Source organism: Roseovarius sp. MMSF_3359, assembly GCF_030733385.1.
Taxonomy (GTDB): Bacteria; Pseudomonadota; Alphaproteobacteria; order Rhodobacterales; family Rhodobacteraceae; genus Roseovarius.
On sequence record NZ_JASHJC010000024.1, the window covers coordinates 1 to 40699 of the forward strand.

The window sequence follows — 40699 nt, forward strand, 5'->3', positions numbered from 1 at the left end:
ATCTCGACTTCATTTGTCCGTCCTTTTGTTGGGCGGACTCTACACAAAAATGGAGGAGATTCAGGGGCTCAGGTCACAATCGAACACCCGATCCGCAAGGCGTATGACTATGCTTTCACGCATGATCGGCCACCTGGTTTTGTAATTCTAACCTTTCAGGATGGTGTTGAAATCTACGGGTATTTCGGCCCTGAATCACTCGCAGCAAATGACCCCGCACGTAGCGATATCTATTTAGAACGCCTATATGATATAGATGAAGATGGCCAATGGAGCGAAAAGAACATCGGTCGATCCGCCGTCATTTCGCTAGAGGGGATTCGGTCCATCGAATTCCTTGACCCGGAAGGAGAACAAGATGCCTAAATCTACACGCGTATTCCTATCTGATGGCTACAAGCCTCAACCAAGGACAAGTGTTTCAAACGGATACAAACCGGCTAAATCATCGGCAACTACCTCCAAACCTCCGTCGCCACCCAAGACAACGTCTTCGGTGTCAAAGTCCAAATAAAAATAGGTAGCTGTAATGGGTATTTTCGATTTTCTGACCGGTGAGTTCATCGACGTCATCCATTGGGTGGACGACACCCGCGACACCATGGTCTGGCGGTTCGAACGCGAGGGGCATGAGATCAAATACGGTGCCAAGCTGACCGTGCGTGAGGGTCAGTCGGCAGTTTTCGTGCACGAGGGGCAGTTGGCCGATGTCTTCACCCCCGGTCTTTACATGCTTGAGACCAACAACATGCCGGTGCTGACGACGCTGAACCATTGGGATCACGGTTTCAAAAGTCCGTTCAAATCCGAGATCTACTTCGTCAACACCACGAGGTTCAATGACCTGAAATGGGGTACCAAGAACCCGATCATGCTGCGCGATCCCGAATTCGGGCCAACCCGCCTGCGCGCCTATGGCACCTATTCGGTGCGTGTGAGCGACCCCGCCAAGTTCCTGGTGGAGATCGTCGGCACCGATGGCGAGTTCACGATGAACGAGATCAGCTACCAGATCCGCAACATCATCGTGCAGGAGTTCAGCCGCGTCATCGCGTCGTCGGGTATTCCCGTCCTCGACATGGCCGCCAATACCGCTGATCTGGGCAAGCTCGTGGCCTCCGCGATCAGCGGGACCGTGGCCGAATACGGCCTGTCGATCCCCGAGCTTTACATCGAGAACATCTCCTTGCCCCCTGCGGTCGAAGCCGCGCTTGATAAACGCACATCGAGCGGGATCGCGGGCGATCTGGGCCGGTTCACCGAATATTCCGCCGCCGAGGCCATGACCGAGGCCGCGCGCAACCCCAATGGCGGTGGCATGGGCGCCGGTCTTGGCATGGGGATGGGCATGGCGATGGCGCAGGCCGGGATGCAGCAGGGTCCGTGGGGCAATCGCAGTGCGGCGCCGCCCCCGCCGCCGGTCGAACATGTCTGGCACATCGCCGAGGGCGGCAAATCCCATGGCCCCTATTCCAAGGCGAAGCTCGGGCAGATGGCGGGCGATGGCAGCCTGACCCGCGACACGCTCATTTGGACCGCCGGGCAGGATGGCTGGCAACGCGCCGAGGATGTGCAAGAACTGGCACAGCTTTTCACCGTCATGCCGCCCCCGCCGCCGCCTGCCGCCTGAGGACGACCGCCCGCCGGGAGATAGGCCATGCCCCTGAGACGCCAGATCACCATCACCGCCCATTGGACGCTGGTTGTGCTGCTGATGGTGCTGATCTCGGACGCAAAAGCCGCAGCCTGGCACTGGGCTTTCGGGCTATCAGGCCTCGTGATGGTGGCAATGGCACTGACCGACGGTCTGATGTCGGGTCCCGGCCCCCGGTTGCGGGGAGCCTTTCGGGCCTTGCATCCCTGGTCGCACCGACTGATGTACCTGTTACTCGGTATCGTGGCCGGCGCCGCCCTATTCGCGCAGATCACAGGCACGCCGCTTTGGTTGCCGACCAAGACATGGTACCTGCTTCTGACCGCGGCCATGGCCTTCCACGCAATCTTCCACCTCTGGCGCCACACGACACTTTATGACGGTGCACTTCGGCGAATGGCCCCCCGCGCCCTGCACAAGATCCTTTGATGAACGACACCCTCGATACCCAGGAACACCGCTTCCCTTGCGACAATTGCGGCGCCGATTTCCGGTTTGATCCCGGTGCGGGCCAATTGACCTGCGATCATTGCGGCAACACCGCGCAGATCGAGCACGCAACACCTTGGGCCGCCCCGATCAAGGAACTCGATCTGCGGCGGGCGCTGGAACATCAACTGCCCGAACAGGAGATCGAAGAGACCCGCGTGCTGCAATGCCCCAATTGCGCGGCACAGGTCGAATTCGATGCCGACACCCACGCGACCGAATGCCCGTTTTGCGCGACGCCCGTGGTCACCGACACGGGCACCCACCGGCATATCAAACCGCGCGGTGTGCTGCCCTTTGCGCTTGAGGAGCGCGCCGCGCGGCAGGCCATGACAGACTGGCTGGGCAACCTGTGGTTTGCCCCCTCCGGCCTGCAGGAATTTGCCCGCAAGGGGCGGAAAATGCAGGGGATTTACGTCCCCTACTGGACCTTCGATGCGGACACGAAATCGAGCTATCAGGGCGAGCGTGGCACGGTATATTATGAGACCCGCACTGTCATGCGCGGCGGCGAAAAGGAGAAGGTGCGTGTGGCCAAGGTGCGCTGGCGCGCGGTCCGGGGCCGGGTCGCGCGGTTCTTCGATGATGTGCTTGTCCTGGCGTCGCGGTCGCTGCCGAAACGCTTCACCGATGCGCTGGAGCCTTGGGACCTGGCCGCGCTGGAACCCTATCGCCCAGAATACCTCGCCGGGTTCCGCGCCGAAGGCTATACCGTTGAGCTGGAAGATGGGTTTGCCGAGGCGCGCCGCCACATGGACCGCGTCATTGCCCGGGATGTGAAATTCGATATCGGGGGGGACCGGCAACGCATCCATGACATCAAGACGCAGATGAGCGATGTGACCTTCAAACATATCCTGCTGCCGGTCTGGCTTGCCGCCTACAAGTACCGCGGCGAGACCTATCGGTTTGTCGTCAATGGCCGTACCGGCCGGGTGCAGGGTGAGCGCCCCTATTCGGCGATCAAGATTGCCATCGCCGTCATCCTGGCGATGATCGTCGCGGGGGTCGTGGGCTATCTCTACGCGAAAAACGAAGGAGCGATCTGACGTGACCGATGATTTCGCCGCTCTTGGCCGCATCCTTGACGCCCGGTTCAGTTGCCGCGGCTTTCGCCCCGATGCCGTCCCCGAAGAGACCGTTGCAAAGATCGTCTCGGCAGCAGGAAGCGCGCCGTCGTGGTGCAATGCGCAACCCTGGCAGGTCACGATCACCCGGGGCGCCGAAACCGACCGCTTCCGCGCGGCCCTGCTTGAGACCGTCGCAAATGAAAAACCCGCGCCGGATCTGCCCTGGCCCACCGGCTATCCGGGTGTCACCGGTGACCGGCGGCGAACCTGTGGCTATCAACTCTATGATGCGGTCGGGATCACGCGCGATGACCATGCCGCACGGGCGGAGCAAAGCCTTGAAAATTTTCGGCTTTTCGGCGCACCCCATGTGGCGATCATCAGTTCCGAGGCGGCTTTGGGCTCTTACGGCGCGCTCGATTGCGGCGGGTTTGTCACGGCCTTTACCCTCGCGGCGGCGGCCCTTGGCGTTGGCACCATCGCGCAGGCTTCTGTCGCAGCCTACCCCGCGGTGATCCGCCGCCATTTCGACCTGCCGGAAGACCGCCTGATCCTCTGCGCGATCTCCTTTGGCTATGCCGATCCGGATCACCCGGCAAACGGGTTCCGGACCGAACGGGCCGAGCTTGGTGAAATCTACGACCCGCGCGGCTGAGCCGGATTAACCTCTGGTGATCTGCACCTTTCTGGCCTCGGGTTTCTCCGGCACGCTTTTCGGCACCGAGATCGACAAGACACCATCTTTCAGGCTGGCTTCGATCTTGTCGCCTTCCGCATCCGCCGGCAGGCGGAAACTCCGGCTGAACGCCCCGAATTGCCGCTCTGAAAAGAACCATGTATCGCCCTTTTCCTCGCGCTCGGATTGCTTCCGGCCCTTGATCGACACCAACCCGTCATGCACCGACAGTTCGATATCCTCTTCCTTCACGCCGGGCAGTTCCACGGAAATCCGGTACGCCTTGTCATCTGACGAGGCATCGGAGGCAGGCGCCAGCCAATCCGCCACGCGCGCCCCGAAATTCCGGAACGGCTCGTAGACGGTCGGCCAAAGACCGGCGGTATGAGACTTCTCAACCATTGTCAGAACTCCTTTCCTTGGTGACGGGAACAGTCTAGCAACGGGTCATGGCAGCGGCTTTGATGCGGGTCAAAATCGACGCCGGTCAACGATCCCCAGGCGCGATGGCAAGCCGCGCGCCGTGGCCAGAAATGAGGTTTCCATGCGCGCTCTTCTACAACGTGTTTCCCATGCCAGCGTCACCGTCGATGGCAGCATCATCGGGCAGACGGGACCGGGGCTTCTGATCCTGATCTGTGCCATGCAGGGCGATACCGAAGCGCAGGCCGATCATCTGGCCGCCAAGATCGCCAAGCTGCGGATTTTCAAGGATGAGGCGGGCAAGATGAACCTCTCCGTGCGCGACATTGGCGGCAGCGCATTGGTCGTCAGTCAATTCACCCTTGCCGCCGACACCTCACGCGGGAACCGGCCGGGGTTTTCCACCGCGGCCAGCCCTGACGAGGGCAACCGGCTTTACGAGTATTTCGCCGCACAACTCGCCGCGCAAGGCGTCGCCGTCGAAAAAGGTGAATTTGGCGCCGATATGAAGGTCGAGCTACTGAATGACGGGCCAGTGACGATCTGGATGGAGGCCTGAGCCACTCAGGTCTTGCGGAATGTCAGGTAATGTGGCGTGCGATCCTCGCGCAGGGCCTTTTGTTCATAACGCGTGGAAATCCAGTCATCCCAGGGGTTTCGCCAATCCTCGGGGCGCTCTGCCAGCCATTCAAACCCGTGCTTCGGTACCTGCTCCAGCGTCTGGCGGACATAGTCCGGAATATCCGTTGCCACCCGGAAAATACTGCCTGGCTTCATGACCCGCGCGAGCGGTGCAAGATGTTCGGTCGTGACAAACCGGCGGCGGTGATGACGCTTTTTCGGCCAGGGATCGGGATAGAGCAGGAAGGCCTTCGAGATCGAGCGGTCGGGCAGCACGTCGAACATGTTGCGCACATCGCCGGGATAGACGGCAAGGTTGCTCACACCCGCCTCGCGGATCTTGCCCAGAAGCATCGCGACACCGTTGATGTAAGGCTCGCAACCGATGATGCCGATACCGGGGTTCTGGGCGGCTTGGTGCACCATATGCTCGCCACCGCCAAAGCCGATCTCCAACCAGATCTCGCGGTCGCCGAAATACCCGCTCAGATTCACCGGCTTCCGATCCGGATTTTCCTCCCACCCGATGGCGCCGGGCGAAAGCGCCGCCAGGTCCTCATCCAGATACGCCTCCTGCGATTTGCGCAGGCCCTTGCCCTTGAAGCGGCCATAGAAGTTGCGCCACGGGGCGCCGGAGGGGTGGGTCTTGGAACTCATGGCGCGTCACATGCCCCAGATCATCCCCTAACCGCAATCCCCAAAGAGCACAGACCGGGATCGTTACACGCATTCGAAGAAGCAAAGGCGCCATCGGTTGCAGGCCAAAATTTTGACCAACTCTTTTGCTAGCAAAGTCGGGCAAGGAGCGGAAAGTTAGTGTCAGGCACGCATTCAAATTCAATCGATGAAAGGGCGATCGCAAAAGAGCGGCACGCCTTTTACGCCAGCCTTGGCCGGCTGGTCATTGGTGGCGGCCTGACGGGTTACAGTTTTGCCGGCATGTATCTTGCGAAAAACGGCGCCGACTATGCCCTACCTGTCCTGGCGTTGCTTCTTGCAATCTACATCCTGATCGGTGGTTCGTTCATTCGGCATCGCCCGTTGAGGGCATACGACTATCTGATGCCCCGTCTCGACCCATCGGCACCGCGGGGTGCCGCCTCCGGCAGTGACGCTATTCAGAAGATGGCGCAGGCGTCGGGCAACGGTCAAAGATACGCAGCACTGGAACGCCGTTCGAAAGTCGTGTTCCTGCTGCGAATGTTGATACTGGTCGGAATCGCCGCGTTTGTTGTTGTTCAATACTGGCTCGAAAAACGCGCTCATTTCGAGGAATATGGATATGAGGGCGCTGTGTCGATCCGTTACTACGAAGACGGGACCCAGGTGGTGACGCCCATAGAGTGACCGGCGCCTCTGCGTTAGCGAATTCGGCTACGATTTGCCAATGTGTTGAAGCAACCGGGCGAAGCCATCCGTTCCGCTGCCAACTCCCCATGCACGACAGAGTTGCGAATGAGGTGGAAATTTGGCATAGTCCTCCTCGGACCGGCCTCGTGGTAGTTAGTTTTCATTTTATGAAGCAACAGGCTTTGTCGTCGGTCCACGAAAATCCCCACATCGCACTCATTTTGCTGGCTCGCCGGGTAGTACGGCAATCTGTGCAAAGCTGTTGAACCGTGGATAGAGGCCATTGCGGACCTTCTGAGTTTCGACCCGCGCGGAATCAAGGCCGAAGGCCGCCGCGCGATCGCCAGACCGCCCGCAAGGGCTGGCGATTTGGCGGGGTCGTGCACCGCGCCGAGGTTTTTCAGACTTGGCAAAGATAAAGCGCGTTTGACGGCGGTTGATCGCCACCCCGCGGTCTGGCCACCGCGCGGCTCGTTCTTGGAAGTCCGGTCTGTCCGCAAAACTGTGATCAGCCAAGATAGCTGCGCAGCGCCGGCGGTGGGTCGTTCAGCAAATCCACGGTCGCCTGTGGCGCCAATGCGGTGTTTTCAGCCACGAGGATGGCCTTCCGGCAGATCCGCCGGGCGTCCTCCGGGTCATGACTGACCATCATCAGGGTCGTACCGGTTTCCGCAGCCAGTTCTCGCACCAGATCGAGCATTTCCACCTTGAGCGCGGGGCCAAGTGCTGCGAAAGGCTCATCAAGCAACAAGATCTCCCGACGCTGCACCAGAACCCGGGCCAGGGCGACGCGGCTTTGTTGCCCGCCTGACAGCGTCGCCGGTTTGCGCGCCGCCATGTCCGGCAGACCGACACGGGCCAGCGCGGCGTCGACCTCGGCCACTTCATCCGGGGACAGCTTGCCATTGGGCCTCAGACCCAAGCCCACATTCTGCAGCGCCGTCATGTGAGGAAAGAGGTTGCCGTCCTGAAACAACATCGCTACCGGACGCTTTCCCGGTGGCAGGTCGGTAAGATCCCTGCCCCGCCATGAAATCTTCCCCCGCTCAAGATCCCGAAACCCCGCAATCGCTTCCAGCAAGGTCGATTTCCCCGCGCCCGACGGACCAATCACCGCAACGGTGCTGCGCTCGGAGATCTCCATATCCGCGCTCAGCGCGAAATCGCCATTGGCAATCCGGCACCCATCAAGCTTCAACATGCCAGCGGCCTCCCCGATCCAGGAGCCAGAACGCCCCCATAGACAACAGCAAAAGCAAAAGCGCACCCGCCTGTGCCGCCTGCATCTGATAGGCGCCCATCAGGCGATAAATCTGCAAGGGCAGCGTTGCAATCTCGGCATCGGCAAAGAGCGCGATGACCCCAAGATCCCCCATCGAGAGCGCCGCGCCAAGGCCCGCGGCGAACCCGATCTGCGCCCGCATCCGCGGGATCATGACACGGCGAAGAAAGGCAAAGGGCCGCATATCAAGCGACTGCGCCAGCGGGCCAAAGCGTTGCACGTTTTCACGGGCGGCGGGGAGCAGAATGCGCAGGGCAAAGGGCAGCGCCATGACCGCGTTGACCATCGCCGTGACAGGCAGCGCCCAGGCTGTCGGGTCCGTCAATGGCCGGATCAGGATGAAAAGGCCGGTCCCGATGACCAGGGGCGATGCCGACAGGCCAAGGATGCCGCTCAGCTCGACCAGACCCTTGCGACCGGTGGCAATCGCCGCGGCCATCGGCAGCGCCAGCAGGAGCAGGAGCACGGTGCTGGCGATGGCCACAGCGACCGAGATCAGCGCCGCGTTGACGAGGATCACCGGCGTCCGGGCAAGGCCAGACAGGCCCGAGAGGACAACTGCCGACAGGGGCAGCAGCAGCAACACCGCCGCCAAGGCGATCCACGCCACATCGGTCCAGACCGCGCCGCCATCCCACCGCCGGATCGCCCGGTCGAGCCCCGCGCCAAACCCGTCGCCGCGCGACAAGCGCAGCGCGGCATACCCGGCGGCGACGGTCAGGGTCAGTTGCAGCGTCGACAAAAGGGCCGCACGGCCAAGGTCGAAATCATAGGTAAAGGCCTGGTAGATGCCGAGTTCAAGCGTCGTGGCCCGCGGACCGCCCCCCAATGTCAGGGCCACGGCGAAACTGGTCAGGCAAAGGGCAAAGATGACGGCCAGCGCGCCGGGCACGACCCTCGCCAGCATCGGCGCCTCGATCAGACGGAAGATGGCGCGCCCGTCGCAGCCCAGTTGCGCGGCCAGGCGGAAGCGTTCCGAGGGAACCTCCTGCCAGCCTTGCAGGATCAGGCGCGTGGCCAGCGGCAGGTTGAAGAAGACATGGGCCAGCACGACCCCATGCAGCCCATAGATCCGCAACGGTGGCAGGCCCGCCAAGCCCAGAAGGTCGGAGATCCACCCGGACCGGCCAAAGACCTGCAACAGACCCAGGATGGCCACGATCACCGGCAGGATGAAGGGTGCGCCAAGGAGCGCGATCAATACGCTGCGCCCCCGGAAGCGCCGCCGCGCCAACGCCCGGGCCACGGGGATCGCCAGAGCGACACTGAGGAGCGTTGAAAGCGTCGCCTGCGTCAGCGTGAACCGCAGCGCCGCCCAATCAGCCGGGCCAAGCCCGCGCCCGGCCTCCGCCCGCAATGCCACGGCCAGAAGCGTGCCCAGGATAAGCGCGGCAACCAGAGCCGCCGCGCCAATTCCCGGCCAGGGGTTTACTGGCTGAGCGCGCCCAACCATTCGCCAAGCGCCTCGTCACGGATCGCCGCCGCCTCATCAGGTGACAGCAGAAGGGACTTGTCCGGCGTGACCAGCGTGTCGAACCCCTCCGGCAATCCCCCAGCGGGGGTCACCGCCGGGTACATCCAGTTGGTCGTCGGGATGATCGACTGGAACGCATCGGAGACCATGAAATCCAGGAATTGATCGGCTAGCGCGTCCTGGTCGGTTGCGGCCAATTTTGCGGCCACCTCGACCTGCATGTAATGGCCTTCGTCAAAGGCGGCGGCGGCCTTGCTGTCATCCTCTTCGGCGATCAGGTGATAGGCCGGTGAGGTCGTGTAGCTGAGCACCATGTCTGCCTCCCCTTCGAGGAAGAGGCCATATGCCTCGGACCAACCCTTGGTCACGGTCACGATGTTGTCCGACAGATCTGCCCAGATCGCCGGCGCCTCATCGCCATAGGCCGCCTTGACCCACATCAGCAGGCCGAGACCCGGCGTGGAAGAGCGCGGATCCTGGATCAGGATCTTGGCATCACTGGCCGCCAGGTCGCGGAAATTGCCGGGAACATCGGCTTCTGCGTTATGGACAAAAGCGAAATAGCCCCAGTCATAGGGAACAAACGTATCATCCGCCCAATCGACGGGCAGCGTGAATTCGGTGCTGACCGCATGCGGCGCAAAAAGCCCGGTTTCGCGCGCGGCACTCACCAAGTTGGTATCGAGCCCGAGCACGATATCGGCATCCGAATTGGCCCCTTCCAGCCGGATACGCGACAGGAGTGCGGCGCCATCTTCGATGCCCACAAGTTTGAGGTCACAATTGCAGATCTTCTCGAACGCCTCTTCGACCTGCGGGCCGGGGCCCCAGTCGGAAACGAAGCTGTCGTAGGTGTAAACGGTCAATTCAGGCGTATCAGCGGCGATGGCCGATGTTGCACTCAGAATTCCCGCAGCAAAAAGCAGATGTTTCATATCATCCTCCATTTGGCTCGCGAGAGGGTAAGGATGGATGAAACCGTCGCCCTTCCCTCCGCCGGTCCTAGCCGGTTCAGGTTCAACGGGTTCGCCGGTCAGGCATCTCAGCACGGAAATTCCACGCACCCCGAGGTAGTTTGGGTGATAGGAGAAACCGGCCCGCAGCACAACCGCATTTGTCGGCACCTGACACAGGGCTGCAAGCACCAGTGAGCGGGATGGGACGGGCAAACGTTGCTCAGGTCACGTACAGTGGGCCACGACGTTGGCACGATAACCTTTCGGGACCCTCACAGTGAGTTTCGCCACCAAAGATCAGATGTCCTTCAGGAGCCTGAGCGCATCAAAAATCGCAGCATGGGTATTCCGGGCGCTGACCGCATCGCCGATCCGGAACAACTGGAAGGCCCCGCCAGCATTGCGGACCAGGGTCTGCGGTTTACCTGCCGTCAACGCCGCATAGTCAACCGCGCCATGGTTCGACGACAAGGGTTTCAGGTCAAAATAGAGATCGTCCAGCGGCAGTGTCCCGTAATTCACCACCACCTGGTCATAGATCTGTTCGCTGGTGTGGTCGCTGTAATCCGTGCCGATCCTGGCCCTCAGCTTGTTGCCCTCCCGAGCCACATCGAGAAGACGGCGGGCGACGGTGAAGGTCACATCCTTGTCTTGCAGGCTGCGCATGTAGGGCACCAGGTTCATGCCCATGATGTCGGGCGCAAAGGTCCGATCCGGGGTCATCACTTCGACACGCGCGCCGGCCTCTGCGGCAGTTTCTGCTGCCATCAGGGCGGGATGATCGCCGCTTTCGTCGTAAATCAGCACGTGGTCGGCCGGTTTGACATCACCGGCGATGATATCCCAGGCGCTGACCGCAAGCACCTGCTCCTTGCCCGTCTCGAACAATTCCATGTTGGGCAACCCGCCCGTGGCAACGATCACCACATCGGGGCTTTGTGCCGCCACATCCACCACATCGGCAAAGGTATTGAAGTGAAACACCACGTCGCGGGCGGCACATTGCGCCATGCGCCAGTCGATAATCCCGATCATCTCGGCACGCCGCTTGTTCCGTGCGGTCAGGCGCACCTGCCCGCCGGGGTCGGGCTGCGCCTCGAAAACGGTTACCTCATGGCCGCGTTCGGCGGCGACACGCGCGGCTTCCAACCCGCCGGGACCGGCCCCCACGATAACGACCTTGCGCCGGGTTTTGGCCGGGGCAATCACATGCGGCATGCTCAGTTCCCGGCCCGTGGCCGGGTTGTGGATGCAAAGCGCCTCGCCCGCCTGGTAAATCCGGTCAAGGCAGTAGGTGGCCCCGACGCAGGGGCGGATGTCGTCTTCGCGCCCTTCCACGATTTTCTTCACGATATGCGGGTCGGCCATATGTGCGCGGGTCATGCCCACCATGTCGAGAAGCCCTTCACCCACCGCATGCCGGGCCGTCGCCACGTCCGGGATGCGCGCGGCGTGGAAGGTGGGCATGCCGGTGGCCTTTTTCACCGCGCCCGCGAAATCCAGATGCGGCGCGCTCTTCATGCCTTGTACCGGGATCACGTCTGTCATTGCTGGGTCGGTGTGGATGCGACCCCGGATCACGTTGAGGAAATCCACCATGCCACACGCCGCCAGCCGCCGGGAAATCTCGATCCCCTCTTCGGGTGCAATCCCACCTGCCTCGGCCTCGTCGGCGGTGTAGCGGAGGCCCACGATGAACTCATCCCCCACGCGGTCGCGGATCGCGCGCAGCACATCCATCGGAAACGTCAACCGCGTATCCAAGCTCGCCTTGCCGTAAGGGCCGTCCAGATCATTAGTCAAGGGCGACCAGAACTGATCCATGAGATGGCCGTAGACCTGCAATTCTATCCCGTCCATGCCACCCGCCTGCATCCGCTCCGCCGCGTCCGCGAAATCCGAGATGATGCGTTCGATGTCCCAATTCTCGGCCAGCTTGGGAAAGGCGCGGTGCGCGGGCTCGCGGTGCTTGGAAGACGAAACCGACGGCAGCCAATCCCCCTTGTTCCACCCCGTCCGGCGGCCCAGATGCGTCAGTTGGATCATTACGGCGCAGCCATGGTCGTGGCAGGCATCGGTGAGCTTTTTGATCCATGGGACGACCTCGTCCTTGTAGGCCAGAATGTTGTTGAATACCGGGGGCGAGTCTCTTGATACGGCCGCCGATCCCGCGGTCATCGTCAACGCAACCCCCGCCCTGGCCCGTTCCGCGTGATAGGCGACATAGCGATACTTGGGCATGCCGTCTTCGGGATAGGCCGGTTCATGGCTGGTGGTCATGATCCGGTTCTTCAGCGTCAGATGTTTGAGCTGGTACGGCTGCAGCAGGGGATCGCGGCTCATCTTTCGGCCTTCGCGGCCTTGCTTGTGCCCGCCTCACTATGCTGAACATCCTTTGGGATCACCACCGGAGAGATGGCCCAGATCAGACGGGCAATCCTGTCCGAGCGGTTGCAGGCACGGTGGGGAATGCTGGCATCGCAGCTATAACTATCCCCGGCGAGCAGGACGATCACCTCATCGGCGATTTGTACCTCAAGCTCACCCTCGACAAGAAAGGCATGTATTTCGCCGGTGTGTTTGAGCAGGGCATCGTCCTGCTGGTCGGATTTCGGCTCGTAGACCGACATGCCCATGTAAAAATCCCCACCGATCGAACTTGAGAGCAGCGCATCTGTGTATCCGAGTTCGCGTGCGTCCTGCTGATAGAGAGAGTTCAGATTGCGACGATTCTGCGCCCGCACGACGCAGGCCTGCTCCATCGGTCCGGCCCCTGACCGGCGTGCAAAGAACCAGTCCGGCGTGACCGAAAGTGCCGCGGCCACGCTGTTCAGCACATCCATAGATGGCTGTGCCGTGCCGCGTTCGATGGCGCTCAGGTGGCTCAATGACACACCGCTTGAATGGCTGAGTGCCTTGAGGGTCATTTGCCGGGCCTTCCGCAGCTGGCGGATCTCGGACCCCACCGATAACAGGCTTTTTGTCATGGCATGAATGACTTGTTTTTCGGTCATGCGGTCGGTCCACCCCGGGATTTGTTCGATTTAAACCCTGTAAAGTTAGTGGAATACAAACCCTCAAAAACGTCAAGATAAGAATTTTCTTGCAAAATTCTTATTGAATCGGAATCATCTGTCAATCATGCGGTGACTCGGTGATCCATCCGAGAGCGCCCAATTGCGAGCGCACAAAGCGCCCAACAGAGAGGAAGAAGACATGGAAGATCGCAAATTGGCGATACTCACAGAGCGTGCGCAATCCGGCATGTCGCGCCGCGATTTCATGCGCAGCGCGGCCACGGCAGGCTTGTCTGTCGCGATGGCGGGCGGGCTGTGGTCCGAGGCGCAGGCGATGACCCCGAACAAGGGCGGTATGCTCAAGGCCGGTGCCGATGGCGGGGCCACCACCGATACTTTCAACCCGCTCGAAATGGCCGGGGCCGATCATCCGACCATGTCGATCCTGTCGAGCTATGACACCCTGACCGAGATCGACGAGAACGGCACGCCGCAACCGAGCCTTGCCGAAAGCTGGGAGGGCAACGCCGATGGCACCTGGGCGATCAAGCTGCGCCAGGGCGTGGAATTCCACAACGGCAAGACGCTGACCGCCGATGACGTGGTGTGGTCCCTCAATCAGCACCTGAGCGAAAACAACCGCGCCGCCGAGGCCCAGCAGATCGTGCAGAACTTCGAGGAGCTGCGCGCCGACGGGCCGGACACGGTCATCATCAAGCAAAAGGAGGTTAATTTTGACCTCCCCACGCATCTTTCGGCCTTTGCGCTGATCATCGGACAGGAAGGGACCGAAGATTGGAGCGCCGGGAACGGCACCGGGCCTTACGTGAAAGAAGACTGGCAGCCCGGCGTGCAGTTCCTGGGCAAGAAATTCGCCAATTTCTACCGTGATGACCAGGGCCATTTTGACGAGGTGGAACTGCTCAACATCACCGATCCAGGCGCGCGCATGTCGGGCCTTCTGTCCAACACGCTGCATGCCATCGGCTCGCCCGAGACCAAGACCGCCGGACGCCTGGCGAACGCACCCGGGTTCGAACTGGTGCAGGTCTCAGGCACGCAGCACTATACCTGTGACATGCGCGCCGACATGGATCCGTTCACCAACGGGCATCTGCGCAATGCGGTGAAATGGGGCATCAACCGGCAGGAAATCGTGGACAAGGTGCTGTCTGGCTATGGCACCGTGGGGAATGATCTGCCGATCAGCGCCAACCAGCAATTCTACAACGATCAGCTGGAACAGCGGGAATACGATCCCGACAAGGCGAAATTCCACCTCAAGGAGGCCGGGTTCGACTCCATTGACCTGACATTGTCCACATCGGATGGCGCCTTTGGCGGCGCGGTGGATGCGGCCGTTCTGATGCAGGCGTCGATGGCCGGGGCCGGCATGAAGATCGACGTGGATCGCCGCCCCGCGGACGGCTATTGGTCCGAGGTTTGGCTGCAGGTGCCCTGGTGCATGGTCTACTGGAACGGACGCCCGACAATCGACTGGATGCTCAGCTCGACCTATGTGTCAGATAGCGACTGGAACTCCAGTGCCTTCCAGAACGCCCGTTTCGACGAGTTGCTGGTGATGGCGCGCGCCGAGCCGGATGAGGCCAAGCGCCGTGACATGTATCACGAGGCACAAGCGATCTTCTGGGAGGAAAGCGGCACGTCCGTATTTGCCTTTGCCAACATCCTCATCGGTGCTTCCGACAAGCTGGCCCATGGCCCTGTCGGCGTCAGCCGCCGGATGGATGACAGCCGCCTGCATCGCCGCTGGTGGTTCGCCTGATCCTGCGATCCGGGCGCGCTCTGTCTGGGTGCGCCCGACCGGCAGCCCTCCGGCGCTGAGACATGAGCATGTGATGAATGAGCAGATGATCCGCCCCGACCACATCCGCTGCATCGAACACATCTGGATCCCGATGCCCGATGGCGTCAGGCTGGCCGCGCGGATCTGGATGCCTGCGCAGATCGCGCCGGAAGGGGTGCCTGCAATCCTCGAATACATCCCTTACCGCAAGGCCGACATGGTCCGCGCCCGGGACGAGCGCAACCACCCGTTTCTGGCGCAGAACGGTTATGTCAGCCTGCGGGTCGATATGCGCGGCTCTGGCGACAGCGACGGGGTGATGCCGGACATGTACACGCAGGCGGAGCTGGACGATGCCCGCCATGTGATTGACTGGATTGCCGCGCAGGACTGGTGCAACGGGCGCGTCGGCATGTTTGGCACCTCCTGGGGTGGCACGGCCAGCCTTCAGGCGAGCATTGATGCGCCCGGCCCCCTCAAGGCGATCATCGCGGTCTGCGCCACCCATGACCGGTATGAGGATGATATCCACCACAAGGGCGGTTGCCTGATCACGGACACTTTCGAATGGGGTGCGACCCTGCCGTCAATCCTGGCACTGCCGCCCACCCCGGCAAGCGGCAGGGATTGGTACGACCGCTGGATGAAGCGATTAGAAAGCCTTTCTTTCCCGGTCGAAAACTGGGTCCGCGAAGAAGCGCGCGGCAAGTATTGGCGGCATGGCTCGATCAAGCATCAGGCCGATCGGATTTCATGTCCGGTCCTGTCCGTCGGCGGCTGGTCGGATCGGTACTCGAACTCGGTGATGTCGCTGGTCGACGCCCGTCCGGACTGCGTCTGGGGCATCGTTGGACCCTGGGGGCATCACTATCCCGACCATGGTCATCCGGGACCCGCCATCGGGTTCCAGCAGGTGGCGCTGGACTGGTGGGATCATTGGTTGAAAGCAGATGCTGCCGACGCGCCATGGCCCAGGTTGCGGGTCTGGTTGCGCGAATTCGATACGCCCCGAGATGCCTTGGATCGCCGTAACGGGGCATGGGTGCAAACCGGCCCGGCAGCGCAAGAAACCGGGCGCCGGGTTTTCTGGCTTGGTGCCGAACAAGTGCTGACGCAGGAGCAATCTCAACAGGCGCCGGATTGGGCCGTCCCCTTCGACCTTCGCCACGGCGAGGCGGCTGGTGACACCGGCTATTTCGGACGGCATGGCGGCCTGCCGCTGGCGCAGAACGAAGACGATGAAAGGGCTCTTTGTTTTGACACTTCGCCGCTTGCCGAAGACCTGCTGCTTTATGGAAGCGTTGAGGTCGAGCTTCAGGTATCGGCAGAGGCGGAGCGCAGCCAGATCTGCCTGCGGCTCAATGACGTCTCCCCCCAAGGCGTGTCGTCGCGGGTCGGCCTCTCCGTTCTGAACCTGGCGCTCGACGATGATCTGGACGCGCCGGATGTGCCGCCCCAAGACGGACCACGGACCGTGCGCATCCGGTTGCCCACCGCGGCCTACCGGTTTCGGGCCGGGCACCGGGTCCGCCTGGCAATCGCGTCATCCTACTGGTCAATCGTCTGGACGCCACCTGAGCGGGGACAGGTAAGGATCAGAGGGGGCCACCTGATCCTGCCCGTGTTACCTGAAGAGCCGCGCGCCCTGAGCGAGCCGTTTCCCCCACCGCGCGACCTGCCGGAAACCAAGAGCTTCCACATGCTCGCCTCACCGGTGCTGACCCGATCAAAAGAGATCGGGCAAAATGGCGACCTCATCACGAAATGGCATCAACCGCCGATGTCCATGTGCTTCAACGATATCGAAACGACGTTTTCTCATGAAACCCGGGCAGAACACTCGATTGACGCCGATGACCCGACCTCCGCAAGCAGTATGTTTTCACATCAAATGAGTGTTGACCGCCCCGATGGCCGCGCCTCGGTCAGCTCACAGGTGCGTGCGAGTTCGACGGCGGACGCCTATGTGATCGAAGGACATATTGACGTCTCCTGGGCGGGAGAGACCATTTTCGAACGGCACTGGTCGCGTGTCGTCGACAGGCGGTTTTCCTAAGACGGTGTTTGCCTCAGAAGAGCCAGGCCAGATAGTCGCGGCACTAGGTTTGGCGCTTGGCAAAACGAGCAAAACGGCCCTGTGAGTCGAACCGCAATAGCGAAGACGACGTAATCTAAAGGCAAATACGTTGCGCAGACCTGAAGAGATCAGCGTCGGCTGCGGCACGCATACCGACGCTGAGAACTCTCGTAGTCATCCGGCCTCTGCAGCCGAACGATCGTTAACCGGTTCAGACCGCGCCTTTCAGCGCCTCGACCAGATCGGTTTTTTCCCAGCTAAAGCCACCATCCGCATCGGGTTCGCGACCGAAATGGCCATAGGCGGCGGTGCGTTGATAAATGGGCTTGTTGAGCTCCAGATGTTCGCGGATGCCGCGCGGGCTGAGGTCCATGCATTGGCGGATCGCCTTTTCGATGGCACTCGGCGCAACCTCGCCCGTGTCATGGGTATTGGCATAGATCGACAGCGGCTTGCTGACGCCGATCGCATAGCTGAGCTGAATGGTGCAGCGTTCCGCCATGCCCGCGGCCACGACGTTCTTGGCCAGGTAGCGCGCCGCATAGGCGGCCGAGCGGTCCACTTTGGTCGGGTCCTTGCCGGAAAACGCGCCACCGCCATGGGGGGCCGCGCCGCCATAGGTATCAACGATGATCTTGCGCCCGGTCAGGCCCGCATCGCCATCGGGGCCGCCGATGACGAACTTGCCGGTCGGGTTGACGTGCCACTCGGTCTCGGCGGTGAGCCATCCTTCGGGGAGAACCTCGCGGATATACGGCTCGACAATGGCGCGGATGTCGTCACTGGTCAGGGCCTCGTCAAGATGCTGCGTGCTCAGCACGAGCGAACTCACACCGACGGGCTTGCCATCCTCATAGATCACCGAGAGCTGGCTCTTGGCGTCGGGGCCAAGCGCGGGCTCGGTGCCATCCTTGCGCACTTCGGCAAGCCGGCGCAGGATCGCATGGCTGAACTGAATGGGCGCGGGCATAAGCGGCTGCGTCTCGTTGGTAGCAAAGCCAAACATGATGCCCTGGTCACCGGCACCTTCGTCCTTGTTATCCGCCGCATCGACGCCCTGGGCGATATGCGCGGATTGCTCGTGCAGCAGGTTGGTGATCTCGCAGGTTTGCCAGTGGAACTTGTCCTGCTCGTAGCCGATATCGCGGATACAGTCGCGGGCGATCTCGTCGATCCGGCCCATATATTCGTGCAGCTTGTCCTGATCCGACAGGCCGACCTCGCCACCGATCACAACGCGGTTTGTGGTGGCAAAGGTCTCCGCGGCAACACGTGCCTGCGGTTCTTCGGACAGGAAGGCGTCCAGAACCGCATCGGAAATCCGGTCGCAGACTTTGTCGGGGTGGCCCTCTGACACTGATTCAGAGGTAAAAACATAATTATTTCGGGCCATGAGATCGCTCCATTAAAAAAGATCACCGCCACGCCAGGAAGCCGTTGTGACGGGGTTCGGCACTGGTTAAGGCCACACCGGGAGCGCGTCAATCTTTAAAACGAATTGCCGTTAATTGTGCGGAAATTGAGCGCAGATCATCGACAAACCATGCGCAGCTCTTTGATTGGTTCCGATTTGGGCGGGTCACCAGATGTCTAAGCGTTTTGGCCGCGCCATCGCCCGATTGCAATCGACGCCCCGAGGAGAGCGATCAGAACGCCCAGAACCACCCCGTCACCGATCCGCGCATAGATCGTCGGCGGATGCGGCAGCGGAAGCGGCGCGTCGAACCAGCCCGCCTGCCCCAATGGCAGATGGTGTGTGATGTGCCCCCTCGCGTCGATCACCGCGGACACACCGGTATTCGCGGCCCGGACCATCGGCAGGCCCTGCTCGACACTGCGCAGTCGCGCTTGCGCCAGGTGTTGATAGGGGCCGGAGACCTCGCCGAACCAGGCGTCGTTCGTGATCATCAGCAAAAACCCCGGGCGTTCGGGGGCGGCGGCGACATCGCGGGCAAAGACCCCTTCGTAGCAAATCAGCGGCAACGCCTTGCCCACCGCGCCCAGATCGACAACCTGCGCGCCCGGCCCGGAGGAATAGCCATTGCCGTCCCGCGCCGCCATCCCGGCGATGCCGAAGCGTTTCATGATCTCACCGAAGGGCACGAACTCCCCGAACGGCACCAGGTGATGCTTGTCGTAGATCGCATCCACTTGCCCGTCGGCCCCAAGGAAAATCGCCGAGTTATAGAATCGCGGCCCATCCAGCCGCTGGATCCCCAGTACCAGCGGCACCTGACCGGCGGCGTCGGAAATCGAGGCAAGTGTCGAGTCGGCGTGATTCAGGAGGACCGGCACGGACGTCTCTGGCCACACGATCAGGTCCGGCCGTGCCTCCCCGGCGGCGGAATACTCCAATTGCCGGTTGAAGAAGATCGGGATCTTTTGCGGATCCCATTTTTCATGCTGGGCCGCATTGGGTTGGATCAGCCGGACAACCGGGCGATCTGCGGCCATGTTCGGGCTATGTGCTGTGATGGTCGGGCCGGTCAGGAAAAGCGCGGCGATTGCGACCACCACCAGAGCGCCGATGTGCCTTTGTCCCGAAACGAGATGCCAAAGCGCGATGGCCGCGGCCATCGTGATCGCACAAAGGCCAAGCGCGCCGACCACAGATGCCCAATGCAGCGTCGGCGTATCGATCCAGATATGCCCAACCTGGGCCCAGGGAAAACCGGTAAAGAGATAGCCGCGCAGCCATGCGCCCACGGCGAAACAAACGATCAGCGCCAACGCGCCGCCGCCCAACGCCCGAGCGACACCGAAGGCCAGGGCCCAGTAGGACGCCATGAACGCCGACAGCCCGACGAGCGCAAAGGGCGCCATCCAACCGTGGCGCGCGACATCGACCAGAAACGGCTCGATGATCCAACTGAGCGCCAGCATGAAGTACCCCGTGCCGACCACCCCGCCCAGCACGGCAGCCTGCCGCAGACCTTCCGTCTGACGAAAAAGCGCATAGACCAGCGCGAGCGCAAAAATGGTCAGCGGCCAGAGATCCCATGGGGCTTGCCCGAGGGCCGCAATCGCGCCCAGCCCAAGATAAACCAATACACGCAGAATGCCTCGCATCCTGTTGATACGGCTTGAAAAACCCTGATCTGCGGTGTCAGTCATCCTTGTGGCCTGGCAGGCTCACCTTGAGGCGTTTGATCCGGCGCGGGTCGGCATCCATCACCTCGATCATCACACCGGTTGGATGTTCGACTACCTCGCCGCGCGAGGGCACCCGGCCCAGAAGCATGAAGACCAGACCACCCAAAGTGTCGATCTCTTCCTCGTCCACCTCGTCGGCATCGGTCAGGGAAAAACCAATCTCGGCCTCGAACTCATCGAGCGGGGTCTTGGCCAAAGCCAGGTAGCAACCCGATGGCTCCTGCGTCCAGAAACCGCCTTCGTCGATGTCATGCTCGTCCTCGATCTCGCCCACGACCTGTTCGATCAGGTCCTCGATCGTGACCAGCCCGTCCACGCCACCATATTCGTCGATCACAAGCGCCATGTGCCGCCGTTCCGCCTGCATCTTCTGCAGCAGAACGCCGATCGGCATCGACGGTGGCACGAACAGCAGGGGACGCAGCATCCGCTTGAGCGAGAACCGCCCGCCGGCGCCGTTGAACCCGTGTTTCAACGCGAGGTCCTTGAGGTGAACGAACCCGATGGGTGTGTCCAATGTGCCGTTATAGACCGGCAGGCGGGTCAGCCCGCTGTCGCGGAACACCTGCACCAGTTCATCCTTGGTGATGGTCGAGGCCACCGACACAATATCGGCCTTGGGGATCGCCGCGTCCTCAACCGCCATGCGGCGCAGGTTACCAATGCCCGGCTGACCTTCGGACCTCGGGCTTTCGCCCTCCTCGTCATCATCCAGAGTGTCGTCGCCGGGGCTCAGCGCCCCAAAAATCCGGCGGAAAAACCCGCCCTGTTCCTCTTCTTCGTGGCCCTCGGCCTGCGCGCGATGCGCTGCGTTAGAGGATCCGTCGATACTGTCGCCCATTCTCTCTTTCCAAAATTGCAGTGCTCAGAAGGCCCCACGCCCCTAATATGGGTCAGGTAGCCCCAGTTTGCCAAGTACCTCCACCTCGATTGACTGCATCAAGGTGGCATCTTCGTCACGGATATGGTCATAGCCCAAAAGATGTAACAGCGCATGAACGATTAAGTGAGTTGCATGCTCACTCAGCGGTTTTTGGCTCTCATCCGCCTCGCTTGCGCAGGTGTCATAGGCAATCGCGATATCGCCAAGCTCAGGGTCGGGCCCCGCCTCAGGCAGATCGGGCACCCCGCCGGGGGTCTTAGCGCCCCGCTCCGCACTGGGCCAGCTCAACACATTTGTGGCTGCGGGTTTGTCCCGGAAATCGCCGTTGAGCACGGCAATCCGAGCATCATCGCACCCCAGCACGCTGATCTCCCAGCCGTCCGGGTCCATCCCCAGATGCAAGAGCGTAGCCATAGCCGCACGTTCCGACAATTCGGTTAGGCCCGCCGCTTGCCAGCGGTCATCTTCAATGAGGGTCTCGGTCAGCATGTCATGCCGTCACGTTTCAGGTGTCGGCCTCATACGCCTCGATGATCGCGGCGACAAGCGGGTGGCGCACCACGTCCTTGGCCGAGAAGTAGCTGAAACTGATATCGGGGATCGTCTTCAAGAGACGCTCTGCATCGTGCAATCCGCTTGTTACACCGCGTGGCAGGTCGATCTGAGACCGGTCACCAGTAATGACCATGCGGCTGCCTTCGCCCAGCCGGGTCAGGAACATCTTCATCTGCATCGACGTGGCATTCTGCGCCTCATCCAACACCACGAAAGCATTGGCCAGCGTACGCCCGCGCATGAAGGCCAGCGGGGCGATTTCGATGCGCTTGTCCTCGATCAGCTTAGCCAATTGCTTGCCCGGCAGAAAATCGTTCAGCGCATCGTAAAGCGGCTGCATGTAGGGGTCGACCTTGTCCTTCATGTCCCCCGGCAGATAGCCCAGCTTCTCACCCGCCTCCACGGCGGGACGGCTGAGGATGATGCGGTCCACATGCCCTTCGATGAACATCGACACGCCCGCGGCCACGGCCAGATAGGTCTTGCCGGTGCCCGCAGGCCCGATGCCAAAGGCCAGTTCCTTGGAGAAAAGCGCCCGCACATAGGCCTTCTGCGCCTCGGTGCGCGGCTCGACCAGCTTCTTGCGGGTCTTGATCTCGACCGTGCCGCCCTTGAACATCTCAAGCTGATCGCCATCGCGGCTCCCGGTGCCCTTGTCGGACCCGCCCATGCGCAACTCACGGTCAATATCGCCATGCTCGACCGTCTTGCCGGTCTCGAGCCGCTCGTAAAGCGATTGCAGGACGGCCACCGCCTCCTTCGCCGGGGCCTCCTCACCCACGGCGACAAGCTGATTGCCGCGCCGCATGATCTGCACGCTCAGGTTTTGCTCAATCTCCGCAAGGTTTCTGTCAAACTCGCCGCACAGGTCGATCAGCAAACGGTTATCGGGGAATTCCACGACCTCCTCATGCTGAACACTGGGGTCGAGGGTTTGAGGCAGTTCACCGCTGATCAATCAACTCTCCTGGCAAAGACGTTTCGTTCCCGAAATCGTGCCAACTTGTCCCGGGGGGTGCAAGGGCGCATTGGCGATTGTTTGCGAATGTTTATGAAAAAACCGAAAGACCACCGGCCTCTTGCCGGGCAGTGCCGCTCATTAACCCAAACCGCTTTGCAGCACCCGATCCAACCGGATAACGTCCGCTACTCGATTGCTCCGCGACCCGCAGCCATCGCGGATCACGGTATCCTCCGGATAGGTTTGATTCGGTGATCTGACCCTCTCACGGCTCAGAGCCGTTGGAGAGAGGCCTCAGAAGGTATCGCCGACGGTCTGGCGGCCCTGGAACGGTCCGGTGACTGTCGTGGGCGGTGCCACACCGGAACAGACCGGCTTGCCGTTACGATCCAACCGCTGCGAGAGGTATCCCTCGATCCCGTCATCGATGATCCAGTGATCGCAGCCATTCGGATCAACCCAGATGCCCGCCTGCAACTGGCTCAGATGTTTGCGGCCAAAGCCATAGTCGATGGACTTGTTTTCGCCCACCTGGCCGCCACCGCCCTCACCACAGCCAGCAAGCAGACCAACGGCGCAGAGGCTCAGAAATGCAGATTTCAAGGTCATATCCGGCCCCTCACTGAATACACATGATTTCAACACGGCGATTCTGCGCCATACCCGCGGCGGTCTTGTTCGACGCCCGCGGCTGGCGTTCGCCATAGCCCCGCACACCGTTGATCCGCGCGCCCACCGATTTGCCGACGCGGGCCACCGCATTGGCGCGCCGCAATGACAGGTTCATGTTGTAGGCGTCCGAGGCCCGGCTGTCGGTATGTCCGGTAATCACGAAGCCCCGCGCGTTTGTCTGTTGGAAGAACTGGCGCAACCGCTCCTGACCCGCGGCGCCGATGCGGGCGCTGTCGGTGGCAAAAAGCTGGTCCGAGTTCATCACGCCGCAGACATTGCCCCGGCGGCAGACCGGTTTGCCATCGCGGGTAACGTGGGGCGTCATGAAACCTTCGAACCCGTCATCCATCACCCAATGTTCGCACCCGTCGGGATCGACCCAGATGGTTGGAATGTAACGCTCGGTCTTGGTCTTGCCGCTGGATTGCGCCACGCTGGCGCCTGCGGTCATTGCGATGCCGATGGCGGCCACTGCCAGCCCTTTCAGCACCCTCATCGCTGTCGTTGGTTTCATCTCCGCCACAGCCCCCGTTTCTACCCGTGTTTCACAACAAAGGGCCAGAAAGCGCCGTCCGCGCAGCACAAGCCCCCACTCGTACCAATTCGGGAAAGTTTAACGCGAAATGTCTATTTGGGAAGGAAAATAACCAGATATTGTGTTTATCGGGGAAACAGTGTCAAAATTTGCGCCTGATTGATACCTCAGCGTGAACGTTGGACACGGCATTCCCGACCGCCGTGTGGAATTTACTCGGCGGCCTGACGCAGAATTTCACCTGAAAGGGAATTCGCACCACTCTCCACAATTTTCACGGGCACGATGTCACCGCTCTGGATCGTGGAATCGGTCACATGGACCGCATGCAGGTACTCGGACTTGCCCACCATCTGCCCGTCTTGCCGCCCGGGTTTTTCGAAGAGCACGTTGACCGTGCGCCCCACCATCGCCTCCTGCGCGGCGCGCTGTTGCTGCGTGATGAGGGCCTGCAGACGCTGCAGGCGCTCGGATTTCACATCTTCGTCTACCTGCGACCGTTCTGCCGCCGGTGTACCGGGGCGGGTCGAGTATTTGAATGAATAGGCATAACCGTAATTGACCTCTTCGATGAGGTCCATCGTGGCCTGAAAATCCTCTTCGGTTTCTTCCGGGAAGCCCACGATGAAATCACCGGACATGAGGATATCGGGCCGCGCCGCGCGGATGCGTTCGATGAGCCGAAGATAGCTCTCTGCCGTGTGGCTCCGGTTCATCCGCTTGAGGATATGATCGGAACCCGACTGCACCGGCAGATGCAGATAGGGCATGAGCTTGTCGCAGGTGCCATGCGCCTCGATCAGGTCATCCGCCATGTCATTGGGATGGCTTGTGGTGAACCGGATGCGCGCCAGCCCGTCGATCTTGTCCAGCTCCCAGATGAGCTGCGCCAGGGTCATGTCGCCCGCGGGGCCTGCCCCGTGATAGGCGTTCACGTTCTGGCCCAGAAGGGTGATTTCCCGCACCCCGCGATCGACCAGTTCGCGCGCTTCTTCCAAAATCCGATCCGCCGGACGGCTGACCTCCGCCCCACGGGTATAGGGCACCACGCAGAAGGCGCAGAACTTGTCGCAGCCTTCCTGCACGGTCAGGAACGCGGTCGGCCCGCGCTTGGCCTTGGCCCGTTTACGCAGGGTGTCGAACTTGTCATCCTCGGGGAAGTCGGTGTCGAGCGCCTTGGCGCCGTCGCGCGTTTTCGCCTCCATCTGTGGCAGGCGGTGATAGCTTTGCGGACCGACCACCAGATCGACCAGTGGCTGCCGGCGCATGATCTCTTCGCCCTCGGCCTGGGCCACGCAGCCCGCAACGCCGATCTTGAGGTCGGGCTTGGCGTCCTTCAGCTCGCGGAACCGCCCAAGTTCCGAATAAACCTTTTCGGCAGCTTTTTCGCGTATATGGCAGGTGTTGAGCAGGATCATGTCGGCGTCATCGGGCGTCTGGGTTTCGACATACCCTGCCCCGCCCATGGCCTCGGCCATGCGCTCGCTGTCATAGACGTTCATCTGGCACCCGTAGGTCTTGATGAACAGTTTCTTTGGCTCCGCCATCTGTCGCGATCCCCTAGCGTTTCAGGGGGCCTGACTACATCAACTCACGGGTCTCTTGCAATGCGTCAGGATTTCCCCGATTCTGCCGCCAACCGACAAAGGGCCAAGATGCAGTATCCCTCTCTCAAAGCGTTCCTGGCGCAGCAAAAACCGCTTCTGGCCAAGGGGCCGGTGGCGATGATCTTTGTCGAGGACGAGGTCGAGGTTGATACCAGCATTCGCCACCATCTCGAATCGGGCTTCAAACAGGTTCTGGTGATGATGCCGCCGGGCTTCACCCTGCCCGACGACGTCGAACCAAAGGTGCAGCGCATTGATTTTGACATGATCGCCGGGGACGATTTCGTCGAAGCCGTGAACCAGGTCATCGCCGCAGCCCCGGGGACATGGCTTTATTACTGCTTCAACGCCGAGTACCTGTTCTTTCCGTTCTGCGAAACCCGCACCGTGGGCGAGATGCTGACCTTCCACACCGAAGAACGGCGCGATGCGATGCTGACCTATGTGGTCGACCTCTATGCCGGTGACCTCTACACCCACAAGAACGCGGTATCGCTCGAAGACGCCCATATGGACCGGTCGGGCTACTACGCCTTGGCCCGCAACGACCCGGAAAATCACAATCACCCCAAGGAACGGCAACTCGATTTCTTCGGCGGTCTGCGCTGGCGCTATGAGGAGCATATCCCCGCGCCGCGTCGCAACATCGACCGCATCGCGCTTTTCCGCGCCAAGCCGGAACTTGTGCTACTGCCGAACCACCGGTTCAACGACGAGGAATACAACACCTATGCCTGCCCCTGGCATCACAACCTGACGGCCGCCATCGTGTCATTCCGAACGGCAAAGGCGCTCAAGCGCAATCCCGGCTCGACCTTTGATATCGAGACGTTCAAATGGCACAACTCCACGCCGTTTGAATGGCATTCCCGGCAATTGCTGGACCTGGGCCTGATGGAACCGGGGCAGTGGTTCTGAACCCACGACCCCGGCGCGCGCGTCAGGCGTGGGTTCTTGATTTCTGCGGATCGTAGATCGGGCTTTGCACCACGGTTGCAGTTGTCTCAATACCGTCACCGTCGACCTGCAAGACCGCCCCCGCCCCCACGCCCGGTCGCACATGCGCCAAGGCAAGAGATTTTCCCATCCGGTGGGAGAAACACGGGCTGTTGACGACACCAACCTCTTGCCCGTCGAGCGACAAGACCTCGCCCCCAGCCAACATGTCCGTATGGGCGACATCAAGGCAGATGTTATTGACGGCCTCGTTGCCCTTTGCCGCCATTACCGCCGCCTTGCCGCGGAAATCGCCCTTATTTTTGCTGACCGTAAAGCCAAGGCCAACCTCCCAGGGGGTGTTCGCCTCAGTCATGTCATAGCCGTAGAACAAAAGCCCCGCTTCGATCCGCACCTTGTCCAGCGCGGTGAAAGAGCACGGCATGACACCCGCCGCCACCAACTTGTCCCAGATGTCGCAAATCGCGTCGCCATCGGCAAAGATCTCATACCCCCGTTCGCCCGAATACCCGGTGCGCGACAGGCGGCAGGGGTGGCCGAAAAGCTCTGCTGGCGCATGCTCGAAATAGGCGAGCGACGACAGGTCGATATCGCAATTGGCATTCAGAATATCGCAGGATTGCGGCCCCTGCACCGACAGGTCATGCAGATCGTCGGTAAATTCGATCCGCACATCCCGACCCTCCGCCGAGGCCTCAAGCAGCGCCATCGTGTCGCCGGAGCCATGCACGATCATCCACTCGTCATTCCCGTTGTTGGACAGGATCGCATCGTCTGCAATGCCGCCCTTGTCGGTCAGTACGCAGAGATAGGCCGCCTTTCCCGGCGCAATCCGGGACACATCCCGCGTGGTCAGATGGTCAAGGGTCGCCGCGGCGTCCGGCCCGCGCACAAAGACCTTCTTCAAAGGTGACATGTCGAACATGCCCGCCCTCTCGCGCACGGCGTCGTGTTCTTCGTTCGGGTCGGTGTCATAGGTCCAGGCCGTGCCCATCCCGTTCCAATCCTCCAGACCAGAGCCAAGGGCGGTGTGACGCGAGGCCAGTGCTGAGGTGCGGCTGAGTTCTTCTGTCATTGTCGTTCCTTTCTAATACCATTCATCCGGCATCGACGCCTTGCGGTCCTCCACAAAACCGACGAGCGCCGCCTTGATCTCCGCGTCCATAGGTGGTGCTTCATAGTCGGCCAGCATCTGTTGCCAGCGCACCGTTGCCCGCTCTGCCAGGGTCGGCGCACCGGCCTCTTGCCATGTCTCAAAGGGTCCGGGTTCGGGGATGCGCGGCGAGAAATTTGCCGTCGCGTAGTGGCGCAGCGTGTGCTTGGTCGAGAGGAAATTCTCACCGGGACCGGTTTCGATATAGGCATCGCGCCCAAAGGCTTCGGGATCGGTATCGAAGCCTTGCAGAAGCGTCATCATCGCGCCGCAATGGTCGAGGTCCATCACGAATTTCTCGTAGGACATCACCAACCCGCCTTCGAGCCAGCCCGCCGCATGCCAGACCTGATGCGCCCCGGACAGAAGCGTCGCCCACATCGCATCGGCGCTGTCCTGCATCGCCTGCCCGTCGGCTGCATTGGAGGCCGTGATCTGGCCTCCTCCGGACCGGACAGGCACGCCCAGACGCCGCCCAAGCTGCGACAGCGCCATCGTGACCAGGTTGGCCTCAGCCGAGCCGAAGGTCAGCGCGCCGGATCTGAGGTTCATGGTCGAATGAAAGCTGCCTAGCACGACCGGGCAACCGGGCCGCACAAGTTGCGCAAGCGCGATGCCGACCATGCCTTCGGCGAGCGTTTGGGCCGCGACCGCCGCCGGTGAAAGTGGCCCCATGGCGCCGGCAAAGATCGCGGGCGAAACACAGACGCATTGCCCCGCCGCCGCATAGACCCTCAGTGCCGCTGACATTGTCCCGTCATAGATCAGCGGTGAGTTGACGTTGATATTGCCCTGCATCACGGCATGTCCGGCCATGAACTCCGCACCGAAGACAAGGCGGGCCATGTCAATACTGTCCTGCGCCCGGTCGGCGGATGTGACCGCGCCCATGAAGGGTTTGGTCGAGAGCGTCAGGTGGGCCAGCATCATATCGAGATGCCGCTTGTTGACGGGAAGATCGGTCGGTTCGCAGACCGTCCCGCCGGAGTGGTGGAGCCAGGGCGCGCTTTGCGTCAGCTTCACGAAGTTTCGAAAATCCTGCACCGTTGCATATCGCCGCCCGCGTTCGAGATCCGTCACAAAGGGCGATCCGTATCCCGGCATCAGAACGACGTGATCCCCACCCAGCGTCACCGTGTTGGCCGGATCGCGGGCATGGAGCCTGAATTGTGCCGGGGCGGTGGCACACAGTTGTCGCACGAGGCCCGGTTCAAATGTCACCCGTTGGCCGGTGACCCTCGCTCCGGCGGCCTGGAAAAGTTCCAGAGCGATGTCATCGCCGCGAAACTCGACGCCGATCTGATCCAGGACCCAGTCCGCCTGTTCCTCGATTGCCGCCAAGGCCCCCTCACCGAGGATTTTGAACGCAGGTATCCGTCGCTGGTTCAAAATGGGCGCTGGCGCGAGCGCCGCACGGCGGCATCCGCGTCGTCGCCGAGCGGTTCGCGGTGCCTGGCGGAGCGAAGATATGTCTAAATTTCCCAACCCAAACCTCTGTTAGCGAGCTTTGAGTAAATGATTTCTCCAAATCTAAACGTGGTACAATCGAGTTTTTCTATACATATCGTTCATATTTCTTATACTCTAAGGTAATGGCTACCTTTTTCAGACATTACGACTCCCTGAGGCTCTTCACTGTCGTGGCCCGGTATTCCAGCTTCTCGGACGCCGCGGACGCCTTGGCGATGACCAAGGGGGCGGTCAGTTATCAAATCAAAACGCTTGAAGAAGCTTTGGATATCAAATTGTTTCGGCGCCAACCCCGCGGCGTTGTGCTGACAGAGGTCGGACAGGAATTGCTGACCCTGGCGCGACCGGCCTTCCAGAATATCGAGACCGGCCTCGCCGAAATGGTTCGGATGGAAGACAATTCCCTTACCGTCGGCATGTCGAGTTATTTTGCGTCCCGGTGGCTCTCGCCCCGGCTCATGACCTTCATGCAGGACCACCCCGGCATTCAGTTACGACTCCAGCCGATGACACGGCTCTTTGATCTGGACCGGCAGGGGGTGGACCTCGCGATCCGTTGGGGAAATGGGGAATGGGACGACGTGCACATCTCGCCCTTGATGCCAATGCCCGCCTGGCCCGTGGGAAATCGTGAAACCTTTGAAAAGGTTCAAAAACTGGGATTGAGGCGGGCCATCTCCGACCTGACACTTTTGCGCGATCACGATGACAGCAACGCCTGGTCAGACTGGCTTGCGGCGGCGGACCTGCACCGTGAGGACCGCAAGGACACCCTGATCATCCCCGATCCGAATGTGCGGGTTCAGGCGGTGATCGACGGTCAGGGCATCGCGTTGATGGACGCACTTGTGCAGCAAGATCTCGACGAAGGCCGGTTGTTCCGCCTCTCGGAGATCGAGCTTTCAACATATGGGTATTTCCTTGCGCGCCCCGGCAATGGTGAACACACCCGAAACGTGGATGATTTCGTGGAATGGCTCAAAAGCCTCTGAGCGTTGCGACAGTCGCAATCCAAGCTCAGAGTTGAAGTTTGCTCTTCGCCGCTTCGACCAGTTTGCGCCCGGTGCTGTCTTCGCCGGTTGCAGCCTCGAATGTCTCCAGTGCGGTCAGTGCGTATTGCCGCATCATCGGTCCGTAATTCTCGTCTTGCCAGGCCGCAACAGCGACAGCGCAAACGAGTGCGAACATGACAATCCGCGCATAGAACCGGGCCGTCTTGGCCCGGATACGGTAACGCTCCTGACGTTCCTGTCGCTTTACAAACGCAAGTTCCATGGGCCGGACAGTTGCCGACCCTCATGGCAAGAATGGGGCGCTAGTCTGACGATTATCAGGAAAACATCACGGTTTTATGGTGCTTTAGCGCGTTTCCCTCACAGGAACTCGGGCTGCGGCATCCCAAGAACGTGATAGCCGCCATCGACGCGGATAATCTCGCCGGTGGTGCAGGCGCCCGCATCCGAAGCCAGGTAGACCGCAGTGCCGCCAATCGCGTCGAGCGTCGCATTGCTGCGCAGCGGCGCATTCTGATCGGTGTGTTTGTAGGTCTTGCGCGCCCCACCGATCACTGCCCCGGCCAGGGTTTTCATAGGACCCGGCGAAATCGCGTTCACACGAATGCCATCGGGGCCGAGGTCATTGGCCAGGTAGCGGGTCGTGGCTTCCAACGCGGCCTTTGCCACGCCCATCACGTTGTAATTCGGCACAACGCGGTTCGATCCCTGATAGGTCATCGTCAAGAGCGTGCCGCCGTTCTCCATCATCATCGGATGCGCCCGGCGGGCGACCTCAATAAAGGAATAGGCAGAAATATCCATGGAATTCTTGAAGTTTGCCCGGCTGGTGTTGAGGAACCGGCCCGTCAGCTCGGACTTGTCGGAATAGGCGATGGCATGCACCACGAAATCAATCGTCGGCCAACGCGCCGCCAGCGCCTCGAAACAGGCATCGAGAGAGGCATCGTCGCAGACATCCACGTCCAGCAGAAGGTCCGAGCCCAGCGAGGCCGCCAGCGGTTCGACACGCTTGCCAAAGGCTTCCCCCTGATAGGAAAAGGCCAGTTCCGCGCCCGCCTCGTGCATCGCCTTGGCCACGCCCCATGCGATCGAGCGGTCGTTGGCGACCCCCATGATCAGCCCGCGTTTGCCCTTCATTGCATCACTCATCTGTGCCTATCCGTTAAATCTGCTCAGCAGCATCGAACCGTTCGTGCCGCCAAAGCCAAAAGAGTTGGTCATCACCGTGTCAATCCCAGCGTCATCCACGCGGGTGGTTGCGATCTCGGCCGGGTCCAGCGCGGGATCCAGCGTTTCGACATTGATCGACGGGATGATGAAATCGTGGTGCAGCGCTAGCAGACAGTAGATCGCCTCCTGCGCACCGGTCGCGCCTTGGCTGTGGCCGGTCATCGACTTGGTCGAACTGATCGGGGGGGTGCTGCCCTGCCCAAAGATGCGGCGCACCGCTTCGACCTCGCCGACGTCCCCCACGGGCGTCGAGGTGCCATGCGCGTTGATGTAGCTCACGCTGCGCCCCTCGGGGAGCGTTTCCAGCGCAAGCCGCATCGCGCGCTCGCCGCCCTCACCCGAGGGGGCCACCATGTCAGCGCCGTCCGAGGTCGCGCCATAGCCGGTCACCTCGGCATAGATTTTCGCCCCGCGGGCCTTGGCATGTTCCAGTTCTTCCAGAACAACGATCCCGCCGCCGCCCGAGATCACGAACCCGTCGCGGTCGGCGTCAAAGGCGCGGCTCGCCCGTTCCGGCGTATCGTTATATTTCGACGACATCGCGCCCATCGCATCAAAGAGGCAAGAGAGCGTCCAGTCCAACTCTTCCCCGCCCCCGGCAAACATCACGTCCTGTTTACCCATCATGATCTGCTCCGCCGCGTTGCCGATGCAATGCAGCGAGGTCGAACAGGCGGAAGTGATGGAGTAGTTGATGCCCTTGATCTTGTAGGCCGTACTCAGGTTCGCGGAGATCGTCGAACACATGGTTTTCGGCACCGCGAAGGGGCCGATGCGCTTGGTTGCGCCGGTCTTCAGCACGGTCTGATGCGCCGCAAGCATTGCACTTGTCGACGGGCCGCCGGAGCCTGCCACCAGGCCGGTACGCGGATTGACGATATCGCTTTCCTCAAGCCCCGCATCGGCAATCGCCTGCCCCATCGCGATATGGGCATAGGCTGCACCCGGCCCCATGAAGCGCAGGGTGCGCTTGTCCACGTGTTCAGACACGTCAATCTTCAGATCACCCGCCACCTGGCTGCGGAATCCATGTTCGGCCATATCCGCATTGGCGGTGATCCCGGAGCGACCTTCCTTCAGAGAACTCAACACGGCGGCCGCATCATTCCCGATACTCGAGACGATACCCAGGCCGGTGACGACGACACGACGCATTAGCGGTCTCCTTTGGTCAGGGGGTCAGCTTTCGGACAGCGCAACCTTCATGTCCTTGACTTGATAGATGACCTCGCCATCGGCCTCAACCCGGCCATCGGCCACACCCATCGTCAAGCGGCGCGTCTGCACCGCCTTGGTGAAATCCACGTAGTATGTCAGCATCTTGCGGTCGGGCCGGACCATGCCGGTGAGCTTCACCTCGCCCACGCCCAGCGCGTAACCGCGACCCTGCCAGCCGCGCCAGCCGAGGTTGAAACCGGTCAACTGCCACAGCCCATCAAGGCCCAGGCATCCGGGCATGATCGGGTTGCCGGGGAAGTGACATTCGAAAAACCACAGGTCGGGATTGATATCGAACTCGGCCACCACATGGCCCTTGCCATGTGCGCCACCGTCACCGCTGATATCGGTGATCCGGTCCATCATCAGCATGGGAGGTTCGGGCAATTGGGCATTGCCGGGCCCAAAGAGCTCTCCGCGGGCGCATTTCAGCAAAGCGTCGCGGTCGAAGCTGGTTGGATAGTCAGCCATATGTGGCGACCCTTTCAATTCTGCAATATTCCGTTACCCAACCTGTAGCACCCGGCAAAAGGCGCTTGCAAGCCCGTGTGCGTCGCCGCACGCGCCGTTAACGTATGATTTTGTTTGAAATCACCAAGGGGGACACCCTATATTACCCATGAGTTCAAAGGATGGCAGCCGTGGCAACCGAAACAGCAACAAACCGAGGCACAGATTGGCTCACAGGCGCAGGATTGCGTCCGACGCGGCAACGGGTCGCGCTGGCCACGTTGCTGGTGGGCGACGGTCAGCACCGACATGTGACCGCCGAAAGCCTCTTTGCCGATGTGCAGAAGATGGGCGAGCGCGTGTCGCTGGCCACGGTCTACAACACGCTGCGCGCCTTTTGTGATGTGGGTCTGATCCAAGAAGTCACCGTCGATGGCTCGCGCAGCTATTTCGACACCAATACTCACGATCACCCGCATTTCTTCTGGGAGGATGAAAATCGCCTCTCCGATGCGCCGGCCGAAGAGCTCGAGATCGCAAATCTCCCCAAGGCCCCCGATGGGACCGAGATCGCCAAGGTCGATGTCGTGATCCGCTTGCGCCGCACCTGATTTTCGGCATTCTGGCCGCTGACATTCCAGAGCAGCGAGGCCTTCCATGCGCGCCATCACCTATTCCCGTTTCGGCCTCGCCGACGAGGTACTGACCCCGACAGACATGCCCACCCCCAGCGCGGCCGATGGCGAAGTTCTGGTGCGCCTGGCGGTTTCGGGCGTGAACCCGTCGGATGCCAAGGCACGGGCCGGCGTGCGCCCCGGGGTGACCAAACCTGCCTTCGATCAGATCATCCCCCATTCCGATGGCGCCGGCGTCATCGAGGCCGTGGGGAACGGCGTCGATCCGGCGCGCGTGGGTCAGCGTGTCTGGATCTGGAACGGTCAATGGCAACGCCCCTTCGGCACCGCGGCGGAGTTCATCGCGCTACCCGAGAAACAAGCCGTGCCCCTGCCCGATGGCGTGTCGCTGGAAACCGGCGCAACGCTTGGCATTCCAGGGCTGACGGCGGCGCAGACGGTCTTTGGCGATGGCGATGTCGCGGGCAAGACCCTGCTCGTCAGCGGTGGTGCTGGCGCGGTGGGACACAATGCCGTGCAACTGGCCAAGGCCGGTGGTGCAACCGTTATCGCGACCTGCTCGGGAAAAGCGGCCGCGCGGGTAAGCGATGCGGGCGCGGATCATGTCTTTGACTATGCGGACCCCGATCTTGCGGCCCAAATTACCGAAGTCACGGGCGGGCAAGGCATCGACCGCACCATCGAAGTCGAGTTTGGTGCGAATGCCGCCCTTCTGGCCGAAATCATGGCTCCGAACGGCACCATCGCCGCCTATGGTTCGTTCATCGACATGACCCCCGAACTGCCCTTCGGCCCCTATCTCTTCAAGGCGCTCAAGATCGACATCACGTTGATCTACATCCTGCCCGATGCCGCCCGCAATGCCGCGATCACCCGGCTGCATGACGCGCTGAGCAATGGTGACCTGCTCCCTGCCATCCACGCCACCTACCCGCTGGCGGACTGCGCAAAGGCCCATGAGGCTGTCATGACCCCAGGCCGCGCCGGGGCGGTTTTACTGGAGATCGAGTAGCGAAACCAAAGCGTTTTGAGTTCAACCGGTCAGATGACCTCTGAGAGTCCTTTGCGGACCAAGTCGCCTTTCAAGAACAGCCGCGCGATTGCCAGACCGCGGGGTGGCGATCGACCGTGTTCAGATGCAATTTATCTTTGCCAAGTCCGGAAGACCTCTGATCGGGGTGCAACCTCTCCAAATCGCCAGCCCTTGCGGGCGGTCTGGCGATCGCGCGGCGGCCTTCGGCCTTGATTCCGCGCGAGGCCCTCAGATCAAACGGCGACAATGCCCGCAATGCTGCCATGCGCTTTCAGAAAACCAGTCCTTCTTGGTAAGCCTACCTGTCGACGGCGCAATCCTTACCCGATCGAGACCAATTCAATCGCGAAGGTGAGGTCCTGACCGGCAAGCGGATGGTTGGCATCGAGGGTCACCGTGTCGTCGGTGACCGCCACAACGCGGACCGGGATCGCCTGCCCGTCTGGTGCCTGCATCTGTAGCTGGATACCAACTTCGAGCGGGATGTCCTTGGGAATCTCACTCCGGGGGATATCCTGCCGGGCGTTGGCGTGCGGCTGCCCATAGGCCTCATCCGCGGGGACCTCTACGACTTTCTTGTCGCCCACTTTCATGCCCGGAATGGCCTGATCCAACCCCGGAATGATCTGGCCCGACCCCACGGTGAATTCCAGGGGATCCCGCCCGGCGCTGGAGTCAAACTCCGTGCCGTCCGTCAGGGTGCCAGTATAATGGAGGCGTACCTTGTCGCCAGATTTGACCTGGGTCATCAATTGTCCAATCGCGTCGTGAAATAGGGTTCGGGGGCCGCACATCAGGGCGCGGAAGTTCGGGCGGGCAGTACGTAACGCTATACGGTGCGCCCCGCAATTGCAAATTCTAAAGCGGCTTGGCAAGGGCCAGATTGATCTTCCCCCGCCTGCGCATCCATGCCACTCTGCGCCCCAAGACTGGAGGGAGCAGATGCCAATCACCACCTGTATTTTCGACGCCTACGGCACGCTCTTCGATGTGGGTGCGGCAGCGCGCCTCGCCGCAGCGGAGCCGGGACGTGAAGCCTTTGCCAAGGACTGGCCACAGATTGCCGAGCATTGGCGGTTGAAGCAGTTGCAATACACCTGGCTGCGTGCCGTGATGGGAGAACATGCGGATTTCTGGGACGTGACGCAGAACGGACTGGACTGGGCACTTGAGGCCAGCAGTCATGATGGCGATCCCGAGTTGCGTGAACGCCTGCTGCACCTCTACTGGGAGCTTGAGGCCTATCCGGAAGTGCCCGAGATGTTGGCCAAGCTGAAATTCGGCGGCATGAACACGGCGATCTTGTCGAACGGCTCTCCGGCGATGCTCGACGGGGCGGTGCAATCGGCAGGGATCGGCGACGTGCTGGACGATGTTTTGTCGGTCGAAAGCGTCGGCGTCTTCAAACCGGCCAGCGTCGTCTACGACCTTGTCGGCGAACGGTTCGGCTGCGCCCGGGACGAGGTCCTGTTTGTCTCATCGAACGGGTGGGACGCGGCGGCAGCGGCGGGATTTGGGTTTACAACCGCCTGGGTGAACCGCGCCGGTGACCCTGTGGACCGCCTGCCTGCCAAGCCCCGTCATTTCCTGTCCGACCTGACGGGCATTCCGGGACTGGCAGGCCTCTGATGCCGACCTTCCAGACCACTGACGGCCTCACGCTTTACTACGAGGATGACGGCAAGGGCGCATCGGTCCTTTGTCTGGCTGGCCTCACGCGGAACAGCCGAGATTTCGACTTTGTCGCCCCCCACCTGGCGCATAAACGGCTGATCCGCATGGATTACCGCGGCCGGGGAAAGTCGGATTATGATCCTGATTTCATGAACTATTCCATCATGCGCGAGGCGCAGGATGCGATCGAGTTGCTGGATCATCTGGGGCTGGAAAAGGTGACGCTTCTGGGCACGTCCCGGGGTGGATTGATCGCGATGGTGCTGGCCTATGCCCATAAATCGCGCCTCAACGGCGTGATCCTGAACGATATCGGCCCGGTGGTCGATGCAGGCGGGCTCGAACGGATTATGGATTATGTCGGCAAGGAGCCCAACTTTGCCACCTATGCCGCGGCTGCCGAGGGGCTGGCGGCGGTTTATGGCGATGATTTCCCCGGCGTGATCTATAACCGCTGGCTGGTGCAGGCGGAATTTATGTGGGCAGAGCAAGGCAAGGAAACGCTCGCCCTGCGCTATGACGCGCGCCTGCGCGACGCGCTTGTGGGACAGGCCGGTGCGGGGGATGCACCCGACCTCTGGTCGCTTTTCGCGGCACTCGAAGGTCTGCCACTGGCCTCGGTCCGGGGGGCCAATTCCGATCTGCTGACCGCCGAAACGCAGGCCGAGATGGCCCGCCGCCATCCGGGCATGATCGCCGCGACCGTGCCGGACCGGGGCCATGTGCCCTTCCTCGACGAACCCGAGGCGCTCAAAGCCATTGCTGACCTACTGGAGCAGGTAAAATGACCGACATCACCATGATCCGCGCCGCCGCCGGGCGCCTTGACGGGCACGCGCGGCGCACGCCGCTCCTGAACTCGCCCTTCATGGACGAGATCGCGGGCCGCCGGGTCTTCGTGAAACCCGAATGCCTGCAACATACCGGTAGTTTCAAATACCGCGGCGGACGTTCGGCGGTCTCCGCGCTTGACGCGGACACGCGCGCGCGCGGTGTCATCGCCTTTTCCAGCGGCAATCATGCGCAAGGCGTGGCACTGGCCGCCCGTGAATTCGGCGTGCCTTCTGTCATCATCATGCCTGCCGACGCGCCGCAGATGAAGATCGACAACACCCGTGCGCTTGGGGCGGAGGTTGTGCTTTATGACCGCGCAAACGGCGAAAGCCGCGAGGCTTTGGGCGACGAGCTGACCGCGGAACGCGGCCTGACGCTGATCCGCCCTTTTGACGAGCCGCAGGTGATTGCGGGTCAAGGGACCTGCGGGTTGGAGATTGCCGAAGACGCCAACGCCCTGGACATCGAAAATGCCGATGTTCTGGTCTGCTGTGGTGGCGGGGGCCTCACCTCTGGCATTGCGCTGGCCTGCGAGGCCGATGCCACTACCCTTCGTGTGCGCCCGGTAGAGCCGCAGGGATTCGATGATGTGAAACGCTCGCTTGCCTCGGGCCATATCGAGACCAACAACAGCCAGTCGGGCAATATCTGCGACGCGATTCTGACCCCCGCGCCGGGGCAGATTACCTTCCCGATCCTGCAACGGCTCTGCGGGCCGGGCGTTGCGGTGAGTGAAGAGGAATGCCTGCACGCGATGGCCATTGCCTGGGCGCGGTTGAAGGTGGTCGCGGAACCCGGCGGGGCGGCGGCACTGGCCGCGGCGCTTTTCCACAAGGATGCGTTGGAAGGTGATACGGTGATCGCCACCATCTCGGGTGGGAATGTCGATGCCGACGTTTTTCAAACGGCGCTTAACAAGTATGGGGGGGATGTATGACCGAATTCACCATTGCCAGTTTCAACGTCAAGAACCTGATCGGGCCGGACAAGGAATACTACGAGTTCCAGAAATACACGCCCGAGGAATATGCCTGGAAAGAAGACTGGATGGCGAACCAGCTTCTGACGCTTGATGCCGATATCGTGGGGTTACAGGAGATCTTCGAAGAAGACGCCCTGCAGAGCGTCATCGACGAGACCAACCGCCGCGCCGAGGTACTCAACGCGGCCACCCTTCCCGATAAATCGAAAAGCTATCGCCGCAAGGTCATCTTCCGCAAACTGGCGGTGGAGCCCTATACCGAAGCGGCCCTCGCCTTTGCGCCCAACTCGGCGGATGAGGGCGTGCCGGGGCAGCGCCGACCGGGTGTCGCGGTGCTCTCGCGGTTCGGGTTTCACGGGACGCCCGAGATGATCCAGGACCTGCCGCAACCGCTGGATATCCCCTTTCAGCCTCTGCGCGGGCTCGACGGGCCGCAGGAGGCGGGGTTCTACCGCCTGCACCGCCTGTCGCGGCCGATCCTCAAGGTACGGGTCCCCGTCGGCGATCAGGTGATCACCGTCTTCAACTGCCACCTGAAATCCAAGCTCGGTGAATACAACAAACCAAAGGGCGCCGAGTTCGCCCCCGAGGAAGACCTGACCCGGTATGATCCCGTGGGCCGCGCCCTCGGTAGCCTGCGCGCCGCCGTGCGCCGCATGGCTGAGGCCTGGGTGCTGCGCGGTGAGATCGTCAAGGAGATCAAGGCGGGCCACCCGGTCATGGTCATGGGCGACTTCAACGACGGCGAACATGCGGTCAGCTCCGAGATCATCGCAGGCGAGGTGCCGTTCAAGAACTATGCCTGGATGCTGCGCCATGATGCCAAGGCCGCGAATGACCGCTATTCCGCCGAGCAAAGCGCGCAAATCACCGAGGACATCGAGGCCGTGCGTCTGCACTCCGCCGAAAAGCTCTTTGTGCGCAAATCCCTGCGCGACATGGTTTATACCTCTGCCTTCGGCGGGGTTTACGAGAGCATTGACCAGCTTTTCCTGTCGCGCCATTTTCATCCGGACAACGGCGATCGGGTGGGCGAGATGACCTATTTCAGCGTCTTCAACGACCACCTGACCGATGGCTCCCACCCCGAGGCGCCCTATAACAAGCTCGCTTCGGATCACGGCCAGATCGTGGCGCATATGAGCCTGCGGAGCACGGGGAAATGAGGGCGCGGGCACTTCTTTCACTGGTGGTCACAATGGCCCTCACCGCGCCCGCGCTGGCGCAGGAGACGCCTGAGACGATTGGCCCCGTCTGGGACGGCAGCACATCTTTCCACCTCTTTGAAAACGAAACCAACTTCTACACGCCGGATTTCGTGAACTCCCATGATGTCATCCACGCCTTCGTGCGCGAAAAACTTGGCCTGCCGCGGGTGGCAGAGCGGTGGTTGCTGTCCGAAGGGGGCGCGACGGTCACCGTCTATTGGGACCCTGAGGATGAGCAGATCAGCTATGTCGACGAAGACGGCGAAACCATCCCCAGCACCGATGATTTCAGCGGTTGGGCCGTGGCGGCGGTCGTGGTCGATGATACGCGCGGGTACAGCTATCTCGTCGGGCGCGGCCTTGCCCCGCCGGTCAATCGCGACCATGGGTACCTGGCGTATTCCTTCAGCGTGATCGAGAACTTCATGACCGCGCCGCACCTGTCCGCGCCGGTCGACATGATCGACTTCGCCGCCCTTGAAACCCAAGGTGTGCGGCGTACCGGGCGGCTTGAAATCGGCCAGAGCGGGTTCGAGATCGTGCGCCTTCTGACCCCGCAGGGCGCGTTCATGTCGGTGACCGACAAGGATGTGTTCAAACGGTTCGGCGAAATCTACGAGGAGTAGGAGACGGCCATGGCCCTGATGGATCTAGACGATATCCGGCTTAACGTGGTGGAGGAAGGCGACCCGGCGGGCGCGCCACTGGTCTTTGCCAATTCGCTCGGTACCGATCTGCGGCTCTGGGACCAGATCATGCCGCTTTTGCCCGATGGTTTGCGTATCATCCGCTATGACATGCGCGGCCATGGCGGATCGGATTGCCCACCGTCACCTTATTCAATGGGGCAGTTGGTGAGGGATGCCGAGCAGGTCCTTGAACACCTGGGCGTCACCGATTGCGCCTTCGTGGGTCTCAGTATCGGCGGCATGGTGGCGCAGGGGTTGGCGGTAAAACGCCTTGATCTGGTGCGTGCCATCGTGCTTTCGAACACCGCCGCCAAGATCGGTCAACCCGCCATGTGGGCCGAACGGATCGCGGCGGCAGAGGCCGGCGGGATCGAGGCGCTGGCCGATCCGACGATGGAACGCTGGTTCACGCGCACTTTTCGCGCGTCGCCCGACATGCAGTTCTGGCGCGACATGATGACCGGGCAGCGCGCCGAGGGGTTCATCGGCTGCATGCATGCCATCTCGGGCACGGATTTCTACACGCCGACCAGCGGGTTGCGCCTTCCGGCACTTGGCATTGCGGGGTCGGATGACGGCTCCACCCCGCCCGATCTGGTGCGCGAGACGACCGATCTGATCCCCGGGTCGGAATTCCACCTCATCCGCCGGGCAGGCCACCTGCCCTGCGTCGAGCAGCCCGAGGAATACGCGCGCGTGCTGACGCAGTTCCTGCGCAAGATCGGCCATATCTCCACGTGATCTGACGAACTGCACCTCAATACATCGTCCTAGATATCAGCACCGCAGAGCGTGATCTCTGAGGGCAGCCTCCGACCGCGGTGGGGGCAAAGCCCCCGCCCTGGGGGCGGGCGGGGGCTGCCCGGCGGTGCCGCCGGGCGGAACAGC

At 61.6% G+C, this 40699-nt stretch carries 41 protein-coding genes and 2 riboswitches; of the genes, 19 read left to right on the forward strand and 22 right to left on the reverse strand.

Features of this window, described 5'->3' with window-relative positions; translation table 11 throughout:
* From RBB29_RS21235 to RBB29_RS21255, 5 genes are all read left to right on the forward strand, one after another.
* Positions 1-366 (forward strand): DUF6338 family protein (locus RBB29_RS21235; RefSeq protein ID WP_306116901.1); only part of this gene is annotated, 366 nt, incomplete at its 5' end.
* A 163-nt stretch (positions 367-529) separates the two neighbouring features.
* Positions 530-1630: an SPFH domain-containing protein gene (locus tag RBB29_RS21240; RefSeq protein WP_306116902.1), complete on the forward strand. Its 1101-nt coding sequence runs from the start codon at positions 530-532 to the stop codon at positions 1628-1630.
* Between the two features lie 27 nt (positions 1631-1657).
* A complete protein-coding gene (locus RBB29_RS21245; RefSeq protein ID WP_306116903.1) occupies positions 1658-2083 on the forward strand; it encodes a hypothetical protein in 426 nt (141 codons plus the stop codon).
* Positions 2083-3192: a TFIIB-type zinc finger domain-containing protein gene (locus tag RBB29_RS21250; RefSeq protein WP_306116904.1), complete on the forward strand. Its 1110-nt coding sequence runs from the start codon at positions 2083-2085 to the stop codon at positions 3190-3192. The genes RBB29_RS21245 and RBB29_RS21250 overlap by 1 nt, the downstream gene beginning before the upstream one ends.
* A 1-nt stretch (position 3193) precedes the next feature.
* A complete protein-coding gene (locus RBB29_RS21255) occupies positions 3194-3868 on the forward strand; it encodes a nitroreductase (protein ID WP_306116905.1) in 675 nt (224 codons plus the stop codon).
* Positions 3869-3874: 6 nt separating this feature from the next.
* Here the strand turns inward: RBB29_RS21255 and RBB29_RS21260 are convergent, their stop codons facing one another.
* Positions 3875-4291 (reverse strand): Hsp20/alpha crystallin family protein, encoded by a 417-nt coding sequence (locus tag RBB29_RS21260; protein ID WP_306116906.1) that lies wholly within the window; start codon positions 4289-4291, stop codon positions 3875-3877.
* Between the two features lie 142 nt (positions 4292-4433).
* On the opposite strand from RBB29_RS21260, the gene dtd reads away from it, so the two are divergent.
* A complete protein-coding gene (gene dtd, locus RBB29_RS21265) occupies positions 4434-4871 on the forward strand; it encodes a D-aminoacyl-tRNA deacylase (RefSeq protein WP_306116907.1) in 438 nt (145 codons plus the stop codon).
* Between the two features lie 5 nt (positions 4872-4876).
* On the opposite strand, the gene trmB is transcribed toward dtd, so the two are convergent.
* Positions 4877-5590: a tRNA (guanosine(46)-N7)-methyltransferase TrmB gene (gene trmB, locus RBB29_RS21270; RefSeq protein WP_306116908.1), complete on the reverse strand. Its 714-nt coding sequence runs from the start codon at positions 5588-5590 to the stop codon at positions 4877-4879.
* Between the two features lie 159 nt (positions 5591-5749).
* Between trmB and RBB29_RS21275 the strand changes: the two genes are divergently transcribed.
* Positions 5750-6280 (forward strand): hypothetical protein, encoded by a 531-nt coding sequence (locus tag RBB29_RS21275; protein ID WP_306116909.1) that lies wholly within the window; start codon positions 5750-5752, stop codon positions 6278-6280.
* Between the two features lie 511 nt (positions 6281-6791).
* Here the strand turns inward: RBB29_RS21275 and RBB29_RS21280 are convergent.
* The 5 genes from RBB29_RS21280 to RBB29_RS21300 all read right to left on the reverse strand — a co-directional run bounded on the left by RBB29_RS21280 (position 6792) and on the right by RBB29_RS21300 (position 13009).
* Complete coding sequence (locus RBB29_RS21280; protein ID WP_306116910.1) at positions 6792-7484, reverse strand: ATP-binding cassette domain-containing protein; 693 nt, start codon at positions 7482-7484, stop codon at positions 6792-6794.
* Positions 7471-9018 carry a thiamine/thiamine pyrophosphate ABC transporter permease ThiP gene (locus RBB29_RS21285; protein WP_306116911.1) on the reverse strand — a complete coding sequence of 516 codons (1548 nt, stop codon included), beginning with the start codon at positions 9016-9018 and terminating at the stop codon, positions 7471-7473. The genes RBB29_RS21280 and RBB29_RS21285 overlap by 14 nt, the downstream gene beginning before the upstream one ends.
* Positions 8994-9974, reverse strand: a complete 981-nt coding sequence (gene thiB, locus RBB29_RS21290) for a thiamine ABC transporter substrate binding subunit (protein ID WP_306116912.1) — start codon at positions 9972-9974, stop codon at positions 8994-8996. The genes RBB29_RS21285 and thiB overlap by 25 nt, the downstream gene beginning before the upstream one ends.
* Before the next feature lie 36 nt (positions 9975-10010).
* Positions 10011-10117, reverse strand: a riboswitch (TPP riboswitch).
* A 175-nt stretch (positions 10118-10292) separates the two neighbouring features.
* Positions 10293-12338, reverse strand: coding sequence for an NADH:flavin oxidoreductase (locus RBB29_RS21295; protein WP_306116913.1), 2046 nt, complete (start codon positions 12336-12338; stop codon positions 10293-10295).
* Positions 12335-13009 (reverse strand): helix-turn-helix domain-containing protein, encoded by a 675-nt coding sequence (locus tag RBB29_RS21300; protein WP_306116914.1) that lies wholly within the window; start codon positions 13007-13009, stop codon positions 12335-12337. The genes RBB29_RS21295 and RBB29_RS21300 overlap by 4 nt, the downstream gene beginning before the upstream one ends.
* A 202-nt stretch (positions 13010-13211) precedes the next feature.
* Between RBB29_RS21300 and RBB29_RS21305 the strand changes: the two genes are divergently transcribed.
* Entirely contained in the window at positions 13212-14798 is a 1587-nt protein-coding gene (locus RBB29_RS21305) for an ABC transporter substrate-binding protein (protein WP_306116915.1), read from the forward strand.
* Positions 14731-16875 carry a CocE/NonD family hydrolase gene (locus tag RBB29_RS21310; RefSeq protein ID WP_306121220.1) on the forward strand — a complete coding sequence of 715 codons (2145 nt, stop codon included), beginning with the start codon at positions 14731-14733 and terminating at the stop codon, positions 16873-16875. Before RBB29_RS21305 ends, RBB29_RS21310 begins: the two co-directional genes overlap by 68 nt.
* A 232-nt stretch (positions 16876-17107) precedes the next feature.
* Here RBB29_RS21310 and metK read toward each other — a convergent pair whose 3' ends face one another.
* The 8 genes from metK to miaB form a co-directional block, all read right to left on the reverse strand.
* Complete coding sequence (gene metK, locus RBB29_RS21315; protein WP_306116917.1) at positions 17108-18289, reverse strand: methionine adenosyltransferase; 1182 nt, start codon at positions 18287-18289, stop codon at positions 17108-17110.
* A gap of 5 nt (positions 18290-18294) precedes the next feature.
* Positions 18295-18345, reverse strand: a riboswitch (SAM-SAH riboswitch).
* A gap of 141 nt (positions 18346-18486) precedes the next feature.
* Positions 18487-20010 carry an apolipoprotein N-acyltransferase gene (gene lnt, locus RBB29_RS21320; RefSeq protein WP_306116918.1) on the reverse strand — a complete coding sequence of 508 codons (1524 nt, stop codon included), beginning with the start codon at positions 20008-20010 and terminating at the stop codon, positions 18487-18489.
* Positions 20003-20890 (reverse strand): hemolysin family protein, encoded by an 888-nt coding sequence (locus tag RBB29_RS21325; protein ID WP_306116919.1) that lies wholly within the window; start codon positions 20888-20890, stop codon positions 20003-20005. Before RBB29_RS21325 ends, lnt begins: the two co-directional genes overlap by 8 nt.
* Positions 20891-20932: 42 nt before the next feature.
* Positions 20933-21421: an rRNA maturation RNase YbeY gene (gene ybeY, locus RBB29_RS21330; RefSeq protein WP_306116920.1), complete on the reverse strand. Its 489-nt coding sequence runs from the start codon at positions 21419-21421 to the stop codon at positions 20933-20935.
* 16 nt (positions 21422-21437) lie between these two features.
* Positions 21438-22445: a PhoH family protein gene (locus RBB29_RS21335; protein WP_306116921.1), complete on the reverse strand. Its 1008-nt coding sequence runs from the start codon at positions 22443-22445 to the stop codon at positions 21438-21440.
* Between the two features lie 297 nt (positions 22446-22742).
* Positions 22743-23057 carry a hypothetical protein gene (locus RBB29_RS21340; RefSeq protein WP_306116922.1) on the reverse strand — a complete coding sequence of 105 codons (315 nt, stop codon included), beginning with the start codon at positions 23055-23057 and terminating at the stop codon, positions 22743-22745.
* A 10-nt stretch (positions 23058-23067) separates the two neighbouring features.
* Positions 23068-23571, reverse strand: coding sequence for an OmpA family protein (locus tag RBB29_RS21345; RefSeq protein WP_306116941.1), 504 nt, complete (start codon positions 23569-23571; stop codon positions 23068-23070).
* A gap of 296 nt (positions 23572-23867) precedes the next feature.
* Positions 23868-25202, reverse strand: coding sequence for a tRNA (N6-isopentenyl adenosine(37)-C2)-methylthiotransferase MiaB (miaB, locus tag RBB29_RS21350; RefSeq protein WP_306116923.1), 1335 nt, complete (start codon positions 25200-25202; stop codon positions 23868-23870).
* Positions 25203-25310: 108 nt separating this feature from the next.
* On the opposite strand from miaB, the gene RBB29_RS21355 reads away from it, so the two are divergent.
* Complete coding sequence (locus RBB29_RS21355) at positions 25311-26180, forward strand: hypothetical protein (RefSeq protein ID WP_306116924.1); 870 nt, start codon at positions 25311-25313, stop codon at positions 26178-26180.
* Between the two features lie 22 nt (positions 26181-26202).
* On the opposite strand, the gene RBB29_RS21360 is transcribed toward RBB29_RS21355, so the two are convergent.
* Positions 26203-27294 carry an aminomethyltransferase family protein gene (locus RBB29_RS21360; RefSeq protein WP_306116925.1) on the reverse strand — a complete coding sequence of 364 codons (1092 nt, stop codon included), beginning with the start codon at positions 27292-27294 and terminating at the stop codon, positions 26203-26205.
* Positions 27295-27306: 12 nt separating this feature from the next.
* Positions 27307-28857, reverse strand: coding sequence for a trimethylamine methyltransferase family protein (locus tag RBB29_RS21365; RefSeq protein ID WP_306116926.1), 1551 nt, complete (start codon positions 28855-28857; stop codon positions 27307-27309).
* Between the two features lie 107 nt (positions 28858-28964).
* Between RBB29_RS21365 and RBB29_RS21370 the strand changes: the two genes are divergently transcribed.
* Positions 28965-29834, forward strand: coding sequence for a LysR substrate-binding domain-containing protein (locus tag RBB29_RS21370; protein WP_306116927.1), 870 nt, complete (start codon positions 28965-28967; stop codon positions 29832-29834).
* A gap of 25 nt (positions 29835-29859) precedes the next feature.
* On the opposite strand, the gene RBB29_RS21375 is transcribed toward RBB29_RS21370, so the two are convergent.
* The 4 genes from RBB29_RS21375 to fabA all read right to left on the reverse strand — a co-directional run bounded on the left by RBB29_RS21375 (position 29860) and on the right by fabA (position 32777).
* Entirely contained in the window at positions 29860-30117 is a 258-nt protein-coding gene (locus RBB29_RS21375) for a hypothetical protein (RefSeq protein ID WP_306116928.1), read from the reverse strand.
* Between the two features lie 98 nt (positions 30118-30215).
* Positions 30216-31007, reverse strand: coding sequence for an enoyl-ACP reductase (locus tag RBB29_RS21380; RefSeq protein WP_306116929.1), 792 nt, complete (start codon positions 31005-31007; stop codon positions 30216-30218).
* A 6-nt stretch (positions 31008-31013) separates the two neighbouring features.
* Positions 31014-32243 carry a beta-ketoacyl-ACP synthase I gene (gene fabB / locus RBB29_RS21385; RefSeq protein WP_306116930.1) on the reverse strand — a complete coding sequence of 410 codons (1230 nt, stop codon included), beginning with the start codon at positions 32241-32243 and terminating at the stop codon, positions 31014-31016.
* A 24-nt stretch (positions 32244-32267) separates the two neighbouring features.
* Positions 32268-32777: a bifunctional 3-hydroxydecanoyl-ACP dehydratase/trans-2-decenoyl-ACP isomerase gene (gene fabA, locus RBB29_RS21390; protein WP_306116931.1), complete on the reverse strand. Its 510-nt coding sequence runs from the start codon at positions 32775-32777 to the stop codon at positions 32268-32270.
* Between the two features lie 170 nt (positions 32778-32947).
* Here fabA and irrA point away from each other — a divergent pair, with 170 nt between their 5' ends.
* Complete coding sequence (gene irrA, locus RBB29_RS21395; RefSeq protein WP_306116932.1) at positions 32948-33367, forward strand: iron response transcriptional regulator IrrA; 420 nt, start codon at positions 32948-32950, stop codon at positions 33365-33367.
* Positions 33368-33413: 46 nt separating this feature from the next.
* Positions 33414-34403 (forward strand): NADPH:quinone reductase, encoded by a 990-nt coding sequence (locus RBB29_RS21400; RefSeq protein WP_306116933.1) that lies wholly within the window; start codon positions 33414-33416, stop codon positions 34401-34403.
* 341 nt (positions 34404-34744) lie between these two features.
* Here RBB29_RS21400 and RBB29_RS21405 read toward each other — a convergent pair whose 3' ends face one another.
* Positions 34745-35173: a peptidylprolyl isomerase gene (locus RBB29_RS21405; RefSeq protein WP_306116934.1), complete on the reverse strand. Its 429-nt coding sequence runs from the start codon at positions 35171-35173 to the stop codon at positions 34745-34747.
* A gap of 193 nt (positions 35174-35366) precedes the next feature.
* On the opposite strand from RBB29_RS21405, the gene RBB29_RS21410 reads away from it, so the two are divergent.
* Genes RBB29_RS21410 through pcaD form a run of 6 tightly spaced genes read left to right on the forward strand, consistent with a single transcriptional unit; the run spans position 35367 to position 40552 of the window.
* Positions 35367-36053: a haloacid dehalogenase type II gene (locus tag RBB29_RS21410; RefSeq protein ID WP_306116935.1), complete on the forward strand. Its 687-nt coding sequence runs from the start codon at positions 35367-35369 to the stop codon at positions 36051-36053.
* Entirely contained in the window at positions 36053-36886 is an 834-nt protein-coding gene (locus tag RBB29_RS21415; RefSeq protein ID WP_306116936.1) for an alpha/beta fold hydrolase, read from the forward strand. Before RBB29_RS21410 ends, RBB29_RS21415 begins: the two co-directional genes overlap by 1 nt.
* Positions 36883-37869: a threonine/serine dehydratase gene (locus RBB29_RS21420; RefSeq protein ID WP_306116937.1), complete on the forward strand. Its 987-nt coding sequence runs from the start codon at positions 36883-36885 to the stop codon at positions 37867-37869. Before RBB29_RS21415 ends, RBB29_RS21420 begins: the two co-directional genes overlap by 4 nt.
* The gene (locus RBB29_RS21425) at positions 37866-39080 is read left to right on the forward strand and encodes an endonuclease/exonuclease/phosphatase family protein (RefSeq protein ID WP_306116938.1); all 1215 of its coding nucleotides are present in this window, start codon (positions 37866-37868) and stop codon (positions 39078-39080) included. The genes RBB29_RS21420 and RBB29_RS21425 overlap by 4 nt, the downstream gene beginning before the upstream one ends.
* A 32-nt stretch (positions 39081-39112) precedes the next feature.
* Positions 39113-39748, forward strand: a complete 636-nt coding sequence (locus RBB29_RS21430) for a hypothetical protein (RefSeq protein ID WP_306116939.1) — start codon at positions 39113-39115, stop codon at positions 39746-39748.
* Between the two features lie 9 nt (positions 39749-39757).
* A complete protein-coding gene (pcaD, locus tag RBB29_RS21435; RefSeq protein WP_306116940.1) occupies positions 39758-40552 on the forward strand; it encodes a 3-oxoadipate enol-lactonase in 795 nt (264 codons plus the stop codon).
* The last annotated feature ends 147 nt before the right edge of the window (positions 40553-40699 follow it).

Coding starts and splice junctions, on each gene's coding strand:
- RBB29_RS21240 (WP_306116902.1), top strand. CDS start 530: ATGGGTATTTTCGATTTTCTGACCGGTGAGTTCATCGACGTCATCCAT.
- RBB29_RS21245 (WP_306116903.1), top strand. CDS start 1,658: ATGCCCCTGAGACGCCAGATCACCATCACCGCCCATTGGACGCTGGTT.
- RBB29_RS21250 (WP_306116904.1), top strand. CDS start 2,083: ATGAACGACACCCTCGATACCCAGGAACACCGCTTCCCTTGCGACAAT.
- RBB29_RS21260 (WP_306116906.1), bottom strand. CDS start 4,291: ATGGTTGAGAAGTCTCATACCGCCGGTCTTTGGCCGACCGTCTACGAG.
- dtd (WP_306116907.1), top strand. CDS start 4,434: ATGCGCGCTCTTCTACAACGTGTTTCCCATGCCAGCGTCACCGTCGAT.
- trmB (WP_306116908.1), bottom strand. CDS start 5,590: ATGAGTTCCAAGACCCACCCCTCCGGCGCCCCGTGGCGCAACTTCTAT.
- RBB29_RS21280 (WP_306116910.1), bottom strand. CDS start 7,484: ATGTTGAAGCTTGATGGGTGCCGGATTGCCAATGGCGATTTCGCGCTG.
- RBB29_RS21285 (WP_306116911.1), bottom strand. CDS start 9,018: ATGGTTGGGCGCGCTCAGCCAGTAAACCCCTGGCCGGGAATTGGCGCG.
- thiB (WP_306116912.1), bottom strand. CDS start 9,974: ATGAAACATCTGCTTTTTGCTGCGGGAATTCTGAGTGCAACATCGGCC.
- RBB29_RS21295 (WP_306116913.1), bottom strand. CDS start 12,338: ATGAGCCGCGATCCCCTGCTGCAGCCGTACCAGCTCAAACATCTGACG.
- RBB29_RS21300 (WP_306116914.1), bottom strand. CDS start 13,009: ATGACCGAAAAACAAGTCATTCATGCCATGACAAAAAGCCTGTTATCG.
- RBB29_RS21305 (WP_306116915.1), top strand. CDS start 13,212: ATGGAAGATCGCAAATTGGCGATACTCACAGAGCGTGCGCAATCCGGC.
- RBB29_RS21310 (WP_306121220.1), top strand. CDS start 14,731: ATGGCCCTGTCGGCGTCAGCCGCCGGATGGATGACAGCCGCCTGCATC.
- metK (WP_306116917.1), bottom strand. CDS start 18,289: ATGGCCCGAAATAATTATGTTTTTACCTCTGAATCAGTGTCAGAGGGC.
- lnt (WP_306116918.1), bottom strand. CDS start 20,010: ATGACTGACACCGCAGATCAGGGTTTTTCAAGCCGTATCAACAGGATG.
- RBB29_RS21325 (WP_306116919.1), bottom strand. CDS start 20,890: ATGGGCGACAGTATCGACGGATCCTCTAACGCAGCGCATCGCGCGCAG.
- ybeY (WP_306116920.1), bottom strand. CDS start 21,421: ATGCTGACCGAGACCCTCATTGAAGATGACCGCTGGCAAGCGGCGGGC.
- RBB29_RS21340 (WP_306116922.1), bottom strand. CDS start 23,057: ATGACCTTGAAATCTGCATTTCTGAGCCTCTGCGCCGTTGGTCTGCTT.
- RBB29_RS21345 (WP_306116941.1), bottom strand. CDS start 23,571: ATGACCGCAGGCGCCAGCGTGGCGCAATCCAGCGGCAAGACCAAGACC.
- miaB (WP_306116923.1), bottom strand. CDS start 25,202: ATGGCGGAGCCAAAGAAACTGTTCATCAAGACCTACGGGTGCCAGATG.
- RBB29_RS21355 (WP_306116924.1), top strand. CDS start 25,311: ATGCAGTATCCCTCTCTCAAAGCGTTCCTGGCGCAGCAAAAACCGCTT.
- RBB29_RS21360 (WP_306116925.1), bottom strand. CDS start 27,294: ATGACAGAAGAACTCAGCCGCACCTCAGCACTGGCCTCGCGTCACACC.
- RBB29_RS21370 (WP_306116927.1), top strand. CDS start 28,965: ATGGCTACCTTTTTCAGACATTACGACTCCCTGAGGCTCTTCACTGTC.
- RBB29_RS21375 (WP_306116928.1), bottom strand. CDS start 30,117: ATGGAACTTGCGTTTGTAAAGCGACAGGAACGTCAGGAGCGTTACCGT.
- RBB29_RS21380 (WP_306116929.1), bottom strand. CDS start 31,007: ATGAGTGATGCAATGAAGGGCAAACGCGGGCTGATCATGGGGGTCGCC.
- fabB (WP_306116930.1), bottom strand. CDS start 32,243: ATGCGTCGTGTCGTCGTCACCGGCCTGGGTATCGTCTCGAGTATCGGG.
- fabA (WP_306116931.1), bottom strand. CDS start 32,777: ATGGCTGACTATCCAACCAGCTTCGACCGCGACGCTTTGCTGAAATGC.
- RBB29_RS21400 (WP_306116933.1), top strand. CDS start 33,414: ATGCGCGCCATCACCTATTCCCGTTTCGGCCTCGCCGACGAGGTACTG.
- RBB29_RS21405 (WP_306116934.1), bottom strand. CDS start 35,173: ATGACCCAGGTCAAATCTGGCGACAAGGTACGCCTCCATTATACTGGC.
- RBB29_RS21410 (WP_306116935.1), top strand. CDS start 35,367: ATGCCAATCACCACCTGTATTTTCGACGCCTACGGCACGCTCTTCGAT.
- RBB29_RS21415 (WP_306116936.1), top strand. CDS start 36,053: ATGCCGACCTTCCAGACCACTGACGGCCTCACGCTTTACTACGAGGAT.
- RBB29_RS21420 (WP_306116937.1), top strand. CDS start 36,883: ATGACCGACATCACCATGATCCGCGCCGCCGCCGGGCGCCTTGACGGG.
- RBB29_RS21425 (WP_306116938.1), top strand. CDS start 37,866: ATGACCGAATTCACCATTGCCAGTTTCAACGTCAAGAACCTGATCGGG.
- RBB29_RS21430 (WP_306116939.1), top strand. CDS start 39,113: ATGGCCCTCACCGCGCCCGCGCTGGCGCAGGAGACGCCTGAGACGATT.
- pcaD (WP_306116940.1), top strand. CDS start 39,758: ATGGCCCTGATGGATCTAGACGATATCCGGCTTAACGTGGTGGAGGAA.